Origin of the sequence: uncultured Alteromonas sp. (assembly GCF_963976965.1) — a bacterium.
Taxonomy (GTDB): domain Bacteria; phylum Pseudomonadota; class Gammaproteobacteria; order Enterobacterales; family Alteromonadaceae; genus Alteromonas; species Alteromonas naphthalenivorans.
Genome location: NZ_CAXBMP010000001.1, coordinates 173,015 through 230,685, shown reverse-complemented (window position 1 = coordinate 230,685; position 57,671 = coordinate 173,015). Strand labels below are relative to the sequence as shown.

At 41.2% G+C, this 57,671-nt stretch carries 49 protein-coding genes and 4 pseudogenes (2 of these 53 running past the window's edge); 15 read left to right on the top strand and 38 right to left on the bottom strand.

Annotated features, from left to right (window positions below; all coding sequences use genetic code 11):
* Both AAC006_RS01040 and AAC006_RS01035 read left to right on the top strand, forming a co-directional pair.
* Nucleotides 1-1,247 carry the 3' portion of a citrate synthase gene (locus AAC006_RS01040; protein WP_013783978.1) on the top strand. 31 nt of this gene lie to the left of the window's left edge, so only the last 1,247 of its 1,278 coding nucleotides appear in the window; its start codon lies off the left edge, out of view; the stop codon is at nt 1,245-1,247.
* A 119-nt stretch (nt 1,248-1,366) separates the two neighbouring features.
* Nucleotides 1,367-1,789, top strand: a complete 423-nt coding sequence (locus tag AAC006_RS01035) for a DUF3429 domain-containing protein (RefSeq protein ID WP_126872335.1) — start codon at nt 1,367-1,369, stop codon at nt 1,787-1,789.
* Nucleotides 1,790-2,049: 260 nt separating this feature from the next.
* Here AAC006_RS01035 and AAC006_RS01030 read toward each other — a convergent pair whose 3' ends face one another.
* Nucleotides 2,050-3,510, bottom strand: coding sequence for a phosphomannomutase CpsG (locus tag AAC006_RS01030; RefSeq protein WP_208804801.1), 1,461 nt, complete (start codon nt 3,508-3,510; stop codon nt 2,050-2,052).
* Between the two features lie 155 nt (nt 3,511-3,665).
* Nucleotides 3,666-4,628: a glutathione S-transferase family protein gene (locus tag AAC006_RS01025; RefSeq protein ID WP_339349715.1), complete on the bottom strand. Its 963-nt coding sequence runs from the start codon at nt 4,626-4,628 to the stop codon at nt 3,666-3,668.
* A gap of 419 nt (nt 4,629-5,047) precedes the next feature.
* On the opposite strand from AAC006_RS01025, the gene tcdA reads away from it, so the two are divergent.
* Both tcdA and AAC006_RS01015 read left to right on the top strand, forming a co-directional pair.
* Entirely contained in the window at nt 5,048-5,824 is a 777-nt protein-coding gene (gene tcdA, locus AAC006_RS01020) for a tRNA cyclic N6-threonylcarbamoyladenosine(37) synthase TcdA (RefSeq protein WP_126872385.1), read from the top strand.
* A 101-nt stretch (nt 5,825-5,925) separates the two neighbouring features.
* Nucleotides 5,926-6,333, top strand: a complete 408-nt coding sequence (locus AAC006_RS01015) for a hypothetical protein (RefSeq protein WP_126872338.1) — start codon at nt 5,926-5,928, stop codon at nt 6,331-6,333.
* Nucleotides 6,334-6,517: 184 nt separating this feature from the next.
* Here AAC006_RS01015 and AAC006_RS01010 read toward each other — a convergent pair whose 3' ends face one another.
* Both AAC006_RS01010 and AAC006_RS01005 read right to left on the bottom strand, forming a co-directional pair.
* A complete protein-coding gene (locus AAC006_RS01010; protein WP_013783972.1) occupies nt 6,518-6,991 on the bottom strand; it encodes a DUF2919 family protein in 474 nt (157 codons plus the stop codon).
* Nucleotides 6,992-7,098: 107 nt separating this feature from the next.
* A complete protein-coding gene (locus tag AAC006_RS01005) occupies nt 7,099-8,733 on the bottom strand; it encodes an alpha/beta hydrolase (protein ID WP_126872339.1) in 1,635 nt (544 codons plus the stop codon).
* Between the two features lie 193 nt (nt 8,734-8,926).
* Here AAC006_RS01005 and rimO point away from each other — a divergent pair, with 193 nt between their 5' ends.
* On the top strand, nt 8,927-10,369 hold the full coding sequence (gene rimO, locus AAC006_RS01000) for a 30S ribosomal protein S12 methylthiotransferase RimO (RefSeq protein WP_126872340.1): 1,443 nt from the start codon (nt 8,927-8,929) through the stop codon (nt 10,367-10,369).
* Nucleotides 10,370-10,514: 145 nt separating this feature from the next.
* Here the strand turns inward: rimO and AAC006_RS00995 are convergent, their stop codons facing one another.
* The 6 genes from AAC006_RS00995 to AAC006_RS00970 form a co-directional block, all read right to left on the bottom strand.
* On the bottom strand, nt 10,515-11,174 hold the full coding sequence (locus AAC006_RS00995; RefSeq protein ID WP_208804807.1) for an SDR family oxidoreductase: 660 nt from the start codon (nt 11,172-11,174) through the stop codon (nt 10,515-10,517).
* Nucleotides 11,175-11,423: 249 nt separating this feature from the next.
* Nucleotides 11,424-12,173, bottom strand: coding sequence for a 3-deoxy-manno-octulosonate cytidylyltransferase (kdsB, locus tag AAC006_RS00990; RefSeq protein WP_208804809.1), 750 nt, complete (start codon nt 12,171-12,173; stop codon nt 11,424-11,426).
* A 7-nt stretch (nt 12,174-12,180) separates the two neighbouring features.
* Nucleotides 12,181-12,375, bottom strand: a complete 195-nt coding sequence (locus AAC006_RS00985; protein WP_013783967.1) for a Trm112 family protein — start codon at nt 12,373-12,375, stop codon at nt 12,181-12,183.
* A gap of 16 nt (nt 12,376-12,391) precedes the next feature.
* On the bottom strand, nt 12,392-13,393 hold the full coding sequence (lpxK, locus tag AAC006_RS00980; protein ID WP_126872386.1) for a tetraacyldisaccharide 4'-kinase: 1,002 nt from the start codon (nt 13,391-13,393) through the stop codon (nt 12,392-12,394).
* Nucleotides 13,394-13,402: 9 nt separating this feature from the next.
* Nucleotides 13,403-15,148, bottom strand: coding sequence for a lipid A export permease/ATP-binding protein MsbA (gene msbA, locus AAC006_RS00975; protein ID WP_288389027.1), 1,746 nt, complete (start codon nt 15,146-15,148; stop codon nt 13,403-13,405).
* Nucleotides 15,149-15,240: 92 nt separating this feature from the next.
* Nucleotides 15,241-17,796 (bottom strand): DNA internalization-related competence protein ComEC/Rec2, encoded by a 2,556-nt coding sequence (locus AAC006_RS00970; protein WP_339890510.1) that lies wholly within the window; start codon nt 17,794-17,796, stop codon nt 15,241-15,243.
* Nucleotides 17,797-17,865: 69 nt separating this feature from the next.
* Here AAC006_RS00970 and AAC006_RS00965 point away from each other — a divergent pair, with 69 nt between their 5' ends.
* A complete protein-coding gene (locus AAC006_RS00965; RefSeq protein ID WP_159530079.1) occupies nt 17,866-18,402 on the top strand; it encodes a DUF2062 domain-containing protein in 537 nt (178 codons plus the stop codon).
* Between the two features lie 138 nt (nt 18,403-18,540).
* Here the strand turns inward: AAC006_RS00965 and ligA (AAC006_RS00960) are convergent.
* Nucleotides 18,541-19,548: pseudogene (gene ligA, locus AAC006_RS00960) on the bottom strand (NAD-dependent DNA ligase LigA); the annotation flags it as partial.
* 116 nt (nt 19,549-19,664) lie between these two features.
* Between ligA (AAC006_RS00960) and AAC006_RS00955 the strand changes: the two are divergent.
* The 4 genes from AAC006_RS00955 to AAC006_RS00940 are packed head-to-tail and all read left to right on the top strand — an operon-like array spanning nt 19,665 to nt 25,772.
* Entirely contained in the window at nt 19,665-21,851 is a 2,187-nt protein-coding gene (locus AAC006_RS00955) for a hypothetical protein (RefSeq protein WP_339890508.1), read from the top strand.
* A 3-nt stretch (nt 21,852-21,854) separates the two neighbouring features.
* Complete coding sequence (locus tag AAC006_RS00950) at nt 21,855-23,879, top strand: hypothetical protein (RefSeq protein WP_339890506.1); 2,025 nt, start codon at nt 21,855-21,857, stop codon at nt 23,877-23,879.
* 1 nt (nt 23,880) lies between these two features.
* A complete protein-coding gene (locus AAC006_RS00945; RefSeq protein ID WP_339890504.1) occupies nt 23,881-24,417 on the top strand; it encodes a hypothetical protein in 537 nt (178 codons plus the stop codon).
* A gap of 11 nt (nt 24,418-24,428) precedes the next feature.
* A complete protein-coding gene (locus tag AAC006_RS00940) occupies nt 24,429-25,772 on the top strand; it encodes a site-specific integrase (protein ID WP_339890502.1) in 1,344 nt (447 codons plus the stop codon).
* Nucleotides 25,773-25,875: 103 nt separating this feature from the next.
* Here the strand turns inward: AAC006_RS00940 and AAC006_RS00935 are convergent, their stop codons facing one another.
* Nucleotides 25,876-27,207 (bottom strand): pentapeptide repeat-containing protein, encoded by a 1,332-nt coding sequence (locus AAC006_RS00935; protein WP_339890501.1) that lies wholly within the window; start codon nt 27,205-27,207, stop codon nt 25,876-25,878.
* A 1,176-nt stretch (nt 27,208-28,383) separates the two neighbouring features.
* Between AAC006_RS00935 and AAC006_RS00930 the strand changes: the two are divergent.
* A pseudogene (locus tag AAC006_RS00930) lies at nt 28,384-28,674 on the top strand (DDE-type integrase/transposase/recombinase); the annotation flags it as partial.
* Nucleotides 28,675-28,734: 60 nt separating this feature from the next.
* On the opposite strand, the gene AAC006_RS00925 reads toward AAC006_RS00930, so the two are convergent.
* The 6 genes from AAC006_RS00925 to AAC006_RS00900 all read right to left on the bottom strand — a co-directional run bounded on the left by AAC006_RS00925 (nt 28,735) and on the right by AAC006_RS00900 (nt 34,674).
* Complete coding sequence (locus AAC006_RS00925) at nt 28,735-29,586, bottom strand: hypothetical protein (RefSeq protein ID WP_339890499.1); 852 nt, start codon at nt 29,584-29,586, stop codon at nt 28,735-28,737.
* A gap of 495 nt (nt 29,587-30,081) precedes the next feature.
* Complete coding sequence (locus tag AAC006_RS00920; RefSeq protein WP_339890497.1) at nt 30,082-31,137, bottom strand: hypothetical protein; 1,056 nt, start codon at nt 31,135-31,137, stop codon at nt 30,082-30,084.
* A complete protein-coding gene (locus AAC006_RS00915; protein WP_339890495.1) occupies nt 31,130-32,224 on the bottom strand; it encodes a hypothetical protein in 1,095 nt (364 codons plus the stop codon). Before AAC006_RS00915 ends, AAC006_RS00920 begins: the two co-directional genes overlap by 8 nt.
* A 640-nt stretch (nt 32,225-32,864) precedes the next feature.
* Entirely contained in the window at nt 32,865-33,554 is a 690-nt protein-coding gene (locus tag AAC006_RS00910; protein WP_339890493.1) for a hypothetical protein, read from the bottom strand.
* A gap of 515 nt (nt 33,555-34,069) precedes the next feature.
* Nucleotides 34,070-34,354 carry an MbcA/ParS/Xre antitoxin family protein gene (locus tag AAC006_RS00905; RefSeq protein ID WP_339890491.1) on the bottom strand — a complete coding sequence of 95 codons (285 nt, stop codon included), beginning with the start codon at nt 34,352-34,354 and terminating at the stop codon, nt 34,070-34,072.
* Between the two features lie 14 nt (nt 34,355-34,368).
* Nucleotides 34,369-34,674: a hypothetical protein gene (locus AAC006_RS00900; RefSeq protein ID WP_339890489.1), complete on the bottom strand. Its 306-nt coding sequence runs from the start codon at nt 34,672-34,674 to the stop codon at nt 34,369-34,371.
* Nucleotides 34,675-35,045: 371 nt separating this feature from the next.
* On the opposite strand from AAC006_RS00900, the gene AAC006_RS00895 reads away from it, so the two are divergent.
* The 4 genes from AAC006_RS00895 (at nt 35,046) to AAC006_RS00880 (ending at nt 40,845) form a co-directional block, all read left to right on the top strand.
* Nucleotides 35,046-36,791 carry a hypothetical protein gene (locus AAC006_RS00895; protein WP_339890488.1) on the top strand — a complete coding sequence of 582 codons (1,746 nt, stop codon included), beginning with the start codon at nt 35,046-35,048 and terminating at the stop codon, nt 36,789-36,791.
* Nucleotides 36,788-38,524 carry a hypothetical protein gene (locus tag AAC006_RS00890; RefSeq protein ID WP_339890486.1) on the top strand — a complete coding sequence of 579 codons (1,737 nt, stop codon included), beginning with the start codon at nt 36,788-36,790 and terminating at the stop codon, nt 38,522-38,524. The genes AAC006_RS00895 and AAC006_RS00890 overlap by 4 nt, the downstream gene beginning before the upstream one ends.
* 391 nt (nt 38,525-38,915) lie before the next feature.
* The gene (locus AAC006_RS00885; protein ID WP_339890484.1) at nt 38,916-40,106 is read left to right on the top strand and encodes a DUF262 domain-containing protein; all 1,191 of its coding nucleotides are present in this window, start codon (nt 38,916-38,918) and stop codon (nt 40,104-40,106) included.
* Nucleotides 40,093-40,845 (top strand): hypothetical protein, encoded by a 753-nt coding sequence (locus AAC006_RS00880; RefSeq protein WP_339890482.1) that lies wholly within the window; start codon nt 40,093-40,095, stop codon nt 40,843-40,845. The genes AAC006_RS00885 and AAC006_RS00880 overlap by 14 nt, the downstream gene beginning before the upstream one ends.
* A gap of 132 nt (nt 40,846-40,977) precedes the next feature.
* Here AAC006_RS00880 and AAC006_RS00875 read toward each other — a convergent pair whose 3' ends face one another.
* The 20 genes and pseudogenes from AAC006_RS00875 to zipA all read right to left on the bottom strand — a co-directional run.
* The gene (locus tag AAC006_RS00875; protein WP_339890480.1) at nt 40,978-41,103 is read right to left on the bottom strand and encodes a hypothetical protein; all 126 of its coding nucleotides are present in this window, start codon (nt 41,101-41,103) and stop codon (nt 40,978-40,980) included.
* 406 nt (nt 41,104-41,509) lie between these two features.
* On the bottom strand, nt 41,510-41,839 hold the full coding sequence (locus AAC006_RS00870) for a hypothetical protein (protein WP_339890478.1): 330 nt from the start codon (nt 41,837-41,839) through the stop codon (nt 41,510-41,512).
* Nucleotide 41,840: 1 nt separating this feature from the next.
* Nucleotides 41,841-43,916 carry a peptidase domain-containing ABC transporter gene (locus AAC006_RS00865; protein WP_339890476.1) on the bottom strand — a complete coding sequence of 692 codons (2,076 nt, stop codon included), beginning with the start codon at nt 43,914-43,916 and terminating at the stop codon, nt 41,841-41,843.
* A gap of 3 nt (nt 43,917-43,919) precedes the next feature.
* Nucleotides 43,920-45,164, bottom strand: coding sequence for an HlyD family efflux transporter periplasmic adaptor subunit (locus AAC006_RS00860; protein WP_339890475.1), 1,245 nt, complete (start codon nt 45,162-45,164; stop codon nt 43,920-43,922).
* A 9-nt stretch (nt 45,165-45,173) separates the two neighbouring features.
* Nucleotides 45,174-46,385, bottom strand: coding sequence for a radical SAM protein (locus tag AAC006_RS00855; protein WP_339890473.1), 1,212 nt, complete (start codon nt 46,383-46,385; stop codon nt 45,174-45,176).
* Nucleotides 46,386-46,457: 72 nt separating this feature from the next.
* Entirely contained in the window at nt 46,458-46,595 is a 138-nt protein-coding gene (locus tag AAC006_RS00850) for a hypothetical protein (RefSeq protein ID WP_339890471.1), read from the bottom strand.
* Between the two features lie 100 nt (nt 46,596-46,695).
* Nucleotides 46,696-47,622: a pepsin/retropepsin-like aspartic protease family protein gene (locus tag AAC006_RS00845; protein WP_339890470.1), complete on the bottom strand. Its 927-nt coding sequence runs from the start codon at nt 47,620-47,622 to the stop codon at nt 46,696-46,698.
* Nucleotides 47,619-48,104 (bottom strand): hypothetical protein, encoded by a 486-nt coding sequence (locus tag AAC006_RS00840; protein ID WP_339890469.1) that lies wholly within the window; start codon nt 48,102-48,104, stop codon nt 47,619-47,621. The genes AAC006_RS00845 and AAC006_RS00840 overlap by 4 nt, the downstream gene beginning before the upstream one ends.
* 246 nt (nt 48,105-48,350) lie before the next feature.
* Nucleotides 48,351-48,560, bottom strand: a complete 210-nt coding sequence (locus tag AAC006_RS00835; RefSeq protein ID WP_339890467.1) for an IS3 family transposase — start codon at nt 48,558-48,560, stop codon at nt 48,351-48,353.
* A 69-nt stretch (nt 48,561-48,629) separates the two neighbouring features.
* A complete protein-coding gene (gene ltrA / locus AAC006_RS00830; protein WP_333973148.1) occupies nt 48,630-49,871 on the bottom strand; it encodes a group II intron reverse transcriptase/maturase in 1,242 nt (413 codons plus the stop codon).
* A 3-nt stretch (nt 49,872-49,874) separates the two neighbouring features.
* Nucleotides 49,875-50,093, bottom strand: a complete 219-nt coding sequence (locus tag AAC006_RS00825) for a hypothetical protein (RefSeq protein ID WP_333973146.1) — start codon at nt 50,091-50,093, stop codon at nt 49,875-49,877.
* A gap of 324 nt (nt 50,094-50,417) precedes the next feature.
* Nucleotides 50,418-51,385 (bottom strand): annotated as a pseudogene (locus tag AAC006_RS00820) (IS3 family transposase); the annotation flags it as partial.
* Between the two features lie 58 nt (nt 51,386-51,443).
* Nucleotides 51,444-51,734, bottom strand: coding sequence for a hypothetical protein (locus tag AAC006_RS00815; RefSeq protein WP_339890465.1), 291 nt, complete (start codon nt 51,732-51,734; stop codon nt 51,444-51,446).
* Between the two features lie 25 nt (nt 51,735-51,759).
* Nucleotides 51,760-52,092 (bottom strand): hypothetical protein, encoded by a 333-nt coding sequence (locus AAC006_RS00810; RefSeq protein ID WP_100970760.1) that lies wholly within the window; start codon nt 52,090-52,092, stop codon nt 51,760-51,762.
* Between the two features lie 7 nt (nt 52,093-52,099).
* Nucleotides 52,100-53,668: an IS66 family transposase gene (locus AAC006_RS00805; protein WP_339890462.1), complete on the bottom strand. Its 1,569-nt coding sequence runs from the start codon at nt 53,666-53,668 to the stop codon at nt 52,100-52,102.
* A gap of 41 nt (nt 53,669-53,709) precedes the next feature.
* Nucleotides 53,710-54,045, bottom strand: a complete 336-nt coding sequence (tnpB, locus tag AAC006_RS00800; RefSeq protein ID WP_100970759.1) for an IS66 family insertion sequence element accessory protein TnpB — start codon at nt 54,043-54,045, stop codon at nt 53,710-53,712.
* Nucleotides 54,045-54,317: a hypothetical protein gene (locus AAC006_RS00795; protein WP_100970758.1), complete on the bottom strand. Its 273-nt coding sequence runs from the start codon at nt 54,315-54,317 to the stop codon at nt 54,045-54,047. Before AAC006_RS00795 ends, tnpB begins: the two co-directional genes overlap by 1 nt.
* A 107-nt stretch (nt 54,318-54,424) precedes the next feature.
* Nucleotides 54,425-56,374 (bottom strand): BRCT domain-containing protein, encoded by a 1,950-nt coding sequence (locus tag AAC006_RS00790; RefSeq protein WP_339890459.1) that lies wholly within the window; start codon nt 56,372-56,374, stop codon nt 54,425-54,427.
* Between the two features lie 68 nt (nt 56,375-56,442).
* A pseudogene (ligA, locus tag AAC006_RS00785) lies at nt 56,443-57,471 on the bottom strand (NAD-dependent DNA ligase LigA); the annotation flags it as partial.
* A 193-nt stretch (nt 57,472-57,664) separates the two neighbouring features.
* On the bottom strand, nt 57,665-57,671 hold the end of the coding sequence (zipA, locus tag AAC006_RS00780) for a cell division protein ZipA (RefSeq protein WP_339890458.1). 1,583 nt of this gene lie beyond the right edge of the window; the window shows 7 of its 1,590 coding nt (coding positions 1,584-1,590); its start codon lies off the right edge, out of view — the gene reads right to left on this strand; the stop codon is at nt 57,665-57,667.

The window sequence follows — 57,671 nt, the reverse complement described above, 5'->3', positions numbered from 1 at the left end:
GCGGTAAGGAAATCGAGCTTCCTATCTTGTCTGGCACCGAAGGACAAGACGTAATCGACGTTCGTACCCTTGGTCAACACGGTTACTTCACCTACGACCCTGGTTTTATGGCGACAGGATCTTGCGAGTCAGCTATTACTTACATTGACGGTGCTGCTGGTGTATTACTACACCGTGGTTTCCCGATTGAAGAATTAGCGCGCGATGCAGACTACCTTGAAGTTTGTCATATGCTTCTACACGGTGATGCACCGTCTAAAGAAGAATATGAAGAATTCAAATCAACGATTACACGCCACACCATGGTACATGAGCAAATTAACATGTTCTTCCATGGCTTCCGCAACGATGCCCACCCTATGGCAATGTTATGCGGTACGGTTGGTGGTATGTCATCTTTCTATCACAGCGACTTAGACGTTTCTAACGATGAAGAGCGTAAACGTAGTGCACATCGCTTAATTGCGAAAATGCCTACTTTGGTAGCCATGTGTTACAAGTACAACATTGGTCAACCATTCGTTTATCCACGTAACGATTTGAGCTATGCAGCTAACTTCCTGAACATGATGTTCTCAGTTCCTGCTGAAGAATTTGAGATTAGCCCTGCGGTTGAACGTGCAATGGATCGTATCTTTACGCTTCATGCTGACCACGAGCAAAACGCATCTACATCTACTGTTCGACTAGCTGGTTCATCTGGTGCTAACCCTTACGCATGTATTGCCGCTGGTGTTGCTTCACTTTGGGGCCCTGCCCACGGTGGTGCGAACGAAGCATGTCTGAATATGCTTGAGGAAATTGGTACTGTTGACCGCATTCCTGAGTTTATTGCACGCGCTAAAGATAAGGCTGACCCGTTCCGTCTTATGGGCTTTGGTCACCGTGTATATAAAAATCACGACCCACGCGCAACAGTAATGCGCGAAAGCTGTCACGAAGTACTTAGTGAACTTAATGTTAAAGATCCACTACTTGAAGTAGCAATGGAACTTGAAAAAATTGCATTAAGCGACCCGTACTTCGCAGAGAAGAAATTGTTCCCTAACGTAGATTTCTACTCAGGTATCGTACTTAAAGCTATTGGTATTCCAACCAATATGTTTACGTGTATCTTCGCATTGTCTCGTACAGTGGGTTGGATTTCACACTGGCATGAAATGATGAGCGATCCAAAACAAAAAATTGGTCGTCCTCGTCAGCTTTACACTGGTCACAACCAGCGTAAGTACACGCCATTAAAATAAGCGTGAACAGATAATTATTTGTTCATAAAATAGCGCCTTCTGGCGCTATTTTTTTGGCTCTTTTTTAATAAACTTTCGTACAACAGTTTATTAGAATAACCGCAGAAGGATTATGTTATATGCCCTACTCTGTTGTGTTGCTTGGCGTTGCTGGGCTCATCCCTTTTTTGGCTATGCCAATAGCTTATTCTTTTAATCTTTTATCACTAACCCAAAGCGCTGTTTACTTTATGCAGTACTCAGCGGTTTTACTGTCTTTTTTTGGTGGCATTCATTGGTGGGACTCAATCAGTAATGCGCGTTATGGTAAACAAATGTATATCGCCATGTTACCCAGCATTGTCGGTTGGCTTTGTTTGGTATTTAGCCACGACCCGAAAACGTTAGGGGTGCTTTCGCTTAGTTACGTTGCCATCTTAGTGTATGACAAATTCACGCTTAGCCTACCAAAAGGCCAAATTGTAAGTTATATCAGTTTACGTATAGCACTTACCTCGGTCGTGGTAATTAGCCATGCTTGGATGATTTATCTCATTACCTAATTTTCATAGTACATAGCGCGCATGTAGTCAGGAAACATCATTACGTTATCAAAATTGGCTGATGCTACAAGTGTTTGCTAATTGTTGAAACGGCACGTGCCAGCAAGACACAAAAAAGCGCAGTCATATAATTATCATGACTGCGCTTTTTTAGTACACCGACGATACACTCCGGTTTATGCGTTACGCTTTTCTTTTAAACTAATCCTTGTTCATTTTATTTAACAAGTCAGCCGTAAAAAAAGTAAAAACGCGGGATGTTACTCGTCACGTATAACCGAAAGCAACTCAGCCGTTTTTTCTTCCATCAAGGCTATATCGCCTCGACTTTCTACGTTTAAGCGAATAACCGGTTCGGTGTTCGATTTACGCAAATTAAAACGCCATGTGTCGAATTCCAATCCTAGGCCGTCGGTAGTATCGATCGACGTTGCAAGTGGCTTATATTTAGATGTTGCGCGCTCAAGTGCAGCATCTGCATCTTTAAGCTTGCTGTTGATCTCACCCGATGATGGAAATGCTTCAATGCGCGCTTTAACCATGCTCGCCAACGATTGCTTTTTAACACACACAAGTTCGGCAATTAGCAACCAAGGGATCATACCTGAATCGCAGTAAGCGAAATCTCTAAAATAATGGTGCGCACTCATCTCACCGCCATACACCGCGTCTTCCTTGCGCATACGCTCTTTAATAAACGCATGACCTGTTTTCGATTTAATAGGTGTACCGCCAGCATTCGCCACAATGTCTTCGGTATTCCAAAATACCCGTGGGTCATAAATAATTTTACTGTCTTGGTTTTTCTCAATGAACGCTGCTGCAAGCAAACCAACAATGTAATAACCTTCAATGAAGTTGCCGCTAGCATCGAACAAGAAGCAACGATCGAAGTCGCCATCCCACGCCACACCAAAGTCCGCGTTATGTTTAATAACAGCATCGGCAGTATCTGCTCTGTTTTCAGGTAATAGCGGATTTGGAATACCATGAGGGAAGGTGCCATCTGCTTCGTGATGCACCTTAATAAAGCTAATTGGAACTTGTCTGCTCGCTAACTCAGCTTCAATAGCATCAAGCGCTGGACCTGCAGCACCGTTGCCTGCATTAACCACTATTTTAAGTGGTGTGAACGAATCAAGATTCACATAAGACAACATGTGGTCTACATAGGCTGACATACAGCTATCTTCTACATAGCTGCCTGTATCAGTTAAATGTGAAACCTTGATGTGTGCATGACCGTTGTAAAAGGCGTCAGCGTCAATGGCCTCACCTTGCGTGTAATAGGCAAGGCGCTGTGATACCGCTTCATCGCTCAACTGCTCAGCGCGCTCTTTGATGGCATTTAAGCCAGTATCGCCACTAATGGGCACTGAATCAGCTTTTACCAACTTCATGCCATTGTAGTTAATGGGGTTATGACTAGCAGTTACTTCTATTCCGCCATCAACACCTAAGTGTTTAGTCGCGAAATATATCTCTTCGGTGCCTGCCATACCAATATCGGTAACGTTCGCGCCAGCATCAATTAGTCCTGCGCTCAAGGCAAGTTTTAAGGGGGTAGAGGTTAAACGAACATCGCTGCCCACCACTACTGTTTTCGCTTTCAACTCTTCAGCAAAGGCGTAACCAATGCGATAAGCTGTTGCTTCATCAAGTTGGCTATTAAGCTCACCGCGTATGTCATATGCTTTAAAGCATGTAATTGGTTTAGTCATGTATTAGAGTCTCTGTTCCCTGTTAAAGCTATTATTGGTCACTTTTGTGACAAGAAAATGTGTTACAACAAAAGTGACGCAATGATTGTAAAGTAGATGGTATAAAACCCCTCACCTTCGCGCAATGCGCTTTTCAAATTACTAAGTAATTAAACTTAATTTATTTTTTCTCTGTTGTGGGGAGTCATTAAATCTTGTTTTGGGCCAACGGAAATAACTTGGGTAGGGTTTATCATGGTGTGGCTGTAATAATAGTGACGTTTGATATGGTCAAAATTTACTGTGCTTGCCACACCTGGATATTGATATAACTCTTTCATGTACCCGTACAAGTTTGGGTAGTCTGCAATTTGGCGAATATTGCACTTGAAGTGACCATGGTACACCGCATCAAAGCGAATCAAGGTGGTGAACAAGCGCCAATCCGCTTCGGTAATTTGATTGCCCACTAAATAACGTTGTGTCGACAACCTTGTTTCTAGCGCATCCAATGCTTCAAACAAGACCTCAACCGCCTCTTCATAAGCACTTTGCGTGGTAGCAAAGCCAGCCTTATACACGCCGTTATTAATCGCGTGATAAACCGTATTATTAATATTGTCTATTTCTTCTCGTAATGGCGCGGGGTAAAAGTCTTGGCTGCCACCTGTAAGCGCATTGAAGTCACTGTTGAAAATGCGAATGATATCTGCAGATTCATTATTCACTATAGACTGGGTTTGTTTGTCCCACAGCACCGGAACCGTTACCCGCGTGGTAACATCATGCTTTGCTTTGGTGTATAGCTGATGGAGATAATCATTATGGTATAGCTTATCGCCGGTACTACCTGGGTAATCAGAAAAACTCCAACCATCTCCAAGCATATCGGGGTTCACCACAGAAACATCAATGTGCTGAGTCAGCCCTTTCAGTTGCCTTAAAATTAACGCACGATGCGCCCACGGACAGGCATAAGCAACATAAAGATGATAACGACCAGACTCTGGTGGGTGTTCAGCTCCTGCTTCACCGCCTATCGTACCTCTAAACTTCGACGCTTGACGTTCAAATTTACCGCCATTCTCACTCGTGTCATACCATTTATCTTGCCATATTCCGTCTACAAGCAATCCCATTTATTTCTCCAAGCATTCATTTTAAAACGCGTTATTCAACCATGTATAGCTTTGAACGTAATGCCTGTATTTTTGGATTTAACTTCCTAGTTTATAGAACGAATGGGTATAACAAGTTTACCTAGCATCCATCTTATCGTCGATGTCCAGTCATGTTTCATAGGCATGTCACCATTCGCTACGTGTGCCTTAATAATGGCAGTATCATAGCTTTTTGACATGTCTTACTGACTGTTTAAAGAAGATCCCTTGCAATATTACGCTTTTTTGCGATCATGCGCCCCTTGAGTAAAAGCCTTTGTTTTATGTTTAAGCTGTTCTGTTTTTTCGCCGTTTAACGAGTGATGGCTGAACAATTTTAACGCAGCGCTTAAACAATGCGGCTATTGGCCTAGCAAGAACTGGAATACAAAGTGAGTATATTGGAAGATCAACGATTTGGCGGTATCGTGCGCCTATATGGCGCAGAAGCCGCAGAAAAACTTGCAATGAGCCATGTGTGCGTTGTGGGTATTGGTGGGGTTGGAAGTTGGAGTGCAGAAGCGCTGGCGCGCTCTGGTATTGGTAAAATCACCCTGATTGATTTAGATGACGTATGCGTAACCAACACCAATCGACAAATTCATGCGATGGCCGATACCATAGGCGAAGCAAAGGTTGACGCTATTGCACAGCGTATTAAACGCATAAACCCAAATTGCGAAGTGGTATGCATTGAAGACTTCGTCACGCCAGAAAACACAACAGAACTGTTAACCCAAGCTATGGATGCCGTTATTGACGCAACTGACAGCATAAGAGCGAAAGCTGCCATGGTAGCCCATTGTAAACGCGCAAAAATACCTATTGTGACTGTTGGTGGCGCCGGCGGACAAATTGACCCTACCCAAGTGACCCGGGGTGATTTATCAAAAACCACCCAAGATCCTCTTGCGGCCAAATTGCGCAGTGAACTGCGACGCAATTACAATTTCAGTAAGAACCCTAAACGCCGCTTCGGGGTTGAATGCATCTATTCAACCGAGCAGTTGCGTTATCCCCAACCTGATGGCAGCGTGTGTTATAACAAATCGGCAATGGAAGGCGGAACGCGACTTGATTGTGCAGGCGGTTTTGGCGCTGTTGTAACGGTAACGGCCACCTTTGGTATGTTCGCATCAGCCAGTGTAATCAATCGCTTAACCGGTCATAAATAGACAAACGGGAATAACTACCGCACAATGTTGTTAGCAGGTTTAAAAATGACGATAGCGAACATCACTCTATCGCGTAAAGGTTAAGTCAGAAGGATAATAAAATGTCACCTATAGAGCTCGAACAATTAATGAAGGACTGCGCAGAAGATGCGGTTGCTACAGCCCAAGAAGAGTTCAGTTTAACCTTAGATTACTCTGCTGAAAGTGTTTCGCTTGTAGATGATATTTTACTTAGTTTTTTAGACAAATATCATGACAGCGCGTTAGAAGATGAAGCAGTTTTCACCATATGTAATATCTTTGGCGCCTATTTGGGAGAAACGTTCCAGCGTTTTGTGGGTGGAACATGGCTTTATGACCAATCGAACCCTAGTGCACCCTACGTTTTATTAGTGGTCGGTGAGAACTCTTATGCCTTTGCAGGTATTTGCTACGAGCGACTAGTAAACGACAGCCAGGTCAGCGTTAAAGCTTATTTTGATCAATCTGTAAGTAATCACCGCCAGTAATCGGTCTTTTTTGCACTTTTTTCGTGTGAGGCTTATAACTTTTTGCCTCACACGCCAGACGCTTTTTTGGGTCTCTTCACCTAAAAATTAATTCTTAATTCCCAGAAAAATAACACCTCAAACAAATGCTATTTTCTGATTTATTCGGGTTTTACTCGTAATTTGTTGCCAATTTACTTGCAACTTACTCGCAATGAGGCTTTTTCCAATCTTGTATCATCCAGCGCAAATGCCGACTTCGGCTAATACAATATAAGCTGATAATAGACACCACCACCTTAATGGCAGTTATCATCTCAAACCCCCAATGTACCGACACAATATGATAAAACTGCACACTCAACGACGCTATCACGCCCACTAAAATAAGTGGCAACAATGCACGAGACCACCCTGTGATCCCCTTTTTCCATAGCCTTTCACGTTGCGATATAAGCACAAGCCCTAACACTATCGGTACACTGCTTAGTAATGCCAAGCCTAAACTTTCACTTTGAGGATAAAACAGCTTAAGTAACGCTTCAGTTTGCGAGCGCGAGGCCAGCGAAAAAATAAACGCAATCCAGTCCAAACTAAATAGCGCCAGTATGACGTACAGCCATTTTGGCGGTAAAATTCGGCCAGATTCATCGTAATATTTTAATGGCAGTTTTAGCATGAAAAACAAATAGCCTTGCTTCAAAGAATAATTAATAACCCAGTTATTATTGGGCTAATAATGCAAACTTAAAGCGCTAAAAGAAAATATCAGACAATTTGGCATATTTATAAATGTTCTAATATAAATGACACGGCTTCAGGTGATTTAAATGAATTGTGCTTAGACACAACAATGAGTCTTTCTAAGGCCTCTGGTATATCGGCACTTTCATAGGTCACCACGCCATCAGTGAGTAACAAACACACTTCTCTTCTTTCACATTCGGTTTCTTTTTTCGACCCAATAATGGAATAGGCTTTTCCTTGAATAGGCATAGGATACAAGGTGTTCATCAAGGGGTGACCTGGCTTTAATGAGTCGAGGCTTTTAAATTTAGTGTCGGTTAAATAGCTTTGCATGTCTGACTGAACAATGTCGACCCCATTTTCATCGAGTAACTCAACAAACATATTTTTGAGTTCATAGGGTATTTGTACCAACGATGAACCAATATAGCCGATTGCCGACGCCGCTAACGCCGACCCCTTATGGGGCGTATCTAAATAAAAAACGGTGTTCGTTGTAAACCTAGGTTCAAAGAAAAAGGTGTCCCGAATATCTTCGGACATCGCCTCTTCAAGCTGTTCAGGAGGTACAGCAAAGGTGGTATTCCAAAAGGCGTCGCCAGGCGATACTGTAAGTAACTTAGTTATAAGCCCTCCTAAACTGTGCCCAATAAATACCGCTTCGCGAGTGATTAGTGGGTTATCAATAGTGGCCAGTAGCGCATCAAGCTCTCTTCGAATTTTCATGGCGCTATACAGTGGCGGCTGACCTGAGGGGTAAAGCACATGCCAAACTTGATAGCGTTCGTTCAACCATTCGTCATTCATTACTGCCATAGTCAAATAACGCCAAATCAAGGGGTCGGAATTAAGTCCATGGATCATAATAAGGGGAATTTTGGTGTCAGACATTTCCCCAATAACGTAAATTCCTCTAAGGGCTTTTGCTTGCTTAGTACCCACAAAGCCTTTCCAGCGAAGCCCTCCGACTATCGAATCATTTAGTAAGGCTAAATAGCTGGCACTTGGAGAGTACCTAGCCATATAGGCGTTATTACCCACACGTACCGTGGTTCGGCTATGAATTTTCTGAGCATCTAACGTTATGTGCACCTCGTTACCATCTAGCTTAATGCCCTGAAACATCAATGTGTAACTGCTGTAAGTCCCTTCTTGAGGGTAATAGGTCTGTTCAGTTTCTGTGGCTGCTTGTTCTCTTACTACCACGGCAACGCCGTATTCTCCTAGAATGTTGGGTTGCAGAGCATCTTCTGAAGTCAGCATTCTAGATGCAAAAATGATTGGCTGGTCTAAATTTAAATGGGTGTGAAAATGTGCTTCATCTTCTTTTCCCGACATGCGCAATGTCAGCAAACTCATTAGCGCATCTCGATGACGTTTTAGCGCAAATTGGCGCTCGTCAGCACTGACATCATCCCGCCCAAGTAGCGCTTGTGTACACAACAAGCTGTTAATTAAGCCTTCTGTCGAACGCGGCCATATGGTCACGCAGCTCCAATAAAGCTCACGGGTGGTGTGCTCAATATAATCAAGGGTGAATTCTGGCGCATTAGACAAGCGCAATGTGAGTGATGGGGGCTCAGATTTATAATAGTCTGAAGAACACGATGCTAAGCCAAACATAACCAAGCTAAATAGAATGGGTAACGTTTTTCTGCACTTAAAACTGCCCATGAAGCCCTGCCGTGAAACTTATGTGAGAAGAGCAAAAGAGTATGATGAATTTTTGTTCAGTATTCCACTAATAGGCAGTATTGTTCTTAGTTGAAAAAGTTTTACCTCAAAGAGCTGCGAACCCGCCATACTTACTGTATAATCCGCGGCCATTTTAGGCACAAGTAGCGTCGTTTACCGGGTGATATTTTAGATGACTGTAGAAACCTTCAATCCAAGTAAAGCAGCAAACAAAACCACTACTTTAGAAACACCAGTCAAAACACTGACTGAAAATCGTAGTACAGGTGCAAGCAACGGCGCCCGCATTGGGTTTGTCAGCTTAGGCTGCCCAAAAAACTTGGTAGACTCCGAGCGCATTCTTACGCAATTGCGTACCGAGGGCTACGATGTTGTGCCTACATACAACGATGCTGATTTGGTTATTGTTAATACCTGCGGCTTTATTGATGCGGCGGTAGAAGAGTCACTTGATACCATTGGTGAAGCGCTTAAAGAAAACGGCAAAGTCATTGTAACTGGCTGTTTGGGCATTAAAGAAGATGAAATCCGTGAAGTACACCCTAATGTACTGGCTATTACCGGCCCTCACGCTTATGAATCGGTAGTTGAGCAAGTTCACGAACATTTACCTAAGCCTCAACATAACCCGTTTGAACATTTAGTGCCCGATCACGGTGTTAAACTTACGCCTCGTCATTACGCGTATTTAAAAATATCAGAAGGTTGTAACCATAGGTGTACCTTCTGCATCATTCCTTCCATGCGTGGCGACCTAGTAAGCCGTCCGGTGGGCAGTGTGCTTGATGAAGCGAAGCGCTTAAAAGCGGCGGGTGTTAAAGAGCTATTGGTTATTTCACAAGACACCAGTGCGTACGGCGTTGATGTGAAGCACAGAACAGGCTTCTGGGATGGTATGCCCGTTAAAACACACATGCAGCAATTGTGTGAAAAACTGGGTGAGATGGGCATTTGGGTGCGTCTACATTACGTGTACCCCTACCCGCACGTTGACGACCTTATTCCACTGATGAATGAAGGTAAAATTCTACCTTACCTTGATATCCCGTTTCAGCATGCCAACAAACGTATTTTACGCTTAATGAAACGCCCTGGTAGTGCAGATCGTACGCTTGAGCGCGTTAAGAAATGGCGTGAAGCCTGCCCTTCATTGGTTATCCGCTCGACCTTTATCGTAGGTTTTCCGGGTGAAACTGAAGAAGAGTTTGAAGAGTTACTCGACTTTATTCGTGAGGCACAGCTAGACCGTGTGGGCGCATTTGCTTACTCACCTGTTGAAGGAGCTCGTGCCAACGACTTACCTGATCCAGTACCTGAAGACGTTAAACAAGAACGTTTAGCGCGCTTCATGGAAGTTCAGGGTGAAATTAGTGCACAGCGTTTACAAGCGCGCATTGGTAATGAATACCAAGTGGTTATCGACAGCGTAGACAGCGAAGGCGCTGTAGGGCGAACTTATGCCGATGCACCTGAAGTTGATGGGTTAGTTCACCTCAATGGCGTCTATGACGTGAAACCTGGTCAACGGGTGTGGGCCGAAGTCATTCATGCTAACGAACACGATGTGTGGGCGGTACTGTCTGAAGATCAAGACGAAGATGAAAGCCAAGATTAATCATAGAAATGGCCACTAGGTTTTCAACAAGTCGTTCAAAATAATGACAATATAATAAACAAAAAACCGGTAGTTCCTAAGGAGCTACCGGTTTTTTTTAGTTAATAGTATGCCGAATGCACATCAGACAGAAGTTATAGCGCACTTACCAAGGCAGTTCATCAGCATTTGAATGTATAAAACGCCCTGCGCTATCAAGGGTCATTTCGTCGATGCGAGCGACCAATCTTTCAGCAGAGGTATCTGCATCAATATCACCGCTTCCATTCACCATTTCAGTTTGCACAAACCCTGGGTGAAATAAACCTACCGCTATTCCTTGTGGCTTGAGATCGTTCGCTAGTGACACACCAGCAGCATTTAACGCCGCTTTCGACATTCTATAGCCATAATATCCGCCAGAGGTGTTATCGGTCATAGAGCCCATTCTGCTGGTGATCATGGCTATCTTACTGTTGTCGGCCATTGATGGAAGAAGAGTTTGTGTGACAAGCAGAGGCCCCATCGCATTCACTCTAAACTGATAATCTATGGTATGAGGTTCCCAGTCATCTAAGGTTTCTTTGCCTAACACACCTGCGTTATTAATGAGCAAATCAATCTTAACGTCTGCTAGCTCCGCTAAACTATCAGCCAGCGTATCTGGCTGCGATACATCAACACCCGTGATCACTTTAACGCCAGATGAATTAAGCTCATCACAACTATTGCGACAGGTGGCGTACACCGTCGCGCCTTTCGCTTTATATTGCTTAACCAGGGCTAGACCAATACCGCGGTTGCCCCCTGTAATGACTACGTTCATTTTAACGCTCCCTATTTATATGCTGCACGCTACAAATATAAATACAAATACAAATACCAGTGCTATGCCGAAAAAAGTCGATGGCATGCATTCACAATGAAAACCCTGCGTTAACCATTTATTGGCAACGCTTAATTAGCCTTTCAGCAGGCTAATCATTTTTGCATTTGAATACCGGAATATCTTTTGGCTTTTTTTGATGATTACTCGTTTTTTTGAGCCGCTAAAAAAGCGAATAAAAAGCGCGGCTTACCCTAACGATGCCAGCAAACGCGCAAGATCCTCAGGCGTGTCTATGCCAACGGGTGGTTTAGCATCTGCTACGTCGCAATGGATTTTGTCGCCATACCACAATGCCCTAAGCTGCTCGAGAGATTCAATTTGCTCAAGGGCACTGGGCTGATAACTAACATACTGCTGCACGTATTGTGCACGGTACGCATAAATGCCTATATGTCGAAAATACAATTTAGGATCAGCACTTTGACGGTTTTCCATCATACGATCACGTTCAAACGGGATAGCGGAACGAGAAAAATACATCGCTTCTTTATGTGCATTTACCTGTACTTTAACCATATTAGGGTTAAATACATCGTCGCTTTCTAAAATAGGCGTAGACAAGGTAGCCATCACACATTGAGGTGCATTCGATAAATTACTCGCCACTTGCTTAATATTTGCCGCCGGAATGAAAGGTTCATCACCTTGTACATTAACCACAATGCTATCAGCGGCAATATTTTCTTTCTCAATTACCTCGGCAATACGTTCGGTGCCAGACTGATGTGTATCGGCGGTCATACATACATGAGAAAATTCATTAGCAACATCGGCAATGCGCATGTCGTCAGTGGCGACAATGATTCGCTCAGCACCCGCTTCAGTGGCACGTTCTACCACATGCTGAATCATGGGCTTGCCGTTAATATCAGCCAGAGGTTTACCTGGAAAGCGGCTAGAGCCATATCGTGCGGGAATAACTACTGTAAATGCCATCACACACCTATCGCGTTGCGTCTACTTCATCGAGTGTCATTACCGTTGCTTTACTTTCTATAAGCACCGGAATACCGTCTTTAATATCGTAAGCTAAACGGTCAAAGCGGCAAATTAGCTTGTCTTTTTCATCATTAAGCACCAACTTGCCTTTGCACACTGGGCATGCCAGTACTTCTAATAATTTGTTATCAAATGCCATTGTATTTCCTTGCTTGCTAAGGCGTCATTGTTAAGCCAGCATTAACCAGCTTGTTATCTATTTGTGTGAAAAACTTCTTATCGATACTTGCTGAAACGGGCAGATACCAACAATCGCTGTGAGCGATATCACTTAACTTCACTGCATCTTTTTCGGTCATTAGCACAACGCCCGATGGGATATCATCTGCAGTAAATTGATGATGATCGGGAAACGGTAATGTGCTGGACAAGTTTAACCCCATACTCTTTAACTGCGAGAAAAAACGTTCAGGCGCACCAATACCTGCCATGGCAGTAATATTTTTACTGCGCAAGCTAGTCAGTTCAGCCTGCTCGGTGGGGTTTGTAACAGAGCACAATTCACCGGCTACCAACTTCATAAGATACTGAGGTGTCTGGCCTGCTGTAAGGTCTGGTAACGTATTGTCAGCACGGTTATGCACAATGGCATCTACTGTTGCCAGCCGCCAGTGACCTTCCCTAAGCGGCCCCATTGGTATTAAAAAGCCACTGCCGGTTAAACGTTCGTCCATTACCACCACTTCAACATCTCTTGCTAACGCATAATGTTGAAGGCCATCATCACAGATAATAAGGTCGCAATTAAGATCACTTGAAAGATAATCTGCGCCCCGCCTACGTATAGGGTCAATCACCACGGGTACTTGACTTCGAATGGCCAGTAGTCGAGGTTCATCCCCTACTTCACTGGCATCATCATTAGCGGTGACTTGACGAGGATAATAGCTAGACTTCCCCCCATACCCTCTACTTAAAATACCAACTCGAACACCTTTTTCGCGATAATACTGCGCAAGTGCAAGTACCACAGGTGTTTTACCGTTACCGCCAACCGAAATATTGCCTACGACAATAACTTTAGCACGGCCTCGATACACCTTTTTCAGACCGGTAGAGAATAAAAACCTTCGAAAAGCTGATAACAGCCAGAAAAGTATCGCAAGTGGCGATAACAGCCACACTAGCGGGTGACCAGCGTACCAGCGCTTCACCATACGACTCACTTAGTTATCACCAAACTGCAACGCGTGAAGCTGAGCATAATGCCCGCCTTTTTCTAGTAACTCCTGATGCTTACCACTTTCAATAATGCGACCTTGCTCAACCACCATGATAGTGTCGGCATTTTCAATCGTCGATAACCTGTGGGCTACCACAATACTGGTGCATCGTTTTTGTAATGTTTCTAGTGCATCTTGAATAAGTCTTTCCGATTCCGTATCTAGCGCCGAGGTCGCTTCGTCTAAAATCAGAATCGGCGCATCGGCTAAAATAGCGCGAGCAATAGCGATACGCTGACGCTGTCCGCCAGACAACATAAGGCCATTTTCACCAATAACAGTATCGATACCTTCAGGTAAATTACCCAAAAACTCATCGACGTGAGCCATTTTGCAGGCTTGCTCAATTTTGGCCTGCGACACGGTTTCTTTTGCACCATAAGCAATGTTATTGGCAATAGAATCGTTAAATAATGTTACGTTTTGCGACACTACCGCAAACTGCGCCCGTAGTGATTTTAAATCGATACTGTCTAAAGGATTGTCATCCAACCTGACTTGCCCTCTTTGCGGGGAATAGAATCGGGTAAGCAGCGACGAAATGGTCGACTTTCCGCTTCCAGAACGCCCTACCAAAGCAACAGAGTGGCCAGGTTCTGCGGTAAACGACACGTTCGTTAACGCAGGCGAATGCTTTCCAGGGTAAGTAAAGGTCACATCATCGAATTCAATTTTACCGACTGCACGCTCTAGTTTTATGTCGCCTGAATCAGCTTCGTTTTCTCTATCTAGAATTTCAAACACGCTTACGCAGGCAGTCATGCCTTTTTGAAACTCATTATTAATCGTCGTCAGTTGTTTTAAAGGTTTTAGTAGCATCACCATACAAAACACCACGTTAATAAATACACCCGCAGAGAGCTTTTCAACCATGCCAGGCGTGCTGGCAATATAGAGCACTACAGCTAACGCCACAGATGCAATAACCTGAATAGATGACACACTTAAAATCTGGGTAACCGCAAGCTTCATGGTTTGTTGGCGGTTATTATTATTTTTCTGCTCGAAGCGTTTTTGTTCGATGGTTTGCCCACCAAACATAATGACCACTTTATGGCCTTTTACCGCCTGCTCTACCGCAGATGTTAAATTGCCCATCGCTTGTTGAATGTTTCGACTCACCACTCTAAAGCGCTTACTCACGAATGAGACAATAACGGCAACCAAGGGACCAATTAACAAGAAAATAAGAGATAACTGCCATGAGTAATAGAACATGACCGCGAGTAATCCAATAACAAGCGCCCCTTCCCGTACCAAGGTTAACAAGGCTTTACCAGAAGCATTGGCAACTTGTTCTGTGTCGTAGGTCACTTTACTAATTAACGCGCCCACCGCTTGGGTATCGTGGAAAGACACCGGCAAATGGATGTATTTATCGAACAACTGTTGTCGCATGCGCATGACGACCTGCGAACCAATCCACGTTAGTGTGTAGGTACCAAGAAAGTTAAATAGACCCCTTAATAAAAACAACGGGACTATCGCATACGCAGCTAATCGTAAGTACGCCTGATCATTTTTCCCTAGCGACTCATCAATCATGGGCTGCAATTGTGCAAATACGAAAGTATCTACTGCGGAGTAGCCCACCATGCCAATAACGGCAACGAAGAAAGGGAATTTAAATTCACGCAGATAGCGTAAAAAGCGTTTAACCTGGAAGGCCGACGGATCGGTTTGTTGCATCAAAGTGTTTTAACCTGTTCGTTATTCATTACTTTCACCCTCGCTATTGTACTAGTACTTGAGTCATTTCCCTAATCAACCCCATGCTTTGATTAAAAATTTTCCTCTTTCTTCACTTCAGATTCTGAGGCAACAAGGTGCCTAGGCGTGTAACTTGGCAAATACCAACGGTTTTGGGCGTCTTTTCGTTCTGACCTAACTATATAGCCACCTTCTGTGAACTCAAGTCGAATGAAACCAAATTCGCTGGTGGTAAATTGGCGAACGCCATATTTCTGATAGCGAGAAAAGACGGATTGGCTTGGAAATTTCCATCTATTTTCATATCCTTGGGTATAAAGAACCACATCAGGAGAGACGCGTTGAATCCATATGTCGGTAGATGAAGTTTTACTGCCATGATGAGGTGCAATTAACACATCCGCACGCACAGCTGTTTTTTCAACGTTGCTTTTATTATCTTGAGTACCGTTTGTTCTCGCTTCAATCCCCGCTGCCATTCGCTTTTTTTCTGCATGTAGTATGGCGTACTCACTGGCTCGTTCAATATCACCAGGAATGAGAACACTGTGGTATCCATCATCAATTTTAATCACGCAAGACATAGCATTACTGTCTTCTAGATTCCCTTTTTCAGGCCATAGAAAGGTAAGCGTTAACCCTTGCCAGTTAATTACCCTTCCTCGCTCACATCCGTCTATCGGGCTTATCCATGCGGGTTTAATACCTTTGGTGTCTAACCAGGCACTCAACGCGGCTTTTCCTCCTGCATGATCAGTATCACCATGACTGTGAATAACCATATCTACGTGTTGGCTGTTATTTTGCTTCAGAAATGCAGGTATAACCTGACTCGCTAATGGCGCTTCACCGTTATACATAGGCCCTGTATCAACAATGATGGCATGTTCCCCTTTGGTTAACGCGATAGCAGTTCCCTGGCCAGCATCAAACACATTAACAAACCATCGAGTTGGAGAAAAATGAATAAAAGTGAGGGTAACTGGCAGTATTAGCAATGATACACAGGCCCATTTATATCGCCACCTGGGTAAAATGGCTAATAACATGGCGATAAGCAGGCACAGCATTGAACCCGTGGTGGGATAGAAGTGAATTGCACTTATTGGCCAAGATGCCGCGTCGCTTAAACAGGTTAAAAGCCAGCCTAATACCTTATCTATTTTAAGTAGCACCCAAATAGCAAAGTCTAAGCTTGTAGGAATATAATACCCCGCCATTACCGCAAGCAGTGCAACAGGAAGAACAAGCGTAATAATAGGCAATACAAAAAGATTAGCGATAATGCCAATAGTGCTAGCCATACCAAACCACAATAGCGTGATAGGCGCCATCACAACGCTTACCCCTAATTGAATGCAAAATAAAGCTTTGTACCACGGCATTGCCTGGAATCGAAATCGCCAATTCAGCAGCCAAATACTTATCACCGCGCCTATGCTTAAATAAAAACTGGCTTGCAGCAACGACAAGGGAAACAACACAATACAAGTAAACAACATGAAAACGCCCATGTGAAATGGCCGTAACACACTATTAAATACCGCAAAGCCAATACCCACCACCAATAAAACAAAAGCTCTGACTACTGGCAATGCCATCCCGCTTAACATCACATACAGCGCCGTACTACAAACCAAAGTCATTAATACGTAGCGCCTTAGGTTTATGAAAGCGTACTTCCTTTTTAATATGCTACTGGCAACAAAAATAAACGCGCTACATACATAAAATACCGTTATGACGATAATGGATAAGTGCATTCCCGATATACTGAAAATGTGCGCGGTACCGGTTTGCCCAATCGTGTGCCAGTCGTCTTTGGTTAACAGACTACGCTCACCAATCAATAACGCCTGAAACCAACGCATTTGATCAAGTGGCAGCGTAGATAAAAAAACGGATATGTTACGACGAACACTATGGTTGTGAACCACGGCTTCACTGTGTAAATGTTTGATATAACCCGTAGCCACAATTTCTTGGCTGGCAAGGTATTGTTGTCGATTGAAGCCTACTGGATTCAGCGTGCCGTAGGCCGGTTTTAATTTTGCTGTGGCAGTGAATTTGTCTCCGTTGTGTAAACAGGTACCCGTCAGGCGATGGCTCAATGCCATTTTTCGAGTGAACTTCAATGCTATATCGTCTATGCCGTTGACGTTGACGACATACGACATAAATCGCGGTTCATCTTTTTCATACCCTGCGTTTGCTACACTGTCGATATTTTCCAAATTTTGTGTATTTACTCTATTTTCTTGACTACTCACGACGCTTTTTTGACCACTTAGACAGCCTCCCCGGTCAACCGTCGCATTAATTGTGACATCTTGTTGAATTTTGCTCTGTGGTAGTTGCCAAGATAGGTGCCAATACCCTAAACTCGCCATCCATGTAGCACCTATTAATGCGCCACTTACTGCAATAAGTACAAACTTCATCCAAGACGTTTGTTTACCGCCGCTTATTGAATAAAGGTAAAAATTGCACTTTGATAGGAACAGCAGTACACCACCACCTATGGCAAGCGTCATCACTAGGTTTAGCGATGGCAACTCGGGCCATAAAACAGCGGTTGTTGCGCTAACACAAAAACTGCCACACCAAATTGTGATACGATTTACCATTGTTTTACGTAGCAATAAATATAGATGGCTGAATGTAGCCCATATGTTGATAGTTAACGAACGAGTGTTATGCCTAAGAAATTTATTAGACGTTTCCTGCCTGAACCGCAGGCTGTAAAGAACAACAAAATTCTGCGCGTGTTTGGCAGCGTTTTGCACGAACCTAATTTATGGCATTTAAACAGACGTTCAGCGGCAGGCGGATTTTGTATCGGGCTGTTTTTTGCGTTTTGGCCTGTGCCCTTTCAAATGTGGCTTTCTGCGGGCGTCGCCATTCCTTTTCGTGCGAATTTACCGCTATCGGTAGCCACGGTATGGGTTACCAATCCTTTCACCATACCGCCCATATTTTATGCTGCTTATAAAATTGGTTCTACTGTACTTGGGACCAAGCCGGAACACTTTGAATTCCAATTCAGTTGGCAATGGGTGGTGGAAAGCATCAGCACTATTGGCCCTGCATTTTTGGTTGGTTGCGCAATTTGTTCCATCATTGCCAGTGCCGTGGGTTACTTCACCCTAAACTGGATTTGGCGCTTTCAGGTTAAAAAGGCTTGGGAACGCAGAAGATTGGCGCGTGCAAAAGCAAAATTGCAAGCCCAGTAGCGCGCGTATCTTGCCGATACCCCGTTGACCAATTACATAAACAAACACGAAAAAGGCGCTCTTAAGGCGCCTTTTTTTAATCTGTATGCTTTGCGTTCTGTTAATACTGAACGCTCAAGCAGTGCTAATTATAACGTGCTAGTCATGCTCTGCTAAAAAGGCGAGTAACTTAGCTTCATCCCACACTTCAACATTTAGCTCTTGTGCTTTAGTTAACTTAGAGCCCGCTTTTTCACCAGCGACCAAAAACGAGGTATTTTTCGATACCGAGCCTGCCACTTTAGCCCCTAACAATTGCAGTTTCGCCTTTACATCAGAGCGGCCCATTTCGCTTAATGTTCCTGTGACTACACAGGTTTTTCCATCAAGAGGTAACGCACTTTGTGGTTTTTTCTCAATTGCAGGCCAATTAATACCCGCCTCTAGTAAGGCATCGATAACATCGGTGTTGTGAGGTTCGTTGAAGAAGTTATGCAAATGCGCCGCAACAATACCACCTACATCTTGCACTTCAATGAGTTCGTCTTCGCTGGCGTTGCGAATTGCCTCAAGGGTTTCAAAGTGCATAGCAAGATTCGCTGCTGTGGCCTCACCGACTTCTCTAATACCTAACGCATATAAAAACTTAGCTAGCGTGGTGGCTTTCGACGCCTCAAGTGAGAGCAACAATTTGGCCGCAGACTTTTCGGCCATGCGTTCAAGGCCCACAACATCGCCTAACTTAAGATTAAAGAAATCTGCAGGGCTATGCACTAAATCGGCATCAACGAGTTGATCGACCAACTTATCGCCTAAACCGTCGATATCAAATGCTTTTCGAGAGGCAAAATGCTTTAACGCTTGCTTGCGCTGCGCCGCACAGATAAGGCCACCGGTACAACGAGCAACCGCTTCGTCTTCCAGTTTTTCTACATTAGAGCCACAAACTGGGCAGTCTGTAGGAAATACAATGTCTTTAACATTGTCGTCTCTTTTGGCTTGTACAACAGATACCACTTGGGGAATAACATCGCCTGCACGTCGAATAATAACGTAGTCGCCTACTTTCACTCCTAGTCGGTCAATTTCATCTTGATTATGTAGCGTGGCGTTTGACACTGTAACACCGCCAACAAACACGGGCTCTAATCTTGCCACTGGCGTTAAACGCAAGTGTCACTAAAACAGCTCAATTTCAATTAGAGAAGTTCATTCTATAATAGACTTAATACGCAAAATAAAATACCCTCACCTATTTGAAAACATTCAAGTAGGAAAAGCAAATGGATACTACAATGAGTTTAGCTGAAAAAATCGGCTTTATTAAAATCCATTATAGTGATCCTATACACGATGGCACGGTTGAACTATTCAAAGAAATGAACTATCCCCAAGTCTCTAAAATATCAAAAATTCTTGTTGCATATAGCAATATTCTCAGCCCTGTATTGCTATCGAATGGTAGAGACGACTTAACTTATTGTTTGAAACTTGTAGCTATAGATTTCAGCCAGCGATATTCTCAATCTACTGCATCTTCAAACTTTATATCACTTAAAACACATATTATTAAATTGATAGAGCGTGGTGATATACCTTGGGTACCTTTTTCTAAAGAAGATATCTCTTTTCTCAATCATGCTATATCCAAAACGACTTATAAAGAGCTAAAAAAGCAAGCAATCCCTAAAAAAATTCAATTAGGCTTCCTGCACGTAAGGCCTAAAACTGAAGTATTTAAAGAAGTCCTGAAAAAAACATGTAGCCCTGAAATCTCCGACGCTCTGATAAACCACTCGATGGCATATAAGAAGAAAACAAAGCAAAGGATAATATCCCAATTAACAGATTTTCTTAACGGTATAACTTCAGATAAGACTGATTGGTATAATCATCCACTGGTTTTACAAAGTGAAATAATTAAGTTCCGTGCAAACCTGCTTGATCGGTATAATAGAAATACAGCTTATTTGCATTTCCATATTATTAGTAAAGCAATAAGAACACTAATGGAACAAGGATTGCTCAACAGCCAAATAGATCTGCCTGACAACTATAAGGCGTCAAGGCGCAATCAAGTATTGCGTGCAAACAATCCCTTGATTTCTAACTTAGATTTATACGATTTGAAAAATATATCTGCTAATAAAGATACGCCACGATTTCTCGAACAGTTGCAAAAAGAAATCAAGTCGAATCTTGCCTGCTTGACGGATGTAGCAAAAAATAATGTTTGGAAGGGTTATAAAGACTATTTATTAGGATCCGAAGTTGTTACTCAATATAAAAGTTTCATTGAACAACATACAGATAAAAACATTCATGACGAAGCTGAGCTTGTCCCCAACATTCAAACTGAATTAAGCACAATGTGGCCGGAAAGCAACATATCTGACTTTTTAACATCTAAACGAGTTGCATATTATGACAGCAACTATGAATTTTACCTCTCAGGTGAAACCAATGATCCAAATAGTCCCTACAAAGTAAGTAATTCCGTAAACAGATATTTGGGACTTACCATAGAAGTAGCTTCAGCTATGCAAGCAATAATCGTGGAAGAAATTGGCATCAATCCATTTTCTCTCTACAATATCTCAATATCATCTGACGGGGTTGGCAGAGAGTTTGTTCAAATTACTGATGAAGGGTCTGTCCGACTTCGCGCTTTAAAAAAACGCGCAAAACAATCAAAAACAAGGAAAGCTAAAGGAGTACCCGTCTTACTCTCACAGATACAAAAATCAGATATAGATGCTGCTACTTGTCTTAAAATGGCTTTAGAAATGACAAGTAGAGCCAGAGAGTCAAGCGAAATTAGGAAGCTCTGGGTATTTCGTACAATAAATGGGGTACATCATGCTTCAGACAGTGCATTTCAAGATAACTTCAACAAAATGAAAGCTAGCCTTCCGAGTAAAAACAAAGCCATACAACACTCAACATTAAAAAAAATTAGAGGTTCCAAAGGGGTGTTAATATTTCTTCAATCACGAGGGGATGCATTGAGAACTGCCAATTACTTAGGTAATCACATCGAAACAACCTTAAATAGATACATTCCTCATTATCTATCAGAACTAATCTATAGGAATAAAATTAGAGCGTTTCAAAATGTATTGCTGTACATGGCGATTGGTTTAGAAGATTCGCCCTCAGACGCCCTTAATATGAGTGAGAAGGAATTAAAGTCTCAGCTTGAAGTTGCTTTCGATAATAAAGATATGGGTGGTAATTTGTACGAAAAACTTAAAAATCCGAATGAGGAAAATATCCAGAATGAAGAACTGTATTTTTGTGTTTCTACCAACAACATAAAGACCGCTCTTATCTATATTAAAACTGGTAGTGACCCGATACTTAAAGAGCAATGTGTCACAGCTGTTTCAGCAATATCCGAAAGCACTGTCATAATGAAACAAATGCTCCGAACTGCTCAACTTGCAGTGCAAAAATGCGAGGATAGATAAATCATGAGTGAAAGTGCAAATTTAAAAGACGATGAATTCGTTGACTTTTCCAAATTGGTTGATTCCGCAGAAAAGTTTGAATATGGACTCCCCAGATGGCTATTAAATGACAGTATTTACGACCAAGAATGGTTGGCTTCAAAGGTGGCTATAGATATTGACTACTATCGTAAAAACAAAAACAAAGCACTAAAGATAAATTTTAAAAGAAAGATTTCTGACGGGGAATATTTGACTGACGCAATTAATGAACCTCTATTAAAAGACATTATGCACAGCTTATTATACTTGGACGCACGAGGCAAAATAACGCGACCATTAAGAGCTAAAGCTATTCTGGTCGCCATTACAGACTTAATTAAATATGCTAATGAGGTTCGACAGAAAAAATCAGAATTGCTTGTAAGGGGCCTAGATCAAATTAAATTAAAGGAGCTTAAAGATTTTATTATGGACTTTAACACACAGCCTCATATCTTTACTGCCGCCCTTAAAACCATAGAGTTGAACTCTGGTTCATCTTCAAGAATCGACTGGATTAAAATAAAAAATGAGCTGAACTTAACAACAAGATCACTTATGTCATTGCAGCACTCTTTGAAAAAACATTATAAGAGTAATCCACTAAAAAACGATAAGAGTTCTTACCAAGAAGACCACTCAGAGACAAAGAAATGGAACCAACCCAGTAAGGCTCGTGAATTTCAGCCTGCAAATACAATAGATTTCGATATAGACACAGATTTACAACCTTCAGAAAAAACCATATCAAATATAATCTCCTTGCTTGAGGCGGTCTACACGGCAAGGGCATCTCAAAAATATAAATTTGTTCACTCACCCGCAGCATTATTCAGCAATGGTGAAACTCTGTTTGATAGCATGAGACAATCAATAAAAACACCCATAATGCCTACATCTAATTACCTGCACTCTATTTCAACAAGCCTTAAATTCGCAAGGAAGTATGGTTATGCTATCCGTCAGCATTTATCCGCTCTTGCGAAAAATGAGCTGAAAGAAGTAGCTAATAACAGCGACATTTACCGCTCAAGCTCATCATTGCAAGAGAAAGTGTTTAAAGAAACACCGTTGCCAGATGTATTAAAAGAACTGAATGTTACGTCGTGGTGTGACGACAATTTGGTGTGCTTCAGCCAATTTAGACAAGAAATGTCCATGGCGGTTGCGCTAAGGCTATATGTAGCCTCAATCTACATACTAGTAGCTAGTTTTGTTGCTAGCAGAGTTACGTCTATGAGAAGTTTGAAACGGAATTGCTTTGTTCAATCACCTATCGATGGACTTTTCGATTTAATTTTAAGAATTCCAAAAAGTTCTGAACGTATTGAGCTTGAAGATGTTCACCGTCCTATACCAGACTTGATATTCGACTATGGCCTAGAGTTTGCTCTTTTAAACAATGAGCTAGAAGAGCGAAGAGGCTTTAATGTAGATGAAAACGAACAGTTCTTATTTGGCGGTTTTTTGTCACACAGGTCTTTTAAAGCCTATACATCAGATTTAGCTCAAGGGCGTGTTACCCCTCTCAGCAATGATTATATAAATGGTTGCCTAGACTTGTTTGCAGACTGGAGTTCCTCCCCCTTAATTAATGGAAAACGATGGTACCCAAGGAGTCACCAATACCGACGAACGTTTGCTGTGCTGTATTTCAACATGACTGACAATACGGGGTTAGAAGAATTGTCCTGGTTTTTGGGGCACGCTAACCTAGAGCAAACTTTTCACTACGCAGAAGTATCGCCAAGTTCCGAGTGGATTGACGAAGCAGAAGTTACAATTGCAAAGATTGGTGCTTCTCTCGGTAAGGCGATACTGGGTGATGCAAGCATTACAAATATTGTAAATACAGCTCGTAAAAAAGCAAAAACATCTCTGGTAATTGAACCTTTAGTAAGAGATTTGATCGAGGAGCATAAAAAAAATACTGGCGAGACAGTTCGATTTCATCGAATTGAAGGAAAGGATCTGTTTTTTTATTTTCAGAAAAAAGAGGCATATTGACATGGCAAGATTTCAAAAAGGGCAAACTTCTCAATCTGTAATTTTGAAAAAAAAAATGATCACTCAATCAATGATTCGTAAAAGTGAAATCCTCAATAACATAAAGCATTATGATGAAATTCCCGATAGTTTAACTACCAGTAAATCCATCATTACTAAGACAATGGTAAATAAGTGGCAGGACGACGCATTAGGCGTAATAAGCTATTCTTACAACTCTTCAATGACAGAACATAACGCATTAGCTTTACGTGCATTATTAGTTGCTATTGAAGACCTTAACGTAAGGCTTAAAAAATCGGAAGCAAATAAAAATAATAACTTTGCGACAAAAAAGAGTCGGTTAACAACCCAAGATTTTAATGAGTTGAAAAGAGAAAATGAAGACTTAAAATCTGCACTTGCAGAAGTTTATAGAGCATACATGCAACTTTTAGATAATTGTAGAGAGGATGAACAAATAGACAAAGCTTATAGAAAACTGATTTTGGATCAGGCTCGTATTCTAGGAAATAACAGACTGGCTTTGATAAAGTAATGTCATATGTTATGACGGCTAAATCACCCTGCCTTGATTTCCTTATAACCAGTCAGCGCAGAAATGAAAAACACGATTGCTCGCTTTCCCTAATAATGAAGAAAGACGGGGGTATAGATTGGCACGCCAATGCTTACCTAACCAAATTAGGCGGAGGCGCTCAAATATTTAATGTTAAGCCGTTAGCACCAACGGTTACAAAGAAAGCTTATAGCCTAAATATATTTTGTTCTTTCCTTGAAGATAAAAGAATTTCTCTATCCGGCATTAATGATGCAATATTGTATCAATTCATAGACGTATTAAAAGATCGAAAGATTGCCGATGACACAGTATTAAAGCATGCCAGAGTCGCTTTGGGTTACATTATATTTTTATCTGGTGAAAATCCCATCTGGAAACTAGCAACTAAAGAAAAAGACACGGTGAGAGCATACAATGTTCATTACTCTGAAAAGAAGTTTAAAGCAGGTAATAGAGAAATAACTTATGTAGATCATGTATCATTTACGGGGTTGATTAGCATTACCGTGGACGTAGAGTATATTCACGATCATGAATTTGTTTTATGGTTGGACGCCATAAATGAAAGCACCTATCACCCAGAGCTTAATGAATTTTTAATATACAGATGGCAAGCCTTCTCCACACTACTGGAGATTACTGGGGCAAGAATAAGTGAAGTTCACCAGATAACAAAATCTTCTGTAAAAATCGCTGCTAAGACACTCCTGAATGCAAAGAAGTGTGTATTAAGAGATATACCGATTCTTAAGGGTAAATATAAAGGCAAAAACAGGGAAGTAGAGGTCACAGGTGATGACCTACAGATCATAATATATTACCTAAAGTTGGTCGAAAACACGTTTCCAGACCAAAACCATGACGCTATTTTTGTTGATGCACGAAGTGGCAAACCATTGGCAAAATCATATCTAAAAAACTATGCTAAAAAAGTGATTAATGCTAGTAAGTATAAGGAAGAGTTGCGCCATGTCACAAATCACTCTTTCCGACACAGATTTATTACAATGAATGTAGCAAAGGCGATTAAGAAACTAGCAGCATCAGGAAGCTTTAATAATATTTTGAGTGTTGCTGCTACAGCATGTCGAAAAGTCACAATGCATGCTTCGAATGCAACTATGGCAAGATATGTCCATTTAGCGTCTGAACTGAATCATCAATCAACTCAGCTAGATAGTGTTTTACTTGAAATGTCGTCTCAGATCAGAATTAGAATGACAAGAATGATAAATATTAGTAAGTCCTTAAAAGCCAAACAAATCGATGAAACTGAAGCGATTCAATCGTTATTGACTCACATTGACGAGCTTGCAAAATTCGATTTCTAAGTTGTATCATTGTGATTACCAAGGGAAACTGCCGGTCTGTAGGCAATTGTGATTAATTCATTTCTCAGCTATGAAACCGACTGATATCTTCTGTTTCATTTGATCAAATCCTAAACCGATTGCGCAGCCCTAAGCCCACAATAAAAATCAAAATGATGGAAGTAATCCCCTGTAACCCCATAATTGGATAAACGATCGTTAACATTGTATCATCATGAAAAAATGCCCCTACCCCGTCCGTTCTTACATCTCTTGCCATCGTGAGAAATGGCACGCTGTTAAATGCAGAAAAAACGAATAGTTCCCAAACAGATTTAAGTGATTGAATTGGCTTTTCGGAGAGATAGGCATATGGTACGGCGAATATAAATATTGAAAGCAACCACAAAAACATAGGCCGCAAAAAAGATTGGCCATAGTCACATATCCCTGAAAAAACCATATCGATAAGAGAGACTATATTGTCTGTCTTAACCCAGCGTTTTGCCCGTTGCTCTTCGGCATGAAAAAGTAAGGCTTGTTCATGATTTTTACTGTTTTCTGTTAGTTCTTTTAGTCGGATCAGTTTTTCGATGTCGTCTTTATTCTCAACAATTTTCACGCCCCATTTGTTTTTTTTTCGTCGCAAGTGGCAGATTATCCCATAAAGGGAAATATGATTGGCGAAACTGGTATTAAGCATATCTAATACACAATTTAACGTGATATTTTTGATGACTACGGCATCGATAAAGGTGCAATTTTGAAAAGTGAACGACTTAATTTTTCCTGTATCATTGCAGTTATCTAAATAGAATTTCCCCGTGAATTTCGCACCATGAAAACTCGTGCTGCCCTCACCGAACGAGGTTAGATAAAAGTACACATTTCCTTCACCGAACGAGGCTTCATAAAAATCCACATTTCCCTCACCGAACGTGGCGTAGCTAAAATACACGTTACCTTTTCCGAATGATGTATTATTAAACCTTACGCTACCCTCTCCAAACTTGGCGCGAGAAAAGTGCACATCGCCATCGCCGAATGCTGATTTATTAAAGCTCACGCTACCCGCTCCGAACGAAGCGGTATAAAAGTACACATTGCCATTGCCGAATATTGTTTTATTAAAGCTCACACTGCCCTTCCCAAACGTGGCGTTGCTAAAGTGCACATCGCCCTCACCGAAAGTGGCACTTGAAAAGTCCACGTCCCCCTCGCCGAATATAGCTTCACTAAAGCTGACATTGCCATTAGGGAAAGTGAAGCCTTTAAATGAAATATCAGGATTGTCTTTGGTTCTAAGCTTTGAAAAGTCTACACTCCCAAAAGAAATATTGTATATAGGGTTTTCAGACACCCACTTGTTCCATTCGCCTTTTCCCGCTTGCCAAAGTACGATGGCGGCATAGGGTTCAAGCGTATCTATTTTTTGAACATCTTGTTGTTCGTTCATACCGCCCTCTTTTCATCCGTTGATAAGGTTAGTGTGCCACGGCCTTCAAAAGTAGCAATACGTTTTTCAACTACCTGAGATTCAACTGCTTTAAATGTAATCGTCCGGTAATCCCATCTAGTTCTTTGCAAGATTCCATGGTAATCGTTGTACGATATCGGTATTTTGTGCACTTGACCATTCACATTGATCGTCGCCCAATAGTAGATATCCGAGAGGTATCAGATGGTGGGCTTTCGCTGTGCAAACCGAATGACCAACTATGCCAAATATATCTCGCCTAACATTTATATTTGCTTCAGCATAAATTTAACAATGGCTCAAATTTTGAAAAAATAACGCAGTGTAGTATAAAAGATTTCAATCGTAAGCTAAATTAATTTAATAAAGAGAGATGCGACTGATGAAAATCCATGTACATCGTGTGCGGGCATATTAAAGTTTGAAACTCAAACTCCTTCAAACCCGCGATTTTGTGTACTTAGGTTTTGCCCAATTTACTCAATGTTTGTAACTAGGGTAAACCAAAGCTTAAACTTTATAAAACTCGACTAATTAATGTTTGAAACTCAGGCTTGCTTAATAAACTGACAAGCGGGTTTGAGCGAATTTCAGACCGTCACCAACTCGCCGTCGGTGGTCTGCTTCTTATCAGGCGTTGTCTTCCCAATTCTTATTATCAGTCTTATCGGTGAGTTCTGTTTTGCTCTGTGGTTGTTTCTAAAGGGAGTCAACACCAACATTTGGCAACAAATACACCAAGCCTAAGTGCGTGTTGAATTGAGTTTGCTTAGCATTGAGTTTCGAAAAAATATTCCGGACTTTCCAGCTTTGACAACACGGTCTGTTCCTCCAATAAATCGTTTCCCCAAAATCTAGCGGGTAAACAACACTTGCTTGCAAATGTCGTTTTCAGGCAAAAATTTTACTGCGTCCAACTTCCGGTTTACGGAGCTATCCTACAGCGAATCTTGAAGGGCCCTAATAGACAAGGACTTTCACGGCTAGAGACATTTGGGCACAATGCGATAGTTCATGCAGTGAATTTTAATAGTAAGCGTCCGGCGATCACCGTCTAGCCTAGCTTAACACTCCATGGTAACAACTTTTCGATATCTGGCTCGGGCCCGCTGAGCTGCCTTAGCAAATGCATCAAGTATTCGAACGGAACAAGACACCTACATCTAGACAGGCTCAGCATGGCATTATGCGGCGGTTGTGATTGACCTGTACACTCGCAGGGTTATCGGCTGGAGTATGTCGCATCGACTGGATGCGGAGCTTGCCGCAAGAGCCTCGGATATGGCGTATGAACACAGAGGTAAGCCCAAATGTGTGATTTTCCATAGCAACCAAGGTTCCCAATACGGTGCTCGCAAATTCAGACAGAGGCTGTGGCGTTACAAGATGACTCAAAGCATGAGTCCCCGGGGTAACTGCTGGGATAATAGTTCGATGGAGCGCGTATTACCAAGTGACTTCGTAGCAACGACCTTAGTAGTCGGAGTTTATTTTGACCATTACAAGTCATGAAATTTCTTTCAACGTTTTTAGGCCTTTGAATATCTTGTGTATTGAGTGAGACGAAATAGGAGGGATATACCATGGGGTGAGATTTATTTTGTACTCGATATAGCGAGGGTTATAGCTGTCATATTTAGTGTCAAAAAGATAAGCAACTTCGACCAGCTTTCTCAAATATAATAAAACTTCACCAGACTCCCAGAACCTGAGTATGTAGGTACCTTTACAGTTTGCCTCCCAGTCATTCCTAACCAGTCTTGAGTAGTAAGTGATCCACGAGCTGTTGAAGGTAAATACGTGAGATATATCTTTAGTGCAATAGCAAGCACACTGGGCAAGTCCTCCCCCAAGAGAATGTCCAGTGGCGCTTATTTTAAATTTTACACCCCCTCGATTAACTTTTTTAACAATCCATTGCTTGATATCGGTTAACCATTGATCGAGGTTTGCCTGTATTTGACGATAATATGAGTTTTCCTTGGCGTGCCCAAATAGGTCTAACAGAATAACTAAATTTCCCCAGATCCAATCAGACAGACTTTTCGTGCCGCGAAATACCAAAGTCACCTCAATTACAGGCACGTCGTTATCTAAAATTTTGTACCATGTTTGTGCTTTTAATCCCTTTTTCGTATTCAAGTCTACCTCGCAACGCCTCCACCCGCGGTTATGTAAAAACGTCTCGGAGTCGTTGTCATCGTTTTTATTATATATGTTGTAAGATAAGGCAGCATATTCATCTACATATCCCTCTAGGGCATCCTTGCCATGGATACCTAACACACTTTTTATGGAGAGGATCTCTTTGCTTTCTTTGTGAATGGTTTTTTTCACATCGTCTTTTGATAAAAACATGGTTACTCCTTGGCAAATTATGTGTAGCTATTGCCTTGCGGCTCTCAGGCGGTTTAACCGGTCTTGATTTCTTCTTTTAATCTCTTCAGTTGTAGGCCCTTGACGGTCATCTTGGTTGGTTCAATCGCCTTAATAGACCCTCGGCTGTTCAGCGTCCGTGCTACTTGACTTGTTAGTATTTAATATATTTTCGCCATTTGAGTTACTGGATTGTTCGATTTTCTTCCGAAATAGAATCCAATAACTAATGTCAGAATGGGCGGGACAATTCGAATGCATGCCTCGAAAATTTCCTTACCTCTACCAATCTGTTCAGGTGTTGCCCAATAGTACATCACCTTAGCTAATAAAAAGACAAATGCTAATGCAGTTAAGACCACAGCACCAAAAAATAAGTGATGAAGCCTGCATTTATGGCGAGAAGCTCCTAGAGCTTCAGCAGTATTAAATGGCAAACCAGCACAACGCTTTTAGGCCGTGCTGTGTGTTGAGCGCTTAATTGCCCATCTCTCGATATTTATCTTTGTATTGATCGAATGACGCTTTCTTGTCCTTAAACAGCTCAAGCAAATCAATAGTGAAGAAAACACCAGACTCAGAGCCAAATTGTGAAACACCAATCGAGTAGGTGTTATCAAAATGAAACATAAGCCCGTAACCTTCGTCTTGCACGCCTCCTCTATCCGCGTAGTTAACGGTGATTGACGCGCCACAGGCATAGCCAAAGCAGGCATCTTGCCAATAGTTGAAGCCTATGACTTCTAATGCGATCGTGCCACGAACTTGGTCACCATCATCGGCCGTACTGACGCTTTCATACAGCAGGTTGGGCCGCATGGCGAACCATTGTACTTTCGGGGGCGATTTAAAATCGTGCTCCTGCTTCCCGTAAAATGCTTCATACAATACCGTCGTCAGTCCAATACCCAGTGGCGTCTGCGCTCTGGACTCTTTGATATAGTCTGTCCATTCCTTGTCTTTCAGCGTCAGTAATGTCAAGGCAAGTTGTATGGGTTCAGCACGTAGCGGATTGTAGACGTCAGCCAAGATTCCCATATACAGATGAAAGGCTGCCCAGCATGCATTGTCATCAAAGCAAGCTTGTGCATCGACTTGTGGTATGTCTTTGTCTATACGAAGTCCTCTTCCTTGCTTAAACAGGGTAATGCTGTTCACGGTCAGTTCGTCGGGTCTGTCGATTTTACTGTTCGGTATCATGCCTGTTGCCACATCGCCCCGGACGTCAAACAACGGTGTGAGGTAAATATCCAGATATTCTGATATTGCCGGCATCGCTGCATTTGCATCTTGTCGCAGCGCTAGGTGAAAGCTAAGTAGCGTGTCATGCAGCTCGTCTTCAGATATTCCATCACCTTGAATGGCTTTACACAGCGACTCCATCGCTTCTTTGGCTTCATCGAGAGACTCAGCAAAATACGTACTGGCGTTTGGATCAAATCCTACATTGCAAGTGGCAGGAGTCTGTGCCCAAACACTCAGAGGGAAGCCGAATACAGTGATAAAGATTAGGTTGACTAATCGCTTATTCATCGTCGTTACCTCCAGTTAAGTTGCTAAACTGTGCCTCGATGGCTCTCAGTTGGTCTCTGAACGCGGTGATATTCTCGTAGATGTTTCGTGCATCATTGGAGAATACAAACTCCTTTTCATCCTCGTCCCAATACAGGCTGATATCCGCATCTTCTATATAGTCGCGGAGTATTTCGAATTTGCCGTGCAACGTGGTCTGTGCATACGCGAGCTTTGCTGCTGCCAGTTCGTCTTTATTGGTTTTAAATTTAGGGAACACATTCATGAAAAGCGGTAAATAGACCCTTGGGTCCGCTAGGTAGTGGTCGAGATCATGGACATTTGCACGTTCGACTTTATTGATAGCGATATTTCTAAATTCACTGCCTTGGATCAAAGGCCAGTTAGCAGCTTGGTTGAACTTCACCAAAGATGCGATGGGATCTAATACGTGACGGCATGTCATGAAGTTAATGCATATTCCGTCAGGACCAGGTTTCACCACAGAGGTGTACGGGTTTGATTCAGTGATAGGCAATTGGCAGACATTTGCAATCATTGAGATTGAGCCGATTTTATTCAGTCCGGCTGATAATAACGGCTCGCCATGCTCATCATAGAGGCTATTAACATAAAGTTTGTGCAACGTGTCATGCGTGACGGCTGTACCCAGTGAATGACAGACGAAATGAACCTCTTCACCCGCTTCGGTGGCCGCCTTCATAGCTTCAACGATCTGTTTGCCTACTCTTGCCTGAATGGCATCAGAAAAATAGCTTCTGTATATCGCCACATCCAATAGATGCGTCGCCCAAAAACTGTCATCTTCGGCAAACTTGGTGTTCAACTCGTTGATTTTGGCAACCAAAGAGGGAGCACCAGGGTATTTGGTGGCGAGCTCATCAATCGTTGCGTTCTTCATGTACTCTCGAACGTCGTGATTGATCGCATCATAGTCGATATAGTGCGTTTCCACTGATTCACTGAACTTCTCCAAGCTACTGAAGTGTTCGCTAGCGGCATCAAGTGGTGTAAAGAGGGTTTCTAGAAATATATCTTTCTCGTGCTCGCCCATGCCGTGCACAAGAATAATGTGTGGCTTAGCCATTGTTTCCTTATCCTTAACATCACCTGCGCGGTGATATGTTGTTGTTAAATTCCTATTGCCAATAAATATGAATCGGACATACAACCGGACACCTTGTCCAACTAACCACTTTACAAGTATTGTATAAAAAACATTCAGTTGCAATACTTTCCAAAGGAAATTCAGGCTTTAACTACTGTCATGCGATACAAACATCGCATTTATGTTCGACTAGAACACAGTGTTGTATCTTTGTATTAGCTTGCTTTGTACTGCATTTCACGTGTCGCCATTGCTTTGCGTGTCACTCTAGTAATATCTGCTTTTGAACAGGCCTCGCCTCACAGCTCTTGTCGCAAAGCGAAAACTTAAACAGAGAAGTTTGCAGATTTTATAAAACTTAAGGTCTCATGTACTTTATGACGAAATACAAGAGTAAATCACCATTAAACAAACTAATGCCGATTTCGAGAGAGTGGGCACAAAAACAATATAATTTATCGCTCAAAGGCTGCCTAGCTTCCATCTGATGCATTGACGTGTGCCAAAATAGTGCCGAGATCTCTCCCTTTAATGTTATCGAGTTGTAATTGCCTAGTGTTAACACTTTTTATCTTACTTCGCTTTCTAAGTAAAAAATGTCTACAGATTTAGGGTAAGATCACTTTTGAGGGTTTAACTTGGTTGTAGTACTAATACAGCCGGTATAATCAGATAATTCTATACCTGCACCATTCCATCTAATAGGAATCTTGAAATTTATGCTTTTTGTGTTCGGAGGAAGATTCGCGATTTCGGTATTAATCTGAAAATCATCAGATAGATCAAAGCCAGCTTCCTTAACAAAGTCGTCGAAATGTTCGATATTTTCCAATCGCAGGAATGTATAGATGACTAATACAAAATTAGCATTGGTGATTTCAATTTCATTACGCGCACTTTCAATTTCCGCAACATCTATTTGAAAAATAACATTCTCTGAACTATTAGGTGCTATAGAATAGTGGTTATTATCTCTAAGCGCATCTTCAGTCCCTTTGCGGTCTATTCCGTCTAACGGAATCAACTTTCCTGTGCCACAATTATGAAATTTGAACGCAAAATAACTATCGTATGCCAATGGCGATTCGGCATAATTTATCATGTTCATTTTAACACCAACTGTAGTGTTTTCTGCAAATTTTTGAGCATCTCTAATCGCATATTTCGGATAAAAATCGCGGAATATTATTAATTTATTTGCTATATCAGAGTTGCGCTTGAGAACGTCTATCTGCTCTGCATTTACTTGGGTTTGCTTGCGGATTTCAATCAAGGTGAAGACTGAAATAGCAATCCCTATGGAAATCACTACCAGTTCAGCCCACTTTAAAGTAGCAGTCTAATTTTTAAACAATCCTAAGACATTGTTTTATTTATAGCAACTATATAAGTTCCTGGATCTCCAATTTATCGTCTGCAACTTTTTTCGGTGTGCGATCTTGTTCCTTGAGTATAAATATCAGCTTTTTCGGGCGACAGTCATTGGGTAAAAAGCCATAGTTTGTTAGTCCGATTGATCCGCATTTTCATTCAATAAGTGACCCACCCTATTCATTCTGACGAGCATGAAAAACGGGAGTTCTACCATGTCTGACTGTGGTCAATATTCAGTGCAAAAACCGTTAAAATTGGATCAATCTGGACTGCAAATCAACACTGATCTTCACTACGTATCTCGCTATCGCTAAGAAGCGAACTCGTTGGCGAGAAAGATTTTTAGCATAAAATTGAGAATTAAGTTTATTACTGATGACTCGCACAAAGAGACTGGACTATAAGAATCATTTGGTGAAATTCACCTCAATGACAATAAGCTTATTTATCTTAAGCTGTCATTCCATACTTTAATTTCGTGATTGAGTCTTGTACTCTAATAATTCCCGATTCACTATCCATTAGTGCTAAGGGTGTTATATTTCCGAGCCCTCGATTCTTCGCATTGAACCACAGTCTTGTACCCTCAGGCGTTCCAAAATAACCAAGCGCATATATCCAAACATACTTAATTTTAGCTGCTTGCAGCTCAACCTCATCATTTGCTAACGAGCTAAAGCATTGATGGTCAACATTATATAAATCGCTTAGTTCTTTAAGTTCATGTGAATTCATCTTGTGTCCTCCGTTTATCGGCCAACAACGTTCGCACTTAAAACTTTTTTCAGGGAAACTGCATAAACTTTCAATTCTTCTTTTTGACGATCTATTAGCGACATTTTAGATATCACCGAATATTGTGCCTCAAAGTCGTCAAGCTCTCTGTCGAATATTAAGCCTTGATATTCATTTGGCAACTCATTTACGTCAAAATTCCCCATGCCCGAATAATACCCGATATAATATTTTTCGTGACGGATACAGTAGTAGAGCATCTGCTTACTGAGCCAGGCTTCAATATTAGTCACTGCTGACTGAAGTTCATCTTTGTTCATTATTGAACTCATTTTCGTTTTTAGATTACTCCGAACTTACCACTTCTTACCGAGATATGCGCCTCGCATATCATCTAACCAAATACTTAAAAATTCAAGATGAACTTGCCAATGTTTTACTATAGTCTCATTGGTGTAGCTATTACGACTTAGTTGATACATTAATTCAGAAAGTTGCGTAGCCTTGTTCCTTGGTTCGACATTGCTGACGCATAAAGTCCTCGTCTAATTGTGAAAGAATTTATTGTGCGGTGCCTATGTGAGATCTAAAAGACGGGGTTTGGCAGACGGTTACGATAAATTTCTTACATCTTACCTGTTGATTTATCAGCCAACAGCCCCAATAAACCTTTTTAGGAACAAATACTTCTATGTATGGTAATTTAACTCGCGTGTCTGAAATAAAAACAAAAATTCTAGCTGCAATAAATGAAAACCGCTTTATTAATGAAGTTCTAGAGTTAGAAGACAGAAGGAAAAATACCGAAAGTGTTGTTAGTGAGCTTATTAAGCTACACAAGGATTCAATAATTGATATACCCGAGCTATTCTTAAGTCTTGGTGATACAACAGAACAGTATAATTTATTTTGGGCTTTAGACTTTTTTTCAAAACTGCTACCAAAGCTTGATATTGAAGTCAGTGAGGCAATCAAAGTTGTTGATTACCTACACGAATTAAATAAGCAAGATCTTGCTTCAGGTACGATACTAGATGCTTACATAGACTTTTGTGTTGCTAGTGAAAGCCGAGTAATTGACAGTCTAAACTTCTCAATAAAACATATTAAAGCAAAATCTCATTTTATTCCATTATCTTTAATCGCTGGTTCACGCGTTAATTTCACCAAATACTTCTCTAAAATAATTGAGCTTACAACTAACAAATCAGCTGTAGTCAGAGCGTCAGCTGTTTTGGCGTTTGGTCGTATCAACTACGAAGAAAGACTAGAGAAAACGGAGCTAGCGCTCCAACAAGTATCAAATGCAATCAAAAAAGAACAGGTGTCAGACTTATACGCTAACGCTTTAAGAACGCTGATATCGCTAAAACAAGTTAATCCTCGATTAGAAATAGAAGAGGAAATTGACAATATTTTATTGGTTACTGACGATGTTTTGTTGCACGTAGCGTCTACTACTTTTTTACATCACCAAGATGTAATCACTCAAAGTATTTCTTCAAAACTATTAAATTATCTCAGTTCGACAGATACCAAAAACAAAGGTACGTTAAGTAACATTGATCATGGTTTAAGCAGACAATTCAAAGCTGAAAATATTGATTCTGCCTTGGAGTTTATTGAACGCTACTTGATTACCCACCCAAAGCACATAACTATCAATAGCTTTAGCTGTACTATTCGAAAGCTATTGGATAATGACGAGAAACACTTAAATTACGTAATAACTAAATGGCTCTGCTCCAAACAAACACTCTTATGTAGAGCTGTAATGGATATACTCGAAAATGTACACGCTGAAGAGTTTGCAATTTACGCAGATATTAAACTACTAGGCAACGATACTGACAAAAGAATATTTACAGCAAGAAAAGCTGTGGGGTGGCTATTCCACAAACCGATCACAGCTGCTAGCTATTTACTTTCATTAGTTGATACTGCCAGCGATGAAGAAGCTCAACACTTAGAAGAGCTATTGTTCGAACCTTTACTTTTAAGTTACTCAGGCAAAGTTAAGCGATACTTAATCGAACAAAAAGAAATTGGAAATGAGAAAAAAGCTCAAATAGCATCGAAAGCTTTAAGCAGGCTATCATCATACGATGAAGGACTAAAATCTGCTTGGGAAATAAAAGAACTTCGATGCCCCCAATCACAATACGAGATTTGGCATCAGCACTTTAACCAACAAGTGTCAGAGTCTTATAAGGAAACTAGGAAAGGTTCAATCGCTGAGCTTTTTACTAGTGTAACGCTTTTGTACGGAAACTGTTCTATTCATCAAGTTCACTTAGGAGATGGTAAATCTAAACGAGTGGAGTCTCCTCTCCAGTCATTTGAACACTCTACTGAGTTTCCTAGATTAGATTCATTAGATCCATACGGATGCGATTTTGACCTGCGCGTTCTCAGAGTTGAAGGGTGTGATAAATGAAATTAATCATCAGCCAATATCTTGCTTCGTTAAGAGAACGTGATGAATTAGATATAATACTGCCAGACCTGTTAAGTGAATTAGGACTAACTGTATTTTCTCGTCCTGGAAGAGGCACAACTCAGGACGGTGTTGATGTTGCGGCCGTCGGCTCATTAAATGGTGAGCCAGAAAAAATTTATCTATTGTCAATAAAGTCAGGAGATCTAACTAGAAGTACTTGGAGTGGAGATTCCCACCAAGCACTTAGGCCTTCATTAGAGGACATTATTGACGCGTACATTCCAAATAGACTTCCCGTCCAACACAAGAATAAAGAAATTGTAATTTGCTTATGTTTTGGAGGTCTTATCAATGAGCAAGTACGACCAAAAGTGGAAGGCTTTATAGCTCGTAATACTCTTGAGAATATCTGCTTTGAAGAGTGGAATGGCGACTTTATCGCCGATTTAATTATGCAAGGTTTCCTAAAAGAAGAACTGCTCCCTATAGACGCCCGCTCTATGCTCAGAAAGTCTTTAGCACTTATTGATGAACCAGAATATTCATACCAACATTTTTGCAGACTGGTTTATTGGCTTAGCAACCAAGAAACAAAAAACGATAAAGAGAGTTTAACACTGCTACGGCAACTAAATATTTGCCTTTGGATTCTTTTTTCTTGGTGCAGAGACGCTAATAATCTAGAACCCGCCTATCTTGCAAGTGAAATCACATTGCTAAACGCATGGGAAATAGCTAAGTCGCATAGAGCATCAAATTTAAAAGTATCTAAAAGTATAATGAGTACGTTTTCATCATGCCTACGCACTTATCAAACTGTCACTAATGAATATTTGAATAAATGCGTAACTCCCCACGTTGGAAGAAGACATGCAATATCGAATGCAGTCAACCCTATGTGCAAGTTCGATGTTAACTTAAAGTTATTTGATTTACTTAGTAGGCTAAGCATACAAGGTATTTGGCTTTCCAATGAAATAAGACAGAATTACGATAAGAGTGAAATCATAAGCGACAATTTAATCAATAACTTGCACGAAAACTTCGATGCAGTAAAAAAACTCATATGTAACAACCCTGTTTTACTGTCACCTTATAAAGATGACCAAGCAATTGATATAGCCATAGCGATCTATTCCCTTTCCCTTGATCAATCAAATATGACCTTCATAAAAGATTGGTTAAAAGAGTTAATACAAAGAGCTCAGTTTTCATATGAAGCTAATGGTATTTTCCCTAGCAACACATCCGATTACTCAAAATTAATCACATTGGGAGAGCGACAGACTAAAGAGCAGAAAGAAGAACTTACAAAATCTAGTGTGTTGTATCCACTAATTTCGACTGTAGCCTCACTGTACAAAATGGAAGACATATCAAAAGCAGTTGGTGATTTTTACGAAAAATCACTAAGCCACGGTGCTATGCAATACTGGTATCCGCTGGCTGATACTGAGGACTTTCTTTATACAAACAAACGCAAGCACGGTGGAGTACTTCACCCAATTGATCTTTCTGGTAAAGATGCAGATAGACTAGAACGGGTATTTGACGAGTGTATCAATTCAGAATATTACAATGAATTAAGTGCTGTTGAAGATCGGTTAGAACCGTTAATAGCCGTTGCTTGTAGACACTATAGATACCCGTTACCCATGTACTTCTGGCTAGATGATTATAAATTATTCAAAGAACAATTAAATTCAGTTGAGGCGGCAATTAATAGCTAGTACTCTCAAAGAACAATTAATCACAATTCTAGTAACCTCTGTACTAACTAGCACAGGTTGGATTGGAATCCAGTATTACAACGAAGATAAACAGCAAGAACGATTTTCCTACCAACTGCATAAAGAGCTATATGACAAAAGCTCAAAAGCACTTGAAAAGATTGATAAAACGTACTCAAAATTAATGGATTTCTATACCACCAAGTACGGTTTATAAAAGATAGAAAGGACGTTATAGAATAACTACCTTTGAACCATACTCCATTAAATTAAATGGAGTGAGTTCAATACTTTGGGCTTTAGTCGAACCAAATTGACTTTCTAATCACAAGATTTAAACTGCTCGAAGACTATAAAAATCATTGAAAAAACTTGGAGTTAGTTAAATCAAATGGAAAACAGAGTATATTATGGAGAATACTCACTACGTCACTGGATTGATTTAGTGTTAAGAAAAAATATTGTTTTACCTGACTATCAACGATATTTCGTTTGGAATGAGAAGAAGGTCGAAACACTTATCGAAACATTTAAAAATAAGCAATTTGTTCCCCCTGTCACTATTGGTGCATTCAAACTAGGAAACAGTAATGAAAACTTGCTATTAGATGGCCAGCAAAGGGTCACTAGCATTTTGCTTGCTTATCTTGGCCTCTACCCTGACGCCGCCACTTATAAATCAAATCTTGATTCTTTCGCCAACGATAATGATGATGACGAACATGGTGACGAAAGCCTTTTTGACAACATTCTAGAGTGGAACTTTAAAAGCTTAGTTCAAAGAGGAACAAGTAAAGAAGAAATTTTAAGTAATATCCAGCAAGGCAACTATAAACACACCAACCTGAATATAACTGATGAGTTTTTAGATAGCAATTTCCTTGGTTTTTCATACTTAGTTCCTCAAACATCTGAAGAAAAAACACAGCAAAAGTATTATTCATCAGTTTTCAGAAACATTAATATTCAAGGTGAACCATTATTACCACAAGAAAGTAGAGCATCTTTATACTTTCTTGACCAAGAGCTGGTAGGGCTATTTGACCCAGACTTTGCCAAAAAAATTGTAATTAAGCTTGTAAGTAGTGAGTCAAAAGCTGACTTCATTCGTTATTTAGCCCTTTTATCACAGTATCATAACGATGGAGACCCTTCGAAGGTAGCTCGTGGTTACAAGCAGAAAATGGAGAAATTGTACGAAGGGTATATTTTTTCAGCTATCAATGGTGAAACCTCTAACATTTACGGTACTTTCTTGAATATTTTTCCAGACAAAGAATATAAAGTTTACTTAGAACAATTGGAAAAAACTTTAACTGAGATCGGTTTACTTAAAAAATATAACTCCATCATTGAACTAGACGCTTACCTTTTTGGTATTATTTATCACACTCTTTTCAAAAAGAAGCAGATTGATACATCAAAAAAAGAGCAGTTAATTGCCGAACTGGATAGAAAAATAACACAATATAAAAAGGACCCTTCTCATTTAAAAAGCCCTAACAATTTAGGCCAACTTAGACAAAGAATATCAGATTCTATTGCTATATATCGGAAGTATACAAACAATGAATCACAATAAATTTATATTATCCCCCATAAAGGACATTCTCGTAGATGTAACTTCTGCAAGCATTGGAATAGGCTCAGGAGTGGAGACCTATCCGCTTTGTGATTATGTAATGCAGTCAGCTCTACTTAAAATAACAGGCGCTCAAGAACAAAAAATGAAGTGTATATGTTGGGAGCTTGCCACAAATGATTATGAATATAGATATCAAAGGTTTACGTTAAAGCCTTTTGGCGAATGCTCAAATTATCTAGAGAAAAAAGAAATTTACAAAGATTTAGTTTCACAAATAGAAAAACACGGTGAATCAAAGTTCAAAAACGGATTAATAGATAATAATCTAATAATAAATGAGACCAAGAATGCAATAATTCATTCTTTTAAAGATACAAACTTATTGATTTGGGCTCACAAACAATACCTTGAGTATGAGTCTCTTTGGTCTAATGTCACCGCCAAATATTTCGCCAACAAAGATAATTTGTTTGTAAACAAAAGTAATATCGGGAACGATGTTAAAAAAGATCTTATTGATATGTATGACCATTTATATAAGCACCGAAATAGAGTCGCTCACAACACCCTTTCATATCAGCAGAATTTACCAACCCTAAAGACATTGTTAAACGAAAACTATCAGTATGAAAATTACTTTATATACTTCTCTATACTGGTTCTGATAGATAACATATTCATTTCTCTATATAAACACTATCTGAAAACCATGAACCAACTAGGCCAAAACATTTAAAAAGCAGCTCGCTAGAGCTAATACCCCAGATTGCTATAGCGAGTTGCAAGATTATGTTATTTTAAAGTAACCGATCACATTAAGGTGTGCTTGACAGCATTTTCAAGTTTGGCGTTAGTGGCGAATTAATTTTTATGCTGGAGCTACAATAGCACCAAAATCAAAGTTCCGTCTAAGTTCCTCTTCTCTAGCAAGGCTTTTTGGATCAAATGCCTGTATCCGAGAAAGAGACTGTTGTGCTTCTTCCAATTGGCTCATTTTTACTCCTTATTTGGAAATGACCTTTAACAGTTTTATTGAACCATTATTAATAGCAAACCGTCGATTGTTCGCAACATCAGTAAGACGCGTCTCATCAGCATTTACCTTCAACACCATGATTGTTACAACGATCGGGAAGCGAGTTAACGCTTATATATTTCCCTGTAATGAATGCACGATTTGCGTCACTTTACCCTGCATGTTGCCAAAAATAGAGTTCCTGGGCGAACCAAAAACTGGAAATGATTCGGCTCCTTCAGACAGCATGTGCTTTTCGAATGAAACTTGCTGCAACGCGAATGGATTGGGCTTATATACCAAATCCAGATAGTTGCCATCATATTGACGGACATATACACGCTTAAATCCACAACTATAATGCACGTCGTTTTCGTTGTGCGCATCAACAATCAGCGTGACGATCGAAACTGATTTTTAACGAAACGTCACCATCGTTTTTTATAACAAAATCAAATTCTGTTAGTACTCCTTGTTCGCTCTGTTCATTTGCGATAAGACGACCCAAACTATGAAATAATTGTGAAATATTGGCGTCCGGCTCTAAAAATTCGACGTTGGATGGCGAACTGTAGTTAATTGCTATATCAATATCAGCCTTACTCTCCAGTCCATCAGAAAAATCTACATTAATTGCTATGCTACTCCACGACGCTAAATTTAATTCAAAAAAATGGTCTTTGATATCTTTTGCGATATTAGAAACTGCTTGCATATTAATCTACCGATAACGAGTTTATGGAGTTCAAATCAATGACTCTGTCTGCTAATTCAATAGTTTCTTTGCGGTGAGCAATCATGATAGTCGTGATCCCTAGTTTTTTGAGCGCACGATTTACTTTGCGCTCCCTGATGGGATCAAGATGACTAGTTGCTTCATCAAGAAACAAGATTTTAGGCGACTGATACAGCGCACGTGCTAGTAAAATGCGCTGTTTTTGTCCGCCTGATAAGGTATTTCCCATATCCCCCACCAGTGTCGAAAAAGCCATCGGCATATTCATGATTTCGTTGTAAATACTAGCGACTTTACAGCAGGCGTGTAGATGTTTGGTGTCGGGCGACGGGTCAAACATAGTAATGTTATCTCTCAGGCTACCGCTAAACAGAGAGTCTTCTTGCATCATTGCCGAAATTTGCTGGCGATAATTCTTAAGGCCAATGTCATTTATGCATACATCATCCACGCTGACTTGACCTCTTTGCGGTTGTATTAATCCCACCATAACTTTTAAAAGTGTACTTTTGCCACATCCTGATGGCCCCACTAAGCAAACAATTTCACCTCGCTTTACTTCAAAACTCACGTCACTGAGAGTAGGCTCTTCCAGAGACGAATAGTTGTAGGTGATCCTCTCAACTTTGAAATGCTCGAATGCGAGAGGGTAATTTAGCTTGCCTTCTAAATGGGATTCTTGTTTGCTCTTTAAAATGTCACTCATCCGCTGGAAGTGCACAATCAGATATTTCATTTCAAACCAGTTATCTACAAGCTTCTTGGAATGTTCAGATACCCTTTGTTGGTAGGCGAACAAAGCTACTAGCATGCCAACGGTCAGGGTACTATCTAACACCATTGTAATGCCTAACCAGACAATCAATATATATTCCAAACCACTTGTCAGCTGAAATAAGGAGGCATAGCCAATTTGAGTTTTTTGGACTCCAATGTTGCTGTTCAAAGATTTGACAAACGCATTTGCCCAAACTGAAAGACGTTTTGATTCCTGACCGAAATTTTTGAGGGGTACGATCCCACGAAGGCTTTCTAAAAATAGTGTATCTTCACGTGCTTTACATATGATGGCTTCGTTAGTCTTTGAAATGTAAGGTTGTAAAGTAAATCTGCGGGATAAATAATAAACAAGAATAGATACCATCGATATCGATGCCAATAATGGGCTATACAAGGCCATTATCAAAAGCGTGAACACAAGAAAAATCCCGTCAACGATGCTTTCAACCCAGTCAGTAGTAAGAGTCTGGCTGATAACTTCAAAAGACTTAAATCTGGATTGGACATCGCCCATATGTCGTTTAGCGAAATACTCATGGGGTAGCCCCATTAAGTGTCGAAACACAGATGACAAAACATGCAAATTTAACTTAGCACTTAATTCAACCACTTGATAACCACGGATCAACCATGCAAGCGATTTAAACAGACTGACAAATACAAAACCAATGCCAAGTACAATGAGAAAATCAGTGTCCTCACTAATGAGAATATTATCTATGGAGATTTGCGCGAAAAAAGGTATGGTAAGCAGAAATACCTGCATTACAAAAGACAATCCCATAATGATTGAGATAGACTTCCAAAAGGTGTTGAAGCCAGTAATTAGGTCGTTAAATCGGATTGCAGGCTTAGGTTTTTTCGGTGCGAAATTGTTTTTTGGAAAAATCTCCAGTGCAACACCTGTAAAGTGCTTTGAAATCTGTTCGATGGTAAAGCTGCGCTCACCGATTGCAGGGTCGTTGATGTAGAAACGGCCTTTTTTGACTTCCTTCAGAACTACAAAATGATCGAAGTTCCAATACAGCACCGCAGGAAGAGTCAATTCAGGTAATTCGTCTAGATTTAACTGAACTGCTCGAGAATTAAACTCTAAATGGTCTGAGATAAACATAAGATCCTTAATTGTAAGACCTTTTAAACTCACTGCATGCCGTTCGCGCATTTCAAACAGACTGAGCCCTTTCCCATAGAAGTTGGCTACCATGGCAAGGCAGGCTAAACCACATTCAGCAGCTTCCGATTGCAATATATTTGGAAATTTTTTAGCAAACATTGATTAGTTTCTTGATGAAATAGAGAACAGCGGACGAAAGAACCATTCAGCTAACGTTCTTCTTTCGCTGGCGAGATAGACCTCAACCTGCATGCCCGGATACAAAGGAAAAATATCGGACTCGCTTTTCACATATTGATGCTCCAGTTGCAAATAGACACTGTATGCGGGAACGTCTAGCCCTGAGCGATCAAAGTGATCTTTAGGCAAAATTACGGTTTTGCTGATATTGCTAACTGTCGCTTTGTACGACCCAAATTTTTCATAGGGGTAAGCAAAATAACGCAAATTGACATCAAGATTTTGCTTTATAAACCCTATTGAATTTGAAGGTACGTACATTTCAGCCATCAATGATAGATCTGCCGGCACAATTGAAAGCAAAAAGCTATCTGGCGTAATACTACTACCAGTTTTTAGAAGAAGCCCAGAAACGGTTCCACTTATTGGGGCACGTACTTGATAACCTGACTGGGAACGAAGGTTGTGGACCTGCCTTTTTAATTCATTAACTTCCAATTGAATATCTTGCCGCGCGGAGTCTACTTCATTTTGCAGTAATGCAAGTTTGTTTTGAGTAGCATTTAGCTTGAACTGCAACGTCTGAATATCAATTTGATGTTGATTGAGCGTGATTTTGCTGTCTAAATATTCTCTTTCCTGTAAATTGAATTCAGTTCTCGAGAGACGCTTCTGCTTAAATAAAGTCTGTGCTGCATCACGTTCTGCGGCGATAAGCAACACCACGTCTTTTTGAGTATCCAACAACTGTTTTTGTTGCTGAATTTCCATTTCCAACCGCGACTTTTCTTGCATGACTTGTGCGCTTTGCAAGACTAATCGTTGATTTAGATTCACTTCACGTTTCCGCAACAGGGCGATACTGCTGTCGAGCTCGAAAATTAAGTTTTCAATGGTGTTGTTACCCACGGAGTCAAAATTAGTGGGATTGATAGTGAGTAAGACATCACCTTCTACTACATTATCACCTTCATTCACATGAAGTTGTGATATTACACCACTCCTCTGAGCTGTAAGACGCGATGATTTGCCCGAGGAAACTAACATGCCACTTGCAAGTTCATATCTCGCATATTCAAAATTGAATATGACGAGTAGCAGCCCTGCAAAAAAAATGCACAATAGTCCTGAAAAGACTTTTAATAAAAGCGGAGGTGTTTTTAAAACGTGCCCGTCGTTTTGACTGACAATGTGTTGTAACGCTTCCTTTCTAAAAATCGTATTCATAAGTTAATGCTAGGCAACCTTTTCCTCGTCTTGAATACCCAATATTTCAAGCAAGCGATGCTGAGGCATACCATTGTCTAATAAGAACTGTGCAACATGTGCATAAAATTGCTGTAGACTTTCACAGAACACTGATGGATTGTGAAAGGAGTGATTTTTTGAATCGTATTGATGGGTTTGAACACCGCCACCGCCACAAATATTTGCCCAGCAACAAACTTCACAAGCAGGGGGAACGGCTCTTGATTCCTTCTCCATCTGAATCAATAGAGGTTGAAGCAAGAATTGTTCTAACGTTGTTTCAGTTACATTTGGTTTGATGAACTCATCCCACACTGGGGTTATACGTAAAATGTCATCAGGTGCGCACGTGCCATCACTGTGGATGGTAAATGCAATAGCTTTAGCGGCTTGTTTAGAGAAGCCAACGAAACGATTGGTTTCATCGCCACTAAATGCAGCAATAAGATTATTTATCCTTCGAACCTCAATATCTTCAAAGTCTTCTTTCCATAATTCAAAAAGATTAATTAGGTAGTCGCCATACGCCGCAGCTGTTGAGGAGTCGAAGTTATCATGCGTATAATCTGGGAGCAGGAAGTCTAATCCAGGAAACTTTAAGTCATCGACAAAGTGACGATATATTTTATTGGAGTCAAATTCATGGTTAATTACAGCAAGCCCGCCATAACTTTTTATCCTGCCAGACTCATAGGCTTCTCTTAGCAAACGAATTCCGTTCACGGTGTCATCGTAACTGCTACGCCCTTTATGATCTATACGGAATTTATCATTGTAAGATTTAGGTCCATCCAAACTTACACCAACTAAAAAGTTGTACTTACTTAAAATGTCAATCCATTCGTCGTCTATTAAAGCGGCATTAGTTTGTATGGCAAATCGGAGCTTAACGTCAGGATCAAGTGCGTCGATTAGTGCTTCTACTATTTCGATGAAACGCTCTTTTTTCAGGAAAAGTGGCTCTCCACCATGAAAATCTAAATTTACTTGATTAATACCAATACGTTTTGCGCCTTCAGCTAAAAACGCACCGATGTCAGATGCGGTTTTTGGCGTCATTACTGCCGGCATCTTTTCAAAATCATTATTCCCACCATTAAAATAATAGCAATAACTACAATTTAGATTACAACGTTCAACTATTTTAAGAACGATTTCGACGGTATTAACTTGCGAGAGGTAAGTCTGATCCATTTGCATATAAAATCCATTTAAGTCTTTTTGAAGCGAAAGCGGTTAGTCAAAACTAACCGCAATTGAATAGTAGCTAGACTAGAAGCGAATTTTTATCCATAGCTGACCCCATCCACCACCGCCAGCGATTTTTGTCAACATATCTGAAGCGATATTTTTACCAACTGGCTTTTTCTCAAGATTTACCTGACTTTTCAATTGCTCTAACTTCTTCATATTACTTAATCCTTAAGTTTGTTGTTGCGAAGGAATTCGCTATTCGATTGAAGCAGTGAAAGTACAAAAATGCAACAAGAAATATTTATTTTCAACGAAGTTATTCTAAAAAGTGAAGCGTGTTTGTCGAGAAATCGATGAGTGTTTTTGCTTGTTGAAGATTCGCCATGCCTATGACACCGACTACATTAAATTCAAATTTATCATTGTCTAAAACTGACGAGAGAGAAGTACTTAACAAGGGACTGGTAAATACCGTGTTGCCACCCACTTTCAACGAAATTTCCGGTGTGATAGAGATCGGAATAGTGTTCCCTTGAACATCCGTCGCATACTGCCCTTCTAAAACCTGAGTTTTTATTTCTAAACCTTCCGTCGCACTCGCGTCAATCACCGTGTATTGAGAGCCAGAGTCAACGATCAAACCAACTTCTTTTTCATTGATTTCAGTCTTGAAGTAAAGCAACCCAAAATCTGATTTGTAAAGGGGAACTGAAAATCTTCTCTGATACGCTGTTGTGCTTCCCAATAGTTGAACATCTTGTTGAGATATAAGCAGGCCAGCAGATAACTCTTTAATGACATCGAGACCAATAATCCCTAAATATTCATCGCCGCCATGTCCGAAAACATGACTACTTATCTGTTTGATTTCGAGTGACTTTCCAGCAACGGAGAAATTCTCAAGCTGAATAAGGGTGGATTCGACTTTACTTTCCGTAGTACCTGCACCATACCCCGTTCGCTGTTGTAGCACAGTGAAGTCTTCCAAAACAGATAGTTTATCTTGTCGAAATACTGAGCCAGAAGAACCTGTGTCGACTAGCATCTTTCCCGACAGGTTGTTAATCTCAACTGGCAACCAGAGTTCACCAAATTCGTTTGTCTGTACAGTGATATTACTTTTAATAGGTTCATGCGAAAGGTTCATGAGATTTTGGCCAGTTACTTTTTCATTCGCACTGATGCTCCCACTTACCGTCTGCATAAAAAGTATAGCTACGCAGACATTGTACCATTTATTCATTTTTGAACCCCGGCAGAAATCCGCAAAGAAATATTCGAAGAAGCAGGAGCTAACTCAAATCCACCGTGTAATCGAACAACCGCCCCGTCATTTGTCAATTGTGAATTATTGCCGTTGATAATCCCGACGTCAGCGGCAACAAAAGGAGAGAAGCCGTCGTCTTGAGGAAACAGAAGTGTATTATTAAGCCAGATTTCAATTAACACGTCACTGGTATCATTAAGATAACTTGCTGACGCGTCTACGTAGCTAACGCCTAATGATAAGTCGCTGCTGAATCGAAAATCGTTTGTGACCTCGTGAGTAAGCGGAAGCCACAACCCAATTGATGAAACATGAGCATCAGCGTTGAAATTTGAGCCCGCACTTTGAAATGATTGTGAAAGCGATAGTGAGGCTTCTAGCGTATCGTTTTGTGCAAACGCTTTACTGATAAGTAAAGCTGAAATTGCGTGTACAGCTAATATCCATTTAGTCGTCATAACGTGCTCTTCTGTTACCGTACAATTAAGAACCCAACTTGCCCTTCGGCATCTTATTGAAATAAGTGTATTACTATCCGACCACTAAAACAAATTCGAAGGTTCAAACCGCGCTCATCCGTTATTTGAATGAAACAACTCGTAGTAAAACTTTACCTTAACATTTCCTATCATACTTCACTTAAAGAAAATAAAAAGTGTCTGGTGAATTTATTTGACGTGGTCAACCAAATTCACACAACCCAGTTAAGCCGCTTTTCCTAGTTTTGCCATATCAGCCTCATATTGGTTTGGACTTTTGTAATCCAGATATGAATGCAGTCTCTGGCTGTTATAAAACATCGTGATGTATTGCAGAATATCCTGCTGCGCTTCATGCCGAGTTTGATAGTGTCGCCATTGCACGCGTTCTTGCTTCAACGTACCGAAGAAGCTTTCTACTACCGGTCGAGTCAACCAAGGGGAGCCTCCCCCCTTAGTTGCTCACAGAACCGTACGTGAACCTCTCGATTCATACGGCTCTTGCTATTCAGCCACCCAATTCCAAATTCGCCAATGTGCAAATAATAAAGAAGCTTTTGAGTACAACATACGAAGCCATTGTCCTGCACGCTTTTTACGGCGTTGCAGTTGTTTAAACTTTCGCATTGCCCACTTCATTATTTTCTCATTGATGTAGTCATAAATAGCAGACATCGCTGATTTCCTAAAGTGTCCGTAATAATTAATCCATCCTTGTATCATTGGATTAATTGCTCTGGCTAACTCTGAGACACCTTGACTGAAACACCCTTTTACCAACGGATGTGTCTTGATCTTAAGCCTAATAGCCTTCATAGACTTGCGGCTGACCGCTGGCGAGAAACTCACAAAGAATTTCCCCTCCTTGTCTCGGCAACTTCTCGGCCTAAAAGTATATCCCAGAAAGTCGAAACTTTGGCTGGGATAGGTACCTACTCGGTTTGAATCTTTACAATAAACAATCTTGGTTTTCTCTTGGCATAGCGCAAGTTTGCATTGCGCAAGGCGCGACCTTATCCTTTGCTCAATATATTCCAGCTGCTTTTGACTGCGACAATGCACAACAATATCATCGGCATATCTTTCAAAATGAATACAAGGAAACTCTTTTTGCATCCAACTATCAAAGCCTAGGTGAAGAAATATATTGGCGATCAGAGGGCTAATTACACCGCCCTGTGGCGTGCCCTGAGTCCGTTTTATGCGTTCTCGATTTGGCATCACCACGTCTGCTTTTAACCAACGTTCTATATACAGCATTGTCCATTTACACTGTGTAAACCTCGATACCGCTATCATGACCAATTTATGATCTAGCGCATCGAAGAAACCTTGAATATCCATATCCAGAACCCAATCATCACGCCAGCACCTGCGACGAGTCTGAGCAATTGCATCCAGTGCCGATTTATTTGGACGATAGCCGTATGAATCATCATGAAAGTAAGGCTCCACTTGCGGCTCCAAACGAGTCTTGATAACCATCTGAGCAATCCTGTCCGAAATCGTCGGAATTCCCAATGGCCTTAATTTTCCATTGGACTTAGGGATGTCAACTCGTCTTACTGGGGGAGGAAAATAACTCCCTGATGACAGTCTGTTCCAGATCTTGTAAAGATTACACTTTAAATTAGCTTCGAAGTCCTCCATCGTTTGCCCATCAATACCGGCAGAGCCTTTATTGGCCTTGACCGCTAGATAAGCATCCCATACTGCAAATTTAGATAAATTAAATGACTTTGCCAAGATTTACTGCTCCTCCCATTTCTGGTTGACAATAAAGCTCAGCAAAATAACGCAACCCCTTCGCTCCACACCCATTACAGATGCTTCATCACTACTACAAGTTGCTCCGCCCCTCTGGTTTACATCGGTACTTGCGGTAATATTCAACTGAACATCACTTCTTCCCTTATCATCAAACCAGTAGGTTCCCACGTTCCACAAAAGAGCCTGGTTCAAGCTCATGCAACCTCTACACCGAACGCCACCCAGCCCATAAACAGGTACTGTCTGGATTCGTCCCAGATTAACAACGCTATCTGGTTTTGACGTTAGTTGGTTTGCTTTTCGACATGTCATCGATTGTTCACTTTCGTTCATCTTCTTGAACCATACCTGACACTTTTAAAGTGCCTTTTCCAACGACGCTCACTACCATAGCTTTTGACTACAGCAGCTCGTGGTGGTTTGAAGCCAGATCCTGTAATCAGACTTCGAGGGACCTACCCTCATCTCTTATGCAGCATGGCAATGTGACAAACTTTCTGCCACATGCCTTCGTGGCACACCATTATCCCAGCAGTCACCTTTTCCACTCATACTGCCCGTGATCTGATGCAGGTTCAGTAACTGCCTGAACTGTCTGCTGGCGTATTGTGAACCGCGATCTGAATGGTGAATCAATCCAGCTTGAGGTCTTCGCTGCCACAACGCCATAGTCAGCGCATCACACACAAGCTGGGCGTTCATCCGCGACGACATGCTCCAGCCCACAACTTTGCGTGAGAACAGGTCAATGACAACCGCCAGATATAACCAGCCTTCCTGAGTCCAGACATAGGTGATATCCGATACGTAAGCCTGGTTGGGCTGTTGTACATCAAATTCGCGGGTCAGCACATTATCGAACACCGGCTGTTTATGATTGCTGTTGGTGGTTACTTTGTACTTCTTGCGCCGCTTCACGCTAACACCTGCCTCTTTCATCAAGGCCTGCGTCCGGTGTTTGCCTACCGGATAACCCAGGGCATTCAACGCTCGCTTCATGCGCCGCACGCCATAGGTAAAGTCACTGGCTTCAGCAATTTTTTCGACCCACTCAATCATCTCATCATGCTGTGGATCCGGCTCAATCTCGGACTGGCGCTTCACGTAACGATAATAATCAAAGCGGCTGACACCCAATACCTGACACATCAGGCTAATTGGCCAGGCCTTCTTATGCTGGGTGACGAAACCGTATTTCACTTGGTTTCTTTGGCAAAGAAGACCGTCGCTTTTTTTAAAATCTCTTTCTCCATTTTCATGCGCTTATTTTCTTCCCTCAAACGGCGGATCTCTTCTTGCTCAGGCGTGAGCTTGCCATTACCACGGAAGGCGTGAGTTCCTTCTCTTTCTTGTTCTTTAATCCAGCGACCAAGCATATTGGCACTGATATCCAGGCTTCTTGCAGCTTCAGCAATTTTGTAGTTTTGCTCAGTAACCAAACTGACTGCATCCAGTTTGAACTCTTTTGAATAGCTTTTTCGAGTTTTCATATACACTCCAGTTGAGAGAATTATCTCTTAACCGGGTGTGTGAATCTATTGGAACACGTCACCAATCGGCTCTATCGTAGTCGGAGGTGAAAGCTCTACCTTCGTTTTGCGCCTCTTTTTCAGCTTGTTGGTATGCCGATTTTGCTTTGGGTAATCGGCCACCGCTTTCAAGACAGGCTTCAATAGTACTAAAGGCTTCGAAATTTTTGGTTCGATTGTAGGATGCGCTCGACGAGTCATGACATATGCCCGATGTGCTTTTCTTTACTTGGGCGTATGCGTCATTAGGAAACGTGCATGCGAATATAAAAAAGCTCAGTAGAACGAGTATCGGAGTATTACGATTCATGATTGCCTTGTTCTTGTGTAACCGATCATTTTAGACCGTTCTTGACCGCCTGACTAAGATCGAGTTTAGCAACGCTAACCGCAGTTACTATGCCAGCCGGCACCTTGTGATGCGTCTTGCCATTGTTGTTAGCAATGAGCACCGTTTTTCTATTTTTCTTAAGTAACGTGCCGGTGATAGTTTTGCCATCATGAGCATACTGCACTTTCATGCCTGGGCGCAGTTTAGCAAGCGCTTCTCTATCTTGTTTTGCTCGTAATTCATCAATGCGGTTAACGACCGCTTCATTGAGTATATACAATTGGTCGAGAGTGAGTTGGCTAATATCGATGGTCGTTTTCGTTTCTTTTTCGGTCATAGCGTCTTCACTTTTCTATGTCTGAGCGCAGGCGTTTATCAGCGAACAGTGCTTTCCAGCGTCTAGGGGTTAAGTCGATGATGTCTTTGGCTGGATGTTGCGATACGCGTTGCAGTACATCGACTAGGTAGTGGTATGGATTGATGTTGTGTAATTTGCAGGTCACGGTGAGTGTATGCAAGGCACCAAGCTGTTTTGCGCCCAACTCACTCCAGCAGAACAAATGGTTCTTCTTACCCATAGGGATAACGCGTAAGGCCCTTTCTAAATGATTAGTGTCGATATTCACTTGTGCGTGCGTCAGGTAAGTCTTTAACTCATGATGACGGTCATAGGCATAAGCTAAGGCTTTGCTTAACGGATCTTTAGGTAATAATTCTGGGCGTTGGCGTTGCTCGTATAGCCAATGAAACAGAGCATTGATGACAGGCTCGCTGTGTTTGAGGCGATATTGCACGGTATCCTCGGCATTAAGCGCGTGTTTTCGTATGTGTGCTTCCACTTTATACAGCTTTTGTATTTCAGCCAAGGCGTATTGTGCCTCTTTAGGATGATAATCCAATGCTTTTTCGAAGTAGCGGCGCGTATGCGCCCAACAGGCTGCATGGGTGATGTGTTGGCCTTGGCTGTTTAGCGTATCAATGATTTGGCTATACACCGCATAACCATCGCTTAGCAAGGTGCCATTAAAGCCAGTGAGTTGCGCAATCGCATGTTGTTTGCCGCGAGAAGATGACCAGGTAAAGGCCACTTCATCTTGCTCACCATAAATGGGCCAGAAGTAGGTTTGTTTCATGGTGTTATGTTTGCGGCGAGTCGAGGCTTGTCGACCCGCCTTCATCGGCGTTTCATCCATGCTGATGTTGCCCCCACTCAGTATATTACTCAGCACTGCTTGTGCGATAGGGATAACTAAATCAATGCTTTGACTGACGTAGTTGATTAAGCTCGCCCGCGATAAAGTCACACCCGATTGCAGCATACGTAAATGCTGTCGGTGAAGGGGTAAATGGAATACGGCTTTATCAACCATGAGGCCCGCTAATAGTGATACATCCGCATACGCCCCTTCTAACACATTATCGGGAGTTGAGGGGGACAACATGTTGCCCGTTTCTTTGCTTTTAAAGACTTTTTTGCGATAAATTAAGACTTGGTAGCTACCTGGCAGTTGCGCTAAGCGATGGGTCTCTTTCGTGCCAATAATTTCATACTTATCAGCATCCTCACCTTCAAGCTCGGGGCAAGGCACATCAATCACTTTTGTGGGCACGTCATCAGTAAAGCGAAGGCCGGTATCATTGACGTTATTGTCATCTTTTTGTTTAGTGGAGCGGGCATAGCCTTTGACGGCTTTTTTAGGTGCTGGCGGTAAATCTTCATTCGTCGCTTGGCCAAACAACTGCGTTTGGTCAGAATTCTCTACTATGTGCTTTTCTGACTTACGCCCAAACAACTGACGCTTAAACCAGTCGACTTGTTGTTGCAACTGCGCGGCGTGTGCTTGTGACTCAGCCAGTTTTGCACACACATTAGCATATTCTTCTTGTGGAATATGAGGTGTGTTTTGTGGCAAATCGGCAGCGCTTTTCATGCGGCTAAGTATAGCAAATTCAGCTACTTAAGTCGCATGTTTTGTTTGCCTTTTTGCCAATAAACACCATCAATCAAACACTGTAACTGCGCGGTGTTCAGGGCGATTTTATGCCCATTACCTGACACTTTACCGAAGGTGCCCCGCTCCAATCTTTTCGACCATAAACAGTAACCGCCTTGATGGTAATACAGCACTTTTATCATGGTGCGTTTGCGGTTCACAAACACAAACCAATCGCCGAGCTGTGCTTGCATCTGCAACTGATTGTTCACCAACGCCGCTAAGCCGTCGAACTGCTTGCGCATATCGGCAATACCAAGATATAACCATATTTTAGCGCTACTTGCTGTTAGCATTAACCATCTCTACTCATGTTCAGCACCACACCGTTTGGTAGCGTTAACTCGATTTGCCATTGGCGCATGGCTGGCCGATGTGAGGTCATGCTGTCAATGGGCAGCCATTGCGGTGATGTCTGCGGCAACGACAAAGCTTGACGTTTTTTGCGTTGCAAATAAAAAGTGGACTGGTTAATGTGGTGCGTGTGGCAAAACTGCGCGATGGTCATATCGCTGGCTTCTTGCGCATCGATAAGTTGCTGCCATTCTTGAGAGCTTCGTCTAGTCATTGATATTTTCTCCTATATTAATCAATGATTAGATTTTAGGGGCTTAGCTTAAGAATAAAAGAGCGGTCTATTTTGACCGCTTACATTTTAAATGGTGACAACCAAAGTTAACTTATTAACTCTAAATATTCTTCCTCTGTTAGCACTTCCACACCTTTGTCACGGGCCGCATTAATTTTGGTTTCACCAACCTTCTCTCCTGTTACCAAATAGGTAGTATTACCAGTGACCGATTTGGCCACCTTAGCTCCAAGCGCTTTTGCTTGTTTTTCCATGTCACCACGAGACCCCTGTTGCATGGAGCCAGTAAAAACAACAACTTTTCCAGCTATAGATGAGCCTGAACTTTCTCTATAGGATTCCTTAGGTGTGACACTTAAGTTAAAGCCAAGGTTATATACCTTGAAAAACTCCTCTCTAACGTTTGCTAGCCCTTCGACAATTGCTTCTGCGCTTAATTGTGCAAAGCCATCTATTTTAACCATTTCCTCGACTGATACTTCGAAAAGTTCAACGATTGAATGATGCTGAAGTAATTTTTCACAGTTTCCTCCAGCTAATCGGCTAACTCCAAATGCAGCAAGAAATCTCCAATCCTCTATTTCAATTTCTCTACTTGCTTGAAGTTGGTCTAATAGATTTTGTGATGTTTTATCTCCAAATCCAAATCCAACAAATTGGTGCTTAGGGATCTGATAGATTTCATGGATATGTTTGATGCCATAACTTGTGATCTTCTCAATCACCTTAGGCCCAAAACCATCGATATTACCTAATGTCTTAAAGAAATGAATCAGTGTGTTCTCTGTTTGAGCAGGACAATCTGACTTGTTTGGACATATTAAATGCTCACCTTCCCAAATAAGATGAGCATTACAGCTGGGGCAACTCTCAGGCAACTCAGGTTCTGTAGGTTTAATGACCATTTCTATTTTAGGAATAACCAAACCACTTCTCACTAGTTTAATGATTGCTCCAGGACCTACTCCATTTGTTTTTACCATATTATAGTGATGAACTGTTGCTCTACTTAAAGTTGCACCGCTAAGTTTAGTGGGGACTAATTCAGCTACAGGTGAAACTCGACCTGTCCTTGAAGTCTGAGGAATAACTCTCAACACCTCAACTTCAGCCGATTCATCATTCACTTTAAACGCAATTTGCCACCGATGGAACTTCCTCGTTGAACCCATATGCTCTTTAATTGCAGAATTATTCGTTTCTAAGATTAAGCCATCAATATCAAAGTCAACAGCGTTCCACATTCGCTCTAAAATATCATCAAACTCATTAATTAGAGTGTCTATAGAACCAACCCAGTCCTCAAGCGTTGAAAAAGGATAGAAAACACAAGCTCCTTCATCTATGGCTAGTTTAACGTTCTCATCAACCTTCTTTTCAGCAATTATTGCTGCTTGAATATTTCTGGAGTTCTCAAAATGCTCACTAAGAACTTCATCAAAATATGACTTTTTAATAACAATCTCACCAGGGCCTAATCCTCGAACTCCTCCCTTAGCGACTTTAAGACCTCTCTCGAAAGCGCGGGTTATATCTTGCCCCTTATAGCCATCACCACGAGTGTAGAGAGTTTTTCCATCATCAAAAGCAGCATAACCATCCAATTTTGGAGTCACTCTTATTTCAATATTCTCAGTGTTTTCACCAATTTCATTAGCCGCTTTAATCAGTCTATCGGTCCATTTTTCGATCTCTTCTTTTGAGTATGCTTTATCTGTCGAGAGCATTCTTTGAGGAAGAGTTACTGTTTTACTTTCTTTTAATGGTTCTTCTTCAACTTTGAACATATAAGAATGCTGAGGATACCTTGTTCTCAACTCTTCCAATAAAACATGATCGTATTCTTTGTCAGTGACAATTGGAAAGCCTGCTCGATAGCTTGCATTTGCAACATCCAATACTAGTAACAACTTCTCTTTACTTAGGTTGGTTAAGTTATCAAGATTAAAAAATTCTTGTATGTCATCAGTTGAATAGCTTGGATTCAAAAATTGTATTGCTGCCAATTGTTCTTTATTAAATTTAGTTTTTGACATATGTACCTCTAAGCAGCTAGTGAGAATGAAAACGCACTATTTGAAACATTTGAGTTCAGGGTGACACCCATTGCACCGGTACGTCCTACTTGAAACTCAACATCTAACAGTTTGGTTATTTCTTCTTGGGCAGGAAATTTCTGTGCAATGGCCCAGCGCGGCGCGCGTGCCACAAAGCCTAATGTTTGTTGTACGCTAATATCATCAACTTTAAACACTACGCCATCAATATCGTAAGGTAAGTCGTCACGAAGGGTCAATATTCGCTGATAATACGCTAAGCAGCCTTTGCCTCCCTCTGCGGTGTCGATATCAGGGCATAAGGGTATGCCCCACTCACCTAATTGCGCTAATCGCGCACTATGATGATGTGGCAGCTCAAAATCCTCAGGCGTAACCACACCCAAAGAATAGGCGTAAAACATTAACGGGCGTTTCGCTGTTACTTTTGAATCAAGCTGTCTAAGGCTTCCAGCGGCAGCATTACGCGGATTAGCAAAAACTTTACCGTCGTTAGCACGCTGATAATCATTAAGCGCTTCAAAGCCCTTTTTAGGCATAAATACTTCGCCGCGAACTTCCAATCGAGATGGGTAGTTTTCGCCGCGTAATTTAAGAGGAACGTTAGCAATGGTGCGAACATTGGTAGTAATGTTCTCGCCAACTTGGCCATCACCCCGAGTCGCTGCACGTACCATTTCGCCATTTTCATAAAGAATACTAACCGCCAATCCATCAAGCTTTGGTTCGCAACTAAAACCGAGTTCTTTATTGTCTTTCAGGCGATCGTAAATACGTTTTTCAAACGCCAATAGCGACACATCATCAAACGCGTTATCAAGTGATAACATAGGCACTTCATGGGTAACTTGCTCAAAAGCAGAAAGCGCAGAGCCCCCCACTTTTTGACTTGGCGAACTTACACTCTGCAATTCAGGGAATTGCTTTTCGATGCTAATGAGTTCCTGCATATCTCTATCATATTGCGCATCGGGCACTGTTGGGGCATCGAGCACATAGTATTGATAGTTGTATTCATTTATCTGCCCACGAAGTGATTCGGCGCGGGCTTTTGCTTGTTCTAACGTGTCTGACATTATGATACTTGCGTGTAATTTTTTAAAAGAAATGGCGGTTTCACTCTGCTAACTAAAACAAAAAGCAGCACGCTCACTCAATGCTAATTGAGTGACTGTACTTAACGCCAAATAATTGTCCTAATGGTAGCATGAGAAAACAAAAAAGGGCCGCTAAAAAGACAGGCCCTTTATGCAAATTTATAGGAATTGACTACTGG

Excerpts from the sequence above, each read along its gene's own strand:
- AAC006_RS00955 (WP_339890508.1), top strand. The coding sequence starts at position 19,665 with ATGGATACTACAATGAGTTTAGCTGAAAAAATCGGCTTTATTAAAATC.
- AAC006_RS00850 (WP_339890471.1), bottom strand. The coding sequence starts at position 46,595 with ATGAAGAAGTTAGAGCAATTGAAAAGTCAGGTAAATCTTGAGAAAAAG.
- AAC006_RS00865 (WP_339890476.1), bottom strand. The coding sequence starts at position 43,916 with ATGTTTGCTAAAAAATTTCCAAATATATTGCAATCGGAAGCTGCTGAA.
- AAC006_RS01015 (WP_126872338.1), top strand. The coding sequence starts at position 5,926 with ATGTCACCTATAGAGCTCGAACAATTAATGAAGGACTGCGCAGAAGAT.
- AAC006_RS00920 (WP_339890497.1), bottom strand. The coding sequence starts at position 31,137 with ATGAATAAGCGATTAGTCAACCTAATCTTTATCACTGTATTCGGCTTC.
- AAC006_RS00970 (WP_339890510.1), bottom strand. The coding sequence starts at position 17,796 with ATGGTAAATCGTATCACAATTTGGTGTGGCAGTTTTTGTGTTAGCGCA.
- AAC006_RS00840 (WP_339890469.1), bottom strand. The coding sequence starts at position 48,104 with ATGACGACTAAATGGATATTAGCTGTACACGCAATTTCAGCTTTACTT.
- AAC006_RS00855 (WP_339890473.1), bottom strand. The coding sequence starts at position 46,385 with ATGCAAATGGATCAGACTTACCTCTCGCAAGTTAATACCGTCGAAATC.
- AAC006_RS00965 (WP_159530079.1), top strand. The coding sequence starts at position 17,866 with ATGCCTAAGAAATTTATTAGACGTTTCCTGCCTGAACCGCAGGCTGTA.
- AAC006_RS01025 (WP_339349715.1), bottom strand. The coding sequence starts at position 4,628 with ATGGGATTGCTTGTAGACGGAATATGGCAAGATAAATGGTATGACACG.
- AAC006_RS01030 (WP_208804801.1), bottom strand. The coding sequence starts at position 3,510 with ATGACTAAACCAATTACATGCTTTAAAGCATATGACATACGCGGTGAG.
- AAC006_RS00905 (WP_339890491.1), bottom strand. The coding sequence starts at position 34,354 with ATGAATTCACATGAACTTAAAGAACTAAGCGATTTATATAATGTTGAC.
- tnpB (WP_100970759.1), bottom strand. The coding sequence starts at position 54,045 with ATGCTAACAGCAAGTAGCGCTAAAATATGGTTATATCTTGGTATTGCC.
- AAC006_RS00795 (WP_100970758.1), bottom strand. The coding sequence starts at position 54,317 with ATGACTAGACGAAGCTCTCAAGAATGGCAGCAACTTATCGATGCGCAA.
- AAC006_RS00875 (WP_339890480.1), bottom strand. The coding sequence starts at position 41,103 with ATGAGCCAATTGGAAGAAGCACAACAGTCTCTTTCTCGGATACAGGCA.
- lpxK (WP_126872386.1), bottom strand. The coding sequence starts at position 13,393 with ATGGTGAAGCGCTGGTACGCTGGTCACCCGCTAGTGTGGCTGTTATCG.
- AAC006_RS00825 (WP_333973146.1), bottom strand. The coding sequence starts at position 50,093 with ATGAGCTTGAACCAGGCTCTTTTGTGGAACGTGGGAACCTACTGGTTT.
- AAC006_RS00950 (WP_339890506.1), top strand. The coding sequence starts at position 21,855 with ATGAGTGAAAGTGCAAATTTAAAAGACGATGAATTCGTTGACTTTTCC.
- rimO (WP_126872340.1), top strand. The coding sequence starts at position 8,927 with ATGACTGTAGAAACCTTCAATCCAAGTAAAGCAGCAAACAAAACCACT.
- AAC006_RS00940 (WP_339890502.1), top strand. The coding sequence starts at position 24,429 with ATGACGGCTAAATCACCCTGCCTTGATTTCCTTATAACCAGTCAGCGC.
- msbA (WP_288389027.1), bottom strand. The coding sequence starts at position 15,148 with ATGCAACAAACCGATCCGTCGGCCTTCCAGGTTAAACGCTTTTTACGC.
- AAC006_RS00810 (WP_100970760.1), bottom strand. The coding sequence starts at position 52,092 with ATGACCGAAAAAGAAACGAAAACGACCATCGATATTAGCCAACTCACT.
- AAC006_RS00995 (WP_208804807.1), bottom strand. The coding sequence starts at position 11,174 with ATGAACGTAGTCATTACAGGGGGCAACCGCGGTATTGGTCTAGCCCTG.
- AAC006_RS00870 (WP_339890478.1), bottom strand. The coding sequence starts at position 41,839 with ATGCAAGCAGTTTCTAATATCGCAAAAGATATCAAAGACCATTTTTTT.
- AAC006_RS00925 (WP_339890499.1), bottom strand. The coding sequence starts at position 29,586 with ATGTTTTTATCAAAAGACGATGTGAAAAAAACCATTCACAAAGAAAGC.
- AAC006_RS00845 (WP_339890470.1), bottom strand. The coding sequence starts at position 47,622 with ATGAATAAATGGTACAATGTCTGCGTAGCTATACTTTTTATGCAGACG.
- AAC006_RS00935 (WP_339890501.1), bottom strand. The coding sequence starts at position 27,207 with ATGAACGAACAACAAGATGTTCAAAAAATAGATACGCTTGAACCCTAT.
- AAC006_RS00885 (WP_339890484.1), top strand. The coding sequence starts at position 38,916 with ATGGAAAACAGAGTATATTATGGAGAATACTCACTACGTCACTGGATT.
- AAC006_RS01035 (WP_126872335.1), top strand. The coding sequence starts at position 1,367 with ATGCCCTACTCTGTTGTGTTGCTTGGCGTTGCTGGGCTCATCCCTTTT.
- kdsB (WP_208804809.1), bottom strand. The coding sequence starts at position 12,173 with ATGGCATTTACAGTAGTTATTCCCGCACGATATGGCTCTAGCCGCTTT.
- AAC006_RS00880 (WP_339890482.1), top strand. The coding sequence starts at position 40,093 with ATGAATCACAATAAATTTATATTATCCCCCATAAAGGACATTCTCGTA.
- AAC006_RS00895 (WP_339890488.1), top strand. The coding sequence starts at position 35,046 with ATGTATGGTAATTTAACTCGCGTGTCTGAAATAAAAACAAAAATTCTA.
- AAC006_RS00890 (WP_339890486.1), top strand. The coding sequence starts at position 36,788 with ATGAAATTAATCATCAGCCAATATCTTGCTTCGTTAAGAGAACGTGAT.
- AAC006_RS00815 (WP_339890465.1), bottom strand. The coding sequence starts at position 51,734 with ATGAATCGTAATACTCCGATACTCGTTCTACTGAGCTTTTTTATATTC.
- AAC006_RS00985 (WP_013783967.1), bottom strand. The coding sequence starts at position 12,375 with ATGGCATTTGATAACAAATTATTAGAAGTACTGGCATGCCCAGTGTGC.
- AAC006_RS00945 (WP_339890504.1), top strand. The coding sequence starts at position 23,881 with ATGGCAAGATTTCAAAAAGGGCAAACTTCTCAATCTGTAATTTTGAAA.
- AAC006_RS00860 (WP_339890475.1), bottom strand. The coding sequence starts at position 45,164 with ATGAATACGATTTTTAGAAAGGAAGCGTTACAACACATTGTCAGTCAA.
- AAC006_RS01010 (WP_013783972.1), bottom strand. The coding sequence starts at position 6,991 with ATGCTAAAACTGCCATTAAAATATTACGATGAATCTGGCCGAATTTTA.
- AAC006_RS00900 (WP_339890489.1), bottom strand. The coding sequence starts at position 34,674 with ATGAACAAAGATGAACTTCAGTCAGCAGTGACTAATATTGAAGCCTGG.
- AAC006_RS00790 (WP_339890459.1), bottom strand. The coding sequence starts at position 56,374 with ATGTCAAAAACTAAATTTAATAAAGAACAATTGGCAGCAATACAATTT.
- AAC006_RS01005 (WP_126872339.1), bottom strand. The coding sequence starts at position 8,733 with ATGGGCAGTTTTAAGTGCAGAAAAACGTTACCCATTCTATTTAGCTTG.
- AAC006_RS00915 (WP_339890495.1), bottom strand. The coding sequence starts at position 32,224 with ATGGCTAAGCCACACATTATTCTTGTGCACGGCATGGGCGAGCACGAG.